Origin of the sequence: Blautia sp. TF10-30, assembly GCF_003481245.1 — a bacterium.
Classification (GTDB): Bacteria; Bacillota; Clostridia; order Lachnospirales; family Lachnospiraceae; genus Fusicatenibacter; species Fusicatenibacter saccharivorans.
Genome location: NZ_QUKM01000005.1, coordinates 1 through 57,671, shown reverse-complemented (window position 1 = coordinate 57,671; position 57,671 = coordinate 1). Strand labels below are relative to the sequence as shown.

The window sequence follows — 57,671 nt, the reverse complement described above, 5'->3', positions numbered from 1 at the left end:
CTGATGCTTGACGGGCTTGTGGTGGAGCCGGAGGAGGGCGTACAGCGGACGGCGCTTCTGCAGCTCAGCCATGGAATGAGCGAATACAAGGAGCGGTATCTGCCGTTTATGGAGTTTATGGCGGAACACGGTGTAGTGTGTGTGATTCATGATCACCGCGGGCACGGAAAGAGTGTGAAGTCGGAGCAGGACCTCGGATTTATGTACGGCGCAGGCGGCGCAGGACTTGTGGAGGATCTGTTTCTTGTCACGAAGTGGGCAAAGAAGAAGTACCCGGATCTTCCGTTTGTTCTGATGGGACACAGTATGGGATCCCTGGTTGTGCGCGCATACGCGAAGGAACACGACCAGGAGCTGGATGCGCTGATTGTGTGCGGTTCGCCGAGCAAAAATTATCTGCGGCCGCTGGGGGCGGCTGTAGGACACGCGGAAGCGGCGGTGCTCGGGGATGGGCATCGGAGCAATCTTCTGGAGGCGATGTCGTTTGGATCGTTTGCGGCGCGGTTTGCGGATGAGAAGAGCCGGTTCGCCTGGTGCTGTTCGGACCCGGAGGTGGTGCGGGAGTATGAAGAAAATCCGCTCTGTGGCTTTACGTTTTCGGATGATGCTTTTTTTGCGCTGAATGATCTGCTGAAGGAGACGTATGGATTTCATGGATGGCATTGCACAAACCGGAAGCTGCCGGTGCTGTTTTTGTCCGGCGGGGATGATCCGTGTTATGTGAATGTGCGGCGCTTTAAAAAATCCATTGACCATATGCGGCTGATCGGGTACCGCAATGTCAGAGGAAAGCTGTATCCGGGAATGCGGCATGAAATACTGAACGAGAAAGAGAAGTACCGCGTATATGGCGATGTCTGGAAGTGGTTGAAGAAAGAAAAAGTGGTGGGGAATGTGGAGGGGGGAAGCACACCCCCGCAGACCCCGGACGGCGCTCTGGCAGGGAGCGGCGGTGTTTGATCATTTTTTGAAAAAAACGCTCATCAGCAAAAAAACTGATGAGCGTTTTTTTCAATGTAAGTAAATTTTTGACGATCACATGATCCATCCAAATACGGTGGAAAGGACGATCATAATCATGGAAAAGACAAACGAGTTCACCGACATCAGCGTCGCCCGCTGCTTGGACGGGATCATGTCATTGAGCAGAATATCGGTCCGGACTTCAAGAAAATCATCGGAAAAGGATCCGATGAATCCGCCGAAGACCATAAGGGCCGGCAGTCCGGTAAAGCTCATAAGAAAGGCGAAAAGTACACCGATCGTGCCAAACAGCAGAATCGCGCGGTAGCGGTATTTGTGAAAGTATGCCGTCATCCGCGATCCCAGTGCCGCGCCGAGTCCCATCACGAAGAGGGCAGGTCCAAGCAGCGCGCTGTTCATGCCGGTGAGTGGCAGCTTCGCCTGTAAAAAGAAGAGAACCAGCGTGGAAACGGCACCGATGAGTGCGTTCACCAGCATAATATTTCTTGCTTTTTTCTCACGGACAAGAAACTGCCAGCTTTCCTGCACAACCGAAACGATTTCCTGTCCAACAGGATAATGAACTGGTGTTGCGTCCGTTTTTACTTCCGCAAGGTGGAATGAAACGCCAAGCGCAATCAGCCCGAAGAAGAGATCAATCGCATACGCGCGCCGGTATCCCAGCCACAGGGCAAGGCCTGCGCAGAGCGTTGCGGTGGAATTGGTGATACGGTACAGCATCATTTCGGTAGAAGAAAAACGGGCATAAAACCATTCGTCCCCGTTCTGCTTCAGACTGTCATACGCAAGTGCCTCCCGTGTGCCGGATGCAAGGTTATAGCTGAGCGCACTGCATCCAAGCGCAAGCGCCGTTGTAGCAAAGCCGGTGGAAAAAATCATCAGCGTACCGGAAATCAGGGAGGCCATCTGACTTGCAATCAGCGTTTTCCGTCGCCCGAAAACATCGGCGACAACGCCGGAGGGGAGTTCAAAGCAGAGGCTCACGATATGGAAAATACTTTCGAGCATCCCGATCTGCAGCAGCGAAAATCCACGGAGTGCGAGCAGTGCAACCCACGAAGCCGCCGCAATCTGAAAATAGCCGACCGTGGTCATAAGATATAAAGTTCGTATTTGTTTTCTGGTATTTTTCTCAGACATAAAAAAATCTCCTTGTCAAAATATAGTAAAATTCTGATGGGGAGATACGTGCATTTTCTGTGTGATTTTAAGAATACAAGATGTGAAGTTTACTTAAAAAAGAGCGCACTATCCCCATAAACAGCTGAAACATCGCCATTTGTGAGGTGAAGAAACTGGTTTTTCCAGATCATAGTGCTACTCCTTTTGTAATCATAATTTTTTATCAGAATACCACCGGAAACGGAAAAAGTCAAAGAAAAATTTTGACGAAAATAAAAAAAACTATTGACTTTCAAGTATACTTTAATGCTACAATTTTCTCAACAATACTGAGGAAACGAAGGTTTTCCGCGGAAAAGAAAGGGGATTTTATCATGAGTGTAGATGTAACAAAAATGCCGAAATTAGGATTTGGCATGATGCGCCTTCCGGAGAAGGACGGAGAACTGGATCTGGAGCAGATCTGTAAAATGGTCGATGCGTACCTTGCCTCCGGAATGAACTATTTTGACACCGCCTATATGTACTGCGGCGGAAAATCGGAGAGCATCGTGAAAAAAGCGCTGGTAGAGCGTCATCCGAGAGAAAGCTTTACTCTGACAACCAAACTTCCGCAGTGGATGATGGACGAGGGCATTGAGGGGCGTGACCGCATTTTCAATGATCAGCTCGCGCGCACCGGAGCAGGCTACTTTGATTATTACCTGCTGCACAGTGTCGAGGACGGCGCAAACTATGACGGCTATGTGAAATACGACTGTTTTAACTGGGCCAAGAAGAAAAAAGAAGAGGGACTGATCAAACACTTTGGTTTCTCCTTCCACGGAACGCCGGAGCTGCTTGACAAGATTCTCTCCGAGCATCCGGAGGTTGAAATTGTCCAGATCCAGATGAACTATGCTGACTGGGACAATCCGCTGATCCAGTCCGGACATCTGTATGAGGTGCTTCGGAAATACGATATGCCGTTCCTTGTTATGGAGCCGGTAAAGGGCGGTTCCCTTGCATCAGCAGGCAAAGAGATTGAAGCAGAGATGAAACGCGTTCATCCGGATGCATCGATTGCGTCCTGGGCACTCCGCTTTGCGGCTTCTCTCCCGGGTGTTGCAACCGTGCTCTCCGGTATGTCAAACGAGGAACAGATGGAGGATAATATCAAAACCTTCCGAAATTTTGTACCGTTAAACGAGGAAGAAAAAGCAGTGATCGCCAAAGCACAGGAAGCGCTGAAAAAGAGTCCGGCGGTTCCATGTACCGCCTGTCGTTACTGCTGCGACGGATGTCCGATGGGAATCGCGATTCCGGATGTATTCAAGGCATTGAATACCATCCGCCTGTATGGAGAAGAAGACCGCGCGAAAAATTATTATAAAAAGCTGCTGGAAACATCGGGAAAAGCAGAAGACTGCGTGCAGTGCGGTCAGTGTGAGAGTGTATGCCCGCAGCATCTGCCGATCATTGACCTGTTAAAAGAAGCGTCCGAAAAGCTTGACGTGCCGGTGACGGAATAAGAGGATTGCGAATATCCGCTTTTACATATACTTTAGAAAAAGGCTCCCCGGAATACTCTGAAAAAAGAGTATTCCGGGGAGCCTTTTTTTCTATGGGAAATCTTGTTGGAATTTCCTGCGGAGAAAAAGATCCTTTGGGCAGGATTGCACTGCGCGGAAAAAATGTGCCACTTGCGAGAGATGTGACGGAGCGGTTTACGACCGGAAAAATGGAATGTAAAAAAGAAAAAACTCATGTTTTACATAAACTTAACATCTCTGAGATTTTGCATTTTACACGCCGTTGTTATGATGAAACCTGTAAAAACGAAATGTAAAAAACGTCGGGATTGCGATTTTACAAAATAGAAATCACAAAAATCCCGTGTGAAAAGAGGAGAAAAGAATATTATGAAGAGAAAAGTAATTGCAATCACCTTAACCGCAATGATGGCTGCAGGAATGCTTGCAGGATGTGGAAGCAGCGATAGCAGCAGTTCTTCCACAGCAGACACTACAAAAGAGGCTTCTGCAACAGAGGCAGATGGCAGCACAGACGGTGACAGCACCGCAGTAGGCGGAGATTTCTCCGGACAGATCAGCGTGATCTCCCGTGAGGATGGTTCCGGTACCAGAGGTGCATTCATCGAGCTGTTCGGTGTAGAAGAGAAAAACGATGCAGGTGAGAAAGTAGACAACACCACCGTTGATGCACAGATCACCAACAATACTTCCGTTATGATGAGCACAGTGGCAGGTAACCAGTACGCAATCGGTTATATCTCCCTTGGATCCTTAAATGATGAAGTCAAAGCACTGAAAATCGACGGAGCAGAGGCAAGCGCAGAGAACGTAGAAAACGGTTCCTATAAAGTAAGCCGTCCGTTCAACATTGTAACAAAAGACGGTCTTTCCGCAGATGCGCAGGATTTCATGGACTACATCTTAAGCACCGACGGACAGCAGGTTGTTTCAGATGACGGATATATTGCAATCAAAGATACCAAAGCCTACGAAGGAAACTGCAGCGGTGAAAAGGTTGTGGTAGCAGGATCTTCCTCTGTAACACCACTGATGGAAAAATTAAAAGAGGCTTATACACAAGTAAATTCAAACGCTAACATCGAAGTACAGCAGAGCGATTCCACAACAGGTATCACTTCCGCAAGCGACGGTCTCTGCGACATCGGTATGGCATCCCGTGACTTAAAGGATGAGGAGAAATCCTTAGGACTTACCGCAACCGTAATCGCAACCGACGGTATTGCTGTCATCGTAAACAAAGAGAACCCGACCGACGGGCTGACCAGCGATCAGGTAAAGAGCATCTATGTTGGCGACACAACCGACTGGGCAGATGTAAAATAAAGAATGTATAAAGCAATGGAAAAAGAAGTAAGGGCGAACAATGGAAAATCGCTCTTACTTCCGTATCCGAAAATGTTCAGAAAAAGAAGCTGTCTTTCGGAACGTGCTTGAAAAAGCAGTTCGTAAGGAAAAAAACGAAAGTCTTTTTCAAACACGCTCCGCGAAACAATGAAATGAAAGGATTTATCTTATGAAACTAAGAGAAACGATCATGAAACTTGTATTCCTGATTGCGGCGTGCTGCTCCGTACTGGCTGTTGCACTGATCTGCATTTTCCTGTTCATGAATGGCGTTCCTGCTATTTTTAAAATCGGACCGCTGAAATTTTTGACCGGTACCGTGTGGAAACCGGGAAACAACATTTTCGGTATCCTGCCGATGATTGTCGGCAGTATCTGCGTGACCGGCCTTGCAATCCTGATGGGTGTGCCGGTTGCCATTCTTACTTCGGTGTTTCTTTCCCGTTACTGTCCGAAAAAGTTTTACGGCATCTGCAAATCAGGTATTAACCTGATGGCCGGTATTCCGTCTATCGTATATGGATTTTTCGGACTGGTTGTGATCGTCCCGTTGATGGCACAGCTGACAGGCAAAAACGGAAACACAATGCTGACGGCATCTATTCTTCTGGCCGTTATGATTCTTCCGACCGTGGTCGGTGTAACAGAATCCGCCATTACAAGCGTTCCGGAATCCTACTATGAAGCAAGCCTTGGCCTTGGTGCAACGCATTCCCAGAGCGTTTTTTTTGCAGTTGTCCCGGCGGCAAAATCCGGAATCCTGGCCGGCATCGTTCTTGGCATCGGACGCGCCATCGGAGAGACGATGGCAGTGATTATGATTGCCGGAAACCAGCCTCGTATGCCAAAAGGAATCACAGAAGGCCTTCGTACCATGACAGCCAATATTGTACTGGAGATGGGATATGCATCCGGACTTCACCGGGAAGCGCTGATTGCAACGGGTGTTGTGCTGTTTGTCTTTATCCTGCTGATCAATTTATCGGTGTCTATGCTGAACCGGAGGGTACATTATGGTGATTAAAGGAAATGGAGCTGTAAATACAATGGAAGCTGTAAAAATAAATACAAAAGAAAAAGAAAGAACAAAGGTTACGTATCACAAAAGTGTTTTTTCTTCGGTACTGACCGGAATTACCTGGGGAGCGGCCATTCTTGCACTTGACGTTCTGGTTTTTCTGGTTGGATTTATTCTGATCCACGGTGTGAAAAACCTGACACTGGAGCAGTTTGCATGGACCTATAATACAGAGAATGTTACGATGCTTCCGGCAATCATCAACACCGTTACGATGACAGTACTTTCCCTGCTGCTTGCTGCGCCCCTCGGCATTTTTTCGGCGATTTATCTGGTTGAATATGCCAACAAACGCGGAAAACTGGTTGGCCTGATCCGGATTACGGCAGAGACCCTTTCCGGTATTCCGTCGATCGTTTACGGTTTGTTCGGTATGCTGTTTTTTACGAAAACCCTGAAAATGGGATACTCGATGATGTCCGGTGCCTGTACCCTTGCCATCATGATTCTTCCGCTGATTATGCGAACAGCAGAAGAAGCCTTAAAATCGGTTCCGGATTCCTATCGGGAAGCAAGCTTTGGACTGGGAGCCGGAAAGCTTCGTACGATTTTTAAAATTGTTCTTCCATCTGCCGTCCCCGGCATTCTTTCCGGTGTCATTCTTGCGACAGGCCGTGTCGTAGGAGAGACGGCAGCGCTTCTTTTCACAGCAGGAACGATTGCAAAGGTGGCAGGCCTTATGGATTCCGGCCGTACCCTTGCCGTTCATATGTATGCACTTTCCAGTGAAGGCCTTTATATGAATCAGATGTATGCAACCGGCGTCATCCTGATGCTGATTGTCCTTCTGATCAACGGCTGTTCTGGAATGATTGCGAAGAAAATTGCAAAGAAATAAAAGAGAGACGAGGAAAAAACATGAGCAAAATAGATGTATCCAATATGGATCTTTATTACGGAGACTTTCATGCATTAAAAAATATCAACTTGAGCATTGATGCCAATGAAGTGACGGCTTTTATCGGACCTTCCGGCTGTGGTAAATCGACCCTGTTAAAATCCATCAACAGAATGAATGATCTCGTTCCGGGCTGCCGGATCACCGGTGAAATGCTGTTGGACGGAGAAAACATCTACGGCGGAAAAATGGATGTCAACGGACTCCGAAAACGGGTCGGCATGGTATTCCAGAAACCAAATCCGTTCCCGATGAGCATTTACGACAATATTGCCTATGGCCCCAGAACCCATGGTGTCCGTTCCAAAGCGAAGCTGGATGATATTGTGGAGCAGTCTCTTCGACAGGCGGCAATCTGGGATGAGGTGAAGGACCGTTTGAAGAAAAGCGCACTTGGCATGTCCGGCGGACAACAGCAGCGTCTTTGCATTGCGCGTGCTCTTGCCGTACAGCCGGAGGTTCTTCTGATGGACGAACCAACCTCAGCACTGGATCCGATTTCTACTTCCAAAATCGAAGATCTTGCGGTAGAACTGAAAAAAGATTATACTATTGTCATGGTAACCCACAATATGCAGCAGGCAGCCAGAATTTCCGACAAAACCGCATTTTTCCTGTTAGGCGAGGTAGTAGAATACGGAGAGACCGAACAGATCTTCTCCATGCCGAAGGATAAACGGACAGAGGATTACATTACAGGGAGGTTTGGCTGATATGAGGGAAAGATTTGAGCAGCAGATGGAAATTCTGCACACGGAGCTGATTGAGCTTGGCGCACTCTGCGAGCAGGCAATCGGACGGACATATGAGGTTCTGCTGGAGGGAAACCAGAGAGCGGCAGAAGAGATTATCAAAAAAGACCAGGTTGTCGATGCGAAAGAACGGGAGATCGAGGATCTCTGCTTCCGCATCATTTTACAGCAGCAGCCGGTAGCACGTGATCTGCGTCAGGTATCTGCGGCATTAAAAATGATTACCGATATGGAGCGGATCGGAGACCAGGCAGCAGATATTGCGGATATCGTAAAAGTAACGAGTCTTGATGTGCCGGATGCAAGCATCCGTCTGAAGGATATGGCGAAAGCAACAGCTTCTATGGTAACAAAATGCATCGATGCATACGTTAAGCAGGATCTGAAGCTTGCACGGGAGGTTATCGATTCCGATGATATCGTGGATGATCTTTTTGACGAGGTAAAGGATGAAATTCTGCAGGGTATGCGAAAGGGAATTACCACAGATGTCCAGTCTCTGGACTATCTGATGATTGCAAAATATTATGAAAGAATCGGTGACCATGCAACAAACATTGCGGAATGGGTTGTGTATTCCATTAACGGTCACCATAAAGGGGAATAACAGATGATTTACTGCGTGGAAGATGAAAGAAATATACGGGAACTGATCGTATACACACTGGAATCGAGCGGTTTTACCGCAAGAGGCCTGGAAAGCGGAAAAGAGCTGAATGCAGCTATTGCAGAACAGCTTCCGGATCTGATTCTCCTGGACATCATGCTTCCGGGAGAGGATGGTCTTGAAATTCTTTCACGCCTCAAGGCATCGGAAGTAACAAAAGAAATTCCGGTCATTATGGTAACGGCAAAGGGCGCTGAGTATGATAAGGTCATGGGCCTGGACTGCGGAGCCGATGACTATATTACCAAGCCGTTCGGCATGATGGAATTTATCGCAAGGGTACGTGCCGTGCTGCGCCGTGCCGGAAAAGAAGAGAAGGAAAACGATGTGCTGGAGACCGGGGATCTGCAGATCCAGGTAAAGCAGCATCAGGTTCTGGCCAAAGGGGAGAAGGTTACCCTGACCTTAAAAGAGTTTGAACTGCTGAAATTTTTAATGGAAAATAAAGGAATTGTCCTTACGAGAGACCGTCTGCTCGGCCATGTCTGGGGTTATGATTTTGACGGAGAAACCCGTACGGTAGACGTTCATGTGCGTACACTCCGCCAGAAGCTGGGCGAATGCGGCGAGCTGATCGAGACGGTCCGCGGCGTGGGATACCGGATAGGAGGCTGAGAAAGTAAGATGCGTAAAAAAGTCTTTCAACATGCGGGAGCGTTGATTATCGCTGCGATTATCCTGACTTTTTTCACCATGAGCTGGGCAATGTACAACAATACGGCGGAGCAGCTTCGTGTTTCGGTGAGAAATGAATGTGAGTATTACAGGTATTTTCTGGACAAGATGGGTGATGACAGTCTGGATAAACCGGCCGGAAAGATTACAGCAAGTCGGGTCACCCTGATTGACACGGACGGAACCGTTCTGTTTGATTCGGTCGAGGATGCGAAGATGATGGGAAATCATTCCGGGCGGCCGGAGGTGATTGAGGCAGAAAAGACAGGGGAAAGCAATATTTCCCGTTATTCCGAAACGCTGCGGAGCAAAACATATTATACGGCACTGCGCCTGGACAATGGAAAAATCATCCGTGTTTCCCTGACAACGGACAGTGTGTTCGGTGTGATGCTGCGGAATATATGGCTTGTGGCTGTGCTGATTGCGGCAGTTCTTGTCGTAGAGCTGATGATGGTCAGCCATATGACAAAGGCACTCGTAAAGCCGATCAATGAGATTGATCTGAATCATCCGCTGGACAACAAAGCGTATGAGGAATTGAGTCCGCTGCTTGGCAGAATTCATCAGCAGCAGAAGCAGATCCAGCAGCAGATGGAGGAGCTCCGCCATAATCAGGAGGAGTATCTTGCCATCACGGAATATATGAAGGATGGTCTGATCGTGACAAACCAGTCGGTTGTACTCTCCATCAACCGCTCGGCACAGAATTTGTTTGATGTGACGGCAGAGGAGTGCATCAATCACAATATTGTGACAGTCAGCCGCAATGAGCAGCTGAAGGAGGCGCTGGATCATGCTCTGGAGGGCAGTTCCGAGGAGCGGATGCTGGAATTAAACGGAAGAGTCTATCAGCTTCTTGCTAATCCGGTGCGTGTGGACAATGTTGTATCCGGTGCGGTCATCCTGGTGCTGGATGTGACAGAAAAACAGAAAGCGGAGGTGATGCGCCGTGAGTTTTCTGCCAATGTGTCACATGAGCTGAAAACACCACTGATGTCAATTTCCGGATATGCGGAGATCATAGAAAATAACATGGTAAAACCGGAGGATATTCCAAAATTTGCGGGAAGAATCCACAGTGAGGCGAGCAGGTTAAGCTCTCTTGTCGAGGATATTATCAAGCTGTCCAGACTGGACGAGAACGACCAGTCGATCCCGATGGAGGAAGTGGATCTGATGCAGATCTGCCGTGATGTCGAGGGACATCTTTCCATACGGGCAAAGGAGCAGCAGGTGAAGATGACACTGAGAGGAGAGAGCTGCCGGATCAAAGGTGCACGGCAGGTTCTCTATGAGATGATCTACAATCTCTGCGACAATGCGATCAAGTACAACCGCAGGGACGGTGAGGTCGAAGTGACGGTTTCCCGCGGAAGAAACGGACGGGCAGTGGTATCTGTGGCAGATACCGGAATCGGAATTGCAAAGGAAGATCAGGAGCGGATCTTTGAACGGTTCTATCGTGTGGATAAGAGTCATTCCCGCGAAACGGGAGGTACGGGACTTGGACTTTCCATTGTGAAGCATGGAGCGATTCTTCATGATGCGAAGATTAAAATTGAGAGTACGCTTGGAACCGGAACAAAGATTATTCTGGAGTTTTAAGTGAAAAACAGATACCGCAAAAGACAGCATGCGGGGACAGAACCTATATGGGAGGCTTGAAAAATTCATGATTTTTAAGTGCCCAAAGCGGTTCCGCCCCCCGCATGCTGTCTTTTTATGTATGGCTTTGCATCGTTACAAAAATGCAAATTCGTTGTTTTGAATAAACAGAGGATTCAATATTTGGTAAATATGATAAGGGGGTTGGGGGTTGTTTTTTGATGCAGAGTATGGTATTGTAAATATAACGAGTTCCGGAAACGTTACCGACACCGTTTCCGGAAATACAGGCGAGATACCGACAGCCCTGTTTTTACGAAACAAAATGAGCTGGCTATAGGGGTTGCATAAGTTACAATTTGCTGCGTATCCGTGAACAGGAATTATGTATTTGTGGGGTCGGATGGATAGAAAAAACGACAAGGAGAAAGGGTTAAAAAATGAGAGCAAGTGGTATTTTACTTCCGGTAGCTTCGCTGCCGTCCCGATATGGTATCGGATGTTTTTCGAAAGAAGCGTATGAATTTGTGGATCGCCTGGAGGAGGCCGGCCAGAGCTACTGGCAGATTCTTCCACTTGGACCGACGGGATATGGAGATTCGCCGTACCAGTCGTTCTCTACTTTTGCCGGAAATCCATATTTTATTGATTTGGAGACCCTGGTAAAAGAGGAACTTCTGACAGAAGAAGAGTGTGATGCGTGCGATTTCGGCGACAACGCGGAGTATATTGATTACGAAAAGATTTATCTGTCCCGTTTCAAAGTACTCAGAAAAGCATTTGAAAGATTTGCGGCAGATGACGTATATGATGCATTTGTATCGGAAAATGGTTACTGGCTGGAGGATTATGCGCTGTATATGGCGATTAAGGATGCACTCGGCGGAATCAGCTGGAGTGAGTGGCCGGCAGAATTAAAAGACAGAGAAGAAGCAGCACTGAATCAGAAACGGGAAGAACTTGCCGAGGAGGTTGCATTTTACAAATTCCAGCAGTTTATGTTCCTGAAACAGTGGAAAGCACTGAAAGCATACGCAAATGAAAAGGGTATCCGTATTATCGGTGATATTCCGATTTATGTTGCATTTGACAGCGCCGACACCTGGGCAAATCCGGTTCTGTTCCAGTTTGATGAGGACAACCAGCCAAAAGCAGTTGCCGGATGCCCGCCGGATGCGTTCTCCGCAACCGGACAGCTCTGGGGCAACCCGTTATACAGATGGGACTATCATAAGAGCACAGGTTATGCATGGTGGCTGTTACGTCTGGCTCACGTGTTTAAACTGTACGATACTGTCCGCATCGACCATTTCCGCGGATTTGATGAATATTATTCCATCCCATTCGGTGATCAGACGGCAGAGCGCGGCCACTGGGAAAAAGGACCGGGCATGGACCTGTTCAACACCGTCAAAGAAAAGCTCGGCGATGTGGACGTTATCGCAGAAGACCTGGGATACCTTACCGAGAGCGTGATCGAAATGGTAAAAGAATCCGGCTATCCGGGTATGAAGGTGCTGCAGTTTGCTTTTGACTCCCGTGAGGAGAGCGATTATCTGCCGCACAATTACGAGAGAAACTGTGTTGTCTACACCGGAACACACGACAACGATACGATTCTTGGATGGTATTATGTCATGAGTGAGGAAGACCGCGAATTCTCCAAAGAGTATATGGGAAATGCAAAGAGTACCGACGAGGAACTCCCGTGGGATTTCATTCGCATGTCAATGGAGAGCGTGGCAAATCTGGCTGTCACTCCGATGCAGGAGTTTTTAGGCCTTGGCACGGAGGCGAGAATTAACTATCCGTCTACACTTGGAAATAACTGGAAATGGCGCCTGCTTCCGGGACAGTTTACACCGGAAATGGCAAAGAGAATTCATCGGCTGACACAGATTACAGCACGTATTGCAAAATAAAAACACGCGCTGGAAAGAAAGCAAAACAGGCCGGGGAAACAAGCCGGAAGAGATTCCGGCAGAACAGGTACAGAGTTTAAAGGAGAGGCCTGCAGAATATGGAACAGGTAACAATCAGGGACATTGCCCGCAAATGTAAGGTAGGCGTGAGTACCGTATCGAGAGCGATGAACAATCATCCGGACATCAATCCGGAAACAAAAGAGATGATTTTAAAGGTGATTGCCGAATCGAATTACGTACCGAACAACAGTGCCAGAAACCTGAAGCGGTCGAATGCGAAAGCGATTGCCATTCTGGTAAAAGGCATGGACAACATGTTCTTCAACAACATGATCAGTGTGATTGAAGAGGTTGTGCGAAAAAAGAAATACGCCTGCATTATTGAGCGAGTAGAGGAAAAGGCAAATGAGGTAGACTCCGCGATCGAGATCGTCAAAGAAAAACGACTGCGCGGCATCATTTTCCTGGGCGGAAACTTTACGCATCCGCATGAGAAAATGGCGCAGATCCCGGTTCCGTACGTGATCAGTACAATCGGGGCGGTTTCAGACGGAGGAAAACCGTGCGCGAGCGTATCGGTCGATGACTACAGGGAAAGCTATAAGATGGTAGATTATCTCTGTGGTCTCGGGCACCGGCGCATTGCCATCATTACCGCCTGCGAGGACGACATCAGTATCGGACGGCTCCGTCTGAATGCGTACCGCCAGGCTTTACTGGATCATGGGATACCTTATGACCCTGATCTGGTATTTCATATGACGAAGGACGATACGTATTCTTTCGCCACAGGGTACAAGATAACAAAAGAAATTCTGGAAAAAAAGACGGAGTTTTCCGCACTGTATGCCACCGCGGATACGCTGGCAATCGGTGCGTGCCGTGCCTTAAAAGAGGCAGGGCTTACCGTGCCGGATGACATTTCCGTCGCCGGATTTGACGGAATTGATGCAGGAGAGTATTATATACCCAGCATCACAACGATCCGTCAGCCGGTGGAGCAGCTTGCCGCAGAGACGGCGAAGATGCTGTTTTCCTTAATTTCAGGAAAAGAAGAACCCTGCAGCAAAGTATACGATGGGGAACTCGTCGTAAGGGAATCTACGAAGTCGCGGATCGCGCAGCAGTAAAATATTTGCTGTTTCGCTGCCCCCAAAAGTGATTCAGAAGTGAACCGTCCCATTCAGGGAAAAGCTTTGAATGGAACTGCGAAAGCTGCCAATTGCAGGAAATCCGGAATGGCAGCGCAACTAAATGACACTGTGGGAATTTATCCACAGCAATACGAGGAGAAAAAAATGGAAGAAAGAATTCAGGCAATCTTAAAAGAGCGTTTTGGAAGAGATCTGGACAACTGCACAAAGAGCGAAATCTTTGAAGCCCTGATGGTTATCACCAAACAGGAGATGGCAGGTCGCAAAAGAAACACCGGAAGTAAGAAGCTGTATTATATTTCAGCAGAGTTTCTGATCGGAAAACTGCTGTCCAATAACCTGATTAACCTTGGCATGTACGAGGAAGTTGAAAAAGCACTTGCAGCTCACGGAAGAGAGCTGACCGAGATCGAGGAGATGGAAATGGAGCCGTCCCTTGGAAACGGAGGTCTCGGCCGTCTGGCAGCATGCTTCCTTGATTCTATCGCAACGCTTGGCCTGCCGGGAGACGGTATCGGCCTTAATTATCACTTCGGTCTGTTCCGCCAGCTTCTGGTCGACCACAAACAGAAAGAAGTGAAAAATCCATGGATCACAAATGAGAGCTGGCTCGTCAGACAGCCGGTATCCTTTGCAGTTCCGTATAAAAACTTCACGATGCATTCTACCCTGTATGATATCGACGTACCGGGTTACAACAATGGCTGTAACCGTCTTCATCTGTTCGATGTAGATACGGTAGACGAGAGTATCGTTCCATCAGACAGCATCAACTTTGACAAGCATCAGATCCAGAAAAACCTGACACTGTTCCTCTACCCGGATGACAGCGACCGTGCCGGACAGCTGCTTCGTATCTACCAGCAGTATTTCATGGTCAGCAACGGCGCACAGTTCATCCTGATGGAGTGCGAGCAGAAGGGCTACGATCTGCATAAGCTGTATGATCACGTTGTGATCCAGATCAACGATACTCATCCGTCCATGGTCATTCCGGAGCTGATCCGTCTGCTGCAGGAGAGAGGCTTTACCATGCAGGAAGCCATCGATGTTGTAAGCAAGACCTGTGCTTACACCAACCACACCATCCTGGCAGAGGCACTGGAAAAATGGCCGATCGATTACCTCGAGGAGGTTGTTCCGCACCTGATGCCGATTATCCACGAGCTGGACGCACAGGCAAAGAAGAAATACAAAGATGAGAAAGTAGCGATCATCGACAAGGATCAGCGCGTCCATATGGCACACATGGATATCCACTACGGATTTTCTGTTAACGGCGTTGCAGCACTGCACACCGAGATCCTGAAAAACTCCGAGCTGAAACCGTTCTACGATATTTATCCGGAGAAATTCAACAACAAGACAAACGGAATCACTTTCCGCCGCTGGCTGCTGCACTGCAACCGTGAACTGGCACAGTATATTGAGAGCCTGATCGGACCGGGATTCAAAAAAGATGCCGACGAGCTGGAAAAACTGCTTAAATACAAAGACAACAAGAAGGTTCTTGCAAAACTTGAGGAGATCAAACACAACCGTAAACTGGATCTCAAACAGTTCCTGTATGAGACACAGAATATCGCGCTGGATGAAAATTCCATCATCGACGTACAGGTAAAACGTCTTCATGAGTACAAACGCCAGCAGATGAACGCCCTGTACGCTATTTACAAATACATGGATATCAAGAGCGGCAACAAGCCGAAAACCCCGATCACCATGGTATTCGGTGCAAAGGCTGCACCGGCTTATATCATCGCAAAAGATATCATCCATCTGATCCTGTGCCTGCAGGAGCTGATTGATAACGATCCTGAGGTAAGCCCGTACTTCAAAGTGATTATGCTTGAGAACTACAACGTATCAAAAGCTGCAAAGGTGATCCCGGCAGCAGATATCTCCGAGCAGATCTCCCTGGCATCCAAAGAGGCTTCCGGAACCGGAAACATGAAATTCATGCTGAACGGTGCCCTGACGCTTGGAACAGAAGACGGTGCAAACGTTGAGATTGGCGATCTTGTCGGAAAAGAGAATATCTACATCTTCGGAAAGAAACCGCAGGATGTCATCGACCTGTACGCAGATGCTGCTTACTGCTCAAAAGACATCTATGACGAAGATCCGGAGATTGCAAAGCTGGTTGATTTCATCGTCAGCGATGAGCTTCTTGCTATCGGCGACAAGGTTTGCCTGGAGAGACTCTACAAAGAGATCTTGAACAAAGACTGGTTCATGACGCTGCTCGACCTGAAAGAGTACATCAAGACAAAAGAAAGAGTATACAAAGACTACGAGAACAAAGATGCATGGAACAAGAAGTGCCTGATCAACATCGCAAAAGCAGGCTTCTTCTCCTCCGACCGTACCATTGCACAGTACAACGAGGATATCTGGCATCTGGCATAAGTGCAGAACATGCATACAAAACGCCGCCGCAGACGATTCGGTTCGTCCGCGGCGGCGTTTTTTAATGCAATTTTTATGAAAGATTCAGCCGTCTGCTTAAGATATAGCGGCAGATCAGGAACAGAACAACGCAGAGCACCACGGTGATGATAAGTGTGGAAACCGAGGATGTGGTAACCACAGCAGTCGGTGTGGAGTCCTTGAAAACACGGACGATGCTGATTCCGCCGAAGATCTGGATCACGGTAGTCATGCCGATGTAAGAGAGGACAGCCGTCAGAATTTTGTGGCTGGATACCAGGCTTCCGATGCTGATGGCGGCATAGAACAGAAGAATGCCAAAGAACAGCGAAGCGAAGAAGCCAACGATGGAAAACAGTGCCATACCGATGTGGTTCGTGATGCCGATCAGGGAAAAAGCAGCATCGGCAACACCGGTAATCTGTGCCCAGAGATAGGACAGAAAATCGGAAAAGGTCATGGTCTTGCTGTAAAAAAGCAGGGTGTTTGCGGTAAAATACCGGATTGCGGACGGCAGAAGCAAAAAAGCGAAGGAAGCGAGAACGGAAAGTGCGTTTAAGATGCTCCATGCGCCGAAAACCAGCATTTTGGAGAGAATATGATCCGTTGCCGATACCGGAAGGACGTTGGTCAGATACCCTTCGTCGGTAAAAAGATTTTTATAGTAGCGCTGGATCATCAGCACCTGTGTCATGACGGATGCGGCGATCACAATCAAAACGTACGCAAACAGATAGAGGACGATCAGCAGATCCGGCAGCTCAGAAATCTGGGAAAAGAGGAATCCGAAGCCTCCGAGAGCGCCCATGAAAATGGCGGCACCGTTCAGCAGCGCCATGTTTTTCCAGCATGCTTTCCACTCATGTTTCAGACATTTTTTTAACATTTGAATACCTCCCTGAAATAAGAATCAATCGATTCACCCTCCTGCATCCGGATATCCTCAACCGAGGCGTGTAGTTTTAACTGGCCCTCCTGGATAAAGATGACCTCATCGAGAATATTTTCGACGTCGGAAATCAGATGTGTTGAGATGAGGATGGATGCGTCTGGTTCGTAGTTGTTTAAAATCGTAGATAAAATGTAATCGCGTGCTGCCGGATCGACGCCTGCAATCGGCTCGTCGAGGCAGTAGAGCTTTGCGCGGCGGCTCATCGTGAGGATGAGCTGGACTTTCTCTTTCGTTCCCTTCGACATCGTTTTCAAACGGTCCTTCGGGTTGATTTTTAAGGATTCCAGCATGGCATTGGCGCGGGACATGTCAAAGTCCTCAAAGAAATCGCTGTAATACGTTAAAAGATCCGAGACGCGCATCCAGCTGCCGAGATACATTTTATCCGGCAGATAGGAGACGATCCGTTTTGTCTCAATACCGGGATGATTTCCGGCGATGAGGACTTCACCCTCACTCGGGGTCAGCAGTCCGTTCAGCAGCTTTAAGAGCGTCGTCTTTCCGCTTCCGTTGGGCCCCAGCAGTCCGATAATTTTCCCGGAATCCAGGGAAAGGTTGAGATGATCGAGCGCGGTGTGGTTTCCGAAGCGCTTCGTCAGGTCTTTACACGTTACAAGTTCACTCATGATTTTCTTCCTCCTCAATCGTTTCGGCAAGTAGCTGCCGGATTTCCTCCGGGGTTATGCCGAGCTGTTTCATGTGGGCAACAAAAGCAGATACTTCTGCGGCGGCAAGTTCTTTTTTCATCTGATGAATCAACTCCTTATCTTCGGTAATAAAGCGTCCGCTGGTCCGCTGGGAATAGATCAGTCCGCTGCGTTCCAGTTCGGAAAGCGCTTTCTGCATTGTGTTCGGGTTGACGGCGGCCTCCTGCGCGAGATCGCGGACGGAAGGAAGCTTATCGCCCGGCTGATAGCGCCCGGTGATGATGTCCATCTGTACCCGCTCGATGATCTGCAGATAGATCGGCCGCGAGGAATCAAGATTCCATGGCATATGGCATTCACTCCTTTTGTACTACTGTATTAATTTGATAGTACAATCATACAATCGGTTTATGGATTTGTCAAGAAAATTAAGAAAAAATTTTAGATTTAGAGGTTAAATTGTGGTAAACTAAGCGTAAGTGCGGCACATTAGTATTAGAAGAAAAACCGCAGAAATAGTTCCGTCTAAAAAGATGGATGAAGGGAGAAATATGGCAGAAATTAAACTGAAAAAAAGAGAAGAGATGGATCCGGCGTACTGCTGGGATCTTTCGAGTTTGTTTGGTAGTGATGAAGAATTTGAGAAAACAGAGCAGGAGCTTGCGAAGAAAATAGAAGCGTTCCGCGCAAAACAGGGAACAATGAAAGAGAGTGCAAAAGCGCTGTATGACGTTCTTTCCGGTCTGGATGACATCAGCCGCGTCTTTTCCAGCCTGTATGTCTATGCAAGCCAGAAATATCACCAGGATATGGGAAATCAGAAGTATCAGGGCTATGCCGGAAAGATGGACAGCATGATGGCTGTTCTTGCGGATGCCTCTTCTTTCGTAGAGCCGGAGATCCTGGAGCTTGACGAGGAGACGGTTACAGAATTTGAAAAAGCATATGAGCCGCTCCGTCTGTACGATCGCATATTAAAAGAAAACTTCCGCAAGAAAGAGCACATTCTCTCGCCGGAGATGGAGGCGGTTCTTGCAAAAGCCGGAGAGATGGCATCCAGCCCGGATCAGATTTTCTCGGCATTTTCGAACGCAGACCTCAGATTCCAGCCGGTCACGGATGAAGAGGAAAATCAGGTTCCACTGAGCCACGGCACCTTCGTCGGATTTTTACAGTCGAAGGACCGCCGGGTCAGAAAAGAAGCGTTTGAGAAGTATTATGCGGAGTATGAAAAACACAAAAACATGCTCGCCGCAACGTTCGGTGCCAATCTGAAACAGGCCGCATTCTTTGCAGATGTAAGAAAATATCCATCTGCACTGGCTGCATCGCTGGATGGCGGAAATATCCCGGTTTCGGTTTACGACAAGCTGCTCGAGGCGATTCATGCAAAAATGCCGGCGATGTACCGCTACGTGGCACTGCGTAAAAAGCTGCTCGGTGTGGATGAACTTCATATGTATGATGTTTACGTTTCTCTGACGAAAGAGTACGAGCAGAAATATACGTATGAGCAGGCGATCGAGATCGTGAAGAAAGCGCTTGCCGTGCTCGGGGATGATTATGTGGCACTGCTGGACAAGGGCTTTTCGGAGCGCTGGGTGGATGTTTATGAGAACGAAGGAAAAAAGAGCGGTGCTTACTCCTGGGGTTCTTACGATTCCCATCCGTATGTGCTGATGAGCTTTAACGGAAATATCGATTCGGTCTTCACACTGGCGCATGAGATGGGCCATTCGCTGCATTCCTGGTATTCGAACCATACGCAGCCGTTTACGTATGCGGAGTACCGCCTCTTTGTCGCTGAGGTGGCATCAACCTGCAACGAGGCACTGCTGATCCGCTATCTGCTGAAGCATGCGAAAGAAAAAGAGGAGAAGATTTTCCTGCTGAATTATTTCCTGGATCAGTTTAAGGGAACGGTGTTCCGCCAGACGATGTTTGCGGAGTTTGAGAAGCGGATTCATGAGAAGATGGCAGAGGAAGGCACGCTGACGGCGGACGGTATTTCGGAGCTGTATCTGTCGATCAACAAGGAGTATTTCGGACCGGATATGATTTCGGATCCGCAGATCGCGCTGGAATGGGCGAGAATTCCGCATTTTTATACACCGTTCTATGTATATCAGTATGCAACGGGATTTTCGGCGGCGATTGCGATCAGCAGCAAGATCCTGGCAGGGGAGCCGGGTATCGTGGAGAAGTACAAACAGTTCTTAAGCGGCGGCTGCTCGATGGATCCGATTGACCTTTTGAAGATCTGCGGCGTCGATATGACGAAGCCGGAGCCGGTGGAAGAGGCGCTGGATGTGTTTGCTTCTTATGTGGAGGAGCTGGAGAAGCTGACCGCGGAAGCGTAAGCACAGGTTTTAAAGTTGCATAAATTTGATGGGAAATATGTGTGAAAAATATACAAAATTTGGCGCGTTTTTCCCTTGAAAAAGTTTTTGGATATGTTACAATATTATTACAGAGTAAAAATGGATGAGCTGGAAATTGAAAAATATTTGCGATTAAGAGGGAGAATTTCCGTATTTCTGTCGAATGCGGAAGATTAAACGTAAATTTTTCGGAATGCGGCTTTGCTCCTGTAAAAATGGGGAGCGGGCCGCGGCCGGCTATGAAAGAAATATTACTGTTCATTCAGCAGTGAACTGTAACAAAAACAGACGGATAGCAGATGAAGTAAGGGTGAGAGTATGAATTTATATGAGGCTATTTTTGTTAGAAAATCAGTAAGGAATTATTGTTTTGATACGCTTCCGCCGCAGACTTTGGATAAGATTTGGGAGCATTATAAGGAGATGCCGGCACTGTTTTCGGGCATCGGTGTGGATATGGCGATTCTGGACAACAGAAAAGGGCAGGAGAGAATGCTCAGTATGTTCAGTGTGAAGGCGCCGTATTATATGGCTTTTTATTCGGAGGAGTCAGAACGATATCTGATGAACGTGGGTTATATTATGGAACAGATGGTGCTGTATCTGTGCAGTATCGGACTGGGAACCTGCTTTATCGGAAGTAATCGTGTGAAAAAGGCGGAACTTGAGAAGAACGGAAAGCGGCTGGTGGGGATCGTCGCTTTTGGTAAGAGTCATGGTTCGCATACGAGACGGCAAAGTGAAGCAAAGAGACTGCCGCTGGAGGATCTTTGTGTGTTCAAAGAGGTGCCGCGGCAGTGGATGACGCAGATGCTGGAAGCGGCGAGACTGTCGCCATCCAGTATGAACAGCCAGCCGTGGAGATTTGTGGTGTATGATAACAGGATTCATATTTTCTCGAAGAAGCACAGTGTGGAGAAGCTTCGGAAGTGGGATGAGGTGAATTTCGGGATTATGTTTGCAAATATGATGGTGGCAGCAGAGGAGCTGTGGCTGGATGTTGACCTGATCAGACTCGGGGATATTTCGCAGAAAAACTTCTCAAATAATCAGTATGTGCTGAGCGCGATTCTGAAGGCGTAGAGGTGAATACGGACGACCTCGCGTGGCTTCGTACCTGCGGTGCAGCGGGCGAGAAAAAGAGGGCGGAACTTGTGGCGTGGAAGGGGCCCGGAAAAATGAGAATCAACGCAATTCGTCAGGAAACCTGATGGTTTCCCGACTCAGTGCGTTTTGACCTCTGGTATTGTGCACCAGAGGTCATCCCATTTTTCCGGGCCCCTTCTGCGCTCACAGTTCTTGCCCTCTTTTTCTATGCCCGCTGCACCGCAGGTACGAAGCCACGCGAGGTCTGACGGTGGGGACGGGGGTAAAGCGTCTGGATCCGCCAGGAGGCGGATCGGCGTGAGCATGTGGGGTTGGGAGGACGGATGGAAAGGAGTCTGGATTCGTCAGGAGGGTGGTTCGGTGTGAATTTGTGGGGGGAAGACAGCTGTGCGGGTGTCTGATGGAGAGCGAAAATTGAGGGAATCGTAGATACTTTTGATTTTTTTTGAAAAAAATTGAAAATAGGTATTGACAAATGAGGGGAGTTCCTGTATAGTATCATTTGTAAGGTGCAGCGAGCACTTAGCAAGATAAAAATTAATAAATGCGCGAGTGGCTCAGGGGTGGAGTACAACCTTGCCAAGGTTGGGGTCGCGGGTTCGAATCCCGTCTCGCGCTCTGCTGGAAACCGGAATGTGTAAGCATTCCGGTTTTTGCGTTGTGGAAAAATAGATGAAAAAGAAATCTTATTTTTAAAACTTAAGAATATTGCATTTTAAATTTTCATATGCTATAATGCCGATAGGCAATGAAATGAATGGCTTGCAAAGTCAACAAAAGCCCCACGAGCTGCAACTCGTGGGGCTTTCTGTGCCTTTTGGGCAAGGCGGCTTAAACCTTAGGCTGGCTGCCAGTTATTTCTTACCGTCCAGCCATTTGCAGATATAGTAGGCTACTATACTTGCCATAACGGAAAGAAAAAATGAAATGAATAGTTCTTGCACTGTCAACCCTCCCTTCTCTGCCTGTCTGGGAGTGGCAACGTTCATTAGTATAACATACAATTCTTATTTCTAAAATAAAAAAATTCCCTGTTTTTATAAAAATTCAAGGCTTCGAAAAAAAGTTCTTGCCCGGTAGTTACTACCGTACGGTATGCTAAGGATAACAAAGCAAATCAGCGAAAGGGGAATGTAGTATGAACATTACGATGGAGAATTTTAAAACCGCAAAGTATGATGTGTTTTCTATTTTTGATGACCGCTGGGGTTTGTGTACTGCGGGTACGCCAAGGGAGTATAATACGATGACGATCGGATGGGGTACGATGGGGACGATCTGGGGACCGCCAAAGAAAGGAAAGCAGATCATTACCGTATTTATCCGGGAAAGCCGCCGGACGCATCAGATTCTGCAGAAGGAAGACGAGTTTACGGTCTGCTTTTTTCCAGAGAAATATCGGAAGGATCTTGGAATCCTGGGATCAAAATCGGGAAATGATGTGCCGGATAAGATCAGTCTGACCAGTCTGACACCGAAGATGCTGGGAAATGCGGTTGGATTTGAAGAGGCAGGGCTGACCTTTGTCTGCAAAAAAATCTATGCGGTCAGAATGGAGAAAGAAGATCTGCCGGAATTTACGCGCGATACTTTATATAAAGATGGCGATCTCCATTATCTGTATATGGGCGAGATTGAAGATGTCTTTGGCATGATTGAGGAATGAAACAGGAAAATTGGCGTGATGTATCAGTATTTCTTATCACAATCTTGTATATACTGCACCGGGCAGAAAGGCATCAGACTGCGTGAAATGCGGAAAATGTGAGAAAGTATGTCTGCAGCACCTGCAGATCAGAAACCTGCTGGAGGATGTGGTGAAAGAGTTTGAAGCGGAGCGTGCTTGAAAAAATTTCCGAAATTTACAAAAAGTACATCTGATCAGGGAGTAACCTGATCAGATGTACTTTTTTGTACGCAGTATATCAGAGTTTGATCCAAGGGGACCATTCTGCTGCAGAATAATTGGATTAATAGTTGGCTTTATAAGAATTTCTCTTTTCCGCCGTTACGCGGTGCATCCGCTCTGCCATTACAACCATCAGAATCAAAATGGCCATCAGGAATACCGGATACAGTCCGAAGGAAATATGCTGGCCGAGAACACCGAAAACCGGCGGCATCAGGCAGGTTCCGACGTAAGCAAAGGCCATCTGGATGCCGATGATTCCCTGGCTTAAGTCGGCACCGAAGTTTGCCGGTGTCTCGTGAATGATGGAAGGATAAATCGGCGCACAGCCAAGTCCGATCAGGATCAGGCCGATAAAAAGAAGGGAATCGCCAAACGGCAGCAGCATCAGAACCGCACCAACGGCGATGAAAAACTGTCCCAGACGAATCATATTCTGATCGTTCAGCTTCATGGTAACGAAACCGCAGATAAAACGTCCGATGGTAATACCAATGTAAAACAGGCTGGCCCAGCTTGCGGCACGCTGTGCATCAATACCGCGGAACAGTGTACAATAACTTGCAGCCCACATGCCAGCAGTAGATTCCACTGCACAGTAACAGAAAAAGCAGATCAGCACCTCTTTGACACCAGGAACACGGATCAGACTGGAAAAACTCCGCTCCGCCGGAACAGAGGTATCCTCTTCGGCAGCTCCGGCAGGTTTCTGCCAAAGAGGAAGGCTTAAGAACAAAACCAATGTCAGCACAATCTGGAAAATGGAAATGATGAGATATCCTTTGTTCCAGTTCAGGTGACTGATTGCCCAGCTCATCACAACAGGGCCGGTACTGCAGCCAACACCCCACATGCAGTGCAGCCAGCTCATATGGCGCGCCTTATAATGAAGCGCAACGTAGTAATTCAAAGCGGCATCGACGCTTCCGGCGCCGAGACCGTAGGGAATTCCCCAGAGGCACAGGGCCCAGAAAGAATGGCTGATGGAAAAACCAAACAGTGCCACAGCGGTTGTCAGAACACTGACAGCGGTGACCTTTCCGGTGCCAAACCGTGTGTTCAGCCGGTCACTGTTCAGACTGGAAACAATTGTTCCGGCAGAGATAATCATGGAAATGATACCGGCTGCGGAAACGGAAGTTCCAAGTTCCTGGTACATGACCGGCCACGCAGAGCCAAGCAGGGAATCCGGCAGTCCAAGACTGATGAATGCCAGATAAATGACAGGCAGCAAAAGTGAAACCATAGTAAAACCCTCCTGATACAAAAAATTATCATAGGAAATCAGAGAAAAATGCGCGTGTTTCTGATTTCTGTGGATAGCAAACAGGTACAGAAAATTTGCGTTAAGTTTAACGCAGAACCTCTGTACGCAACAATTTCAAAGTATCATACTTGAAAAAAAGAATCAATACTTTCTTTTCAGAAAACAAAAAAAGCGATATAGTAGAAGAAAGAAAATTCTTTCTGAAAAACAGGAAGGAAAAGAAATAAAGAGCAAAATAAAACAAAGGCCAGAAATAAAATGAGAGAAAAACGAGAGGGAGACATATGGAAACAAGAGTACTTCGCTATTTTCTTGCCGTAGCACGGGAAGAAAACATCAGCCGTGCGGCAGAGATGCTGCATATTACGCAGCCAACCTTAAGCCGTCAGCTGTCCCAGATGGAAGAAGAACTGGGAGTGATCCTGTTTGAAAGGGGAACAAGGAGAATCCGGCTGACGGATGCGGGAATCCTGCTGCGCCGCAGGGCAGAAGAAATTATCGGGCTGATTGATAAGACAGAAAAAGAACTGGCAGAGCAGGAAGCACTGATCGACGGACATGTGACAATCGGATGCGGAGAGACAAGGTCTGTGAATGTTCTGGCAGATCTGATCGAAACCTTCAGCCAAAAATATCCGAACGTGACGTTTGATCTGGTGACGGGAACAGCAGATGTATTGAAAGAGCAGATGGATCGTGGTCTGATGGATGTTGCACTGCTTCTGGAGCCGGTTGATGTGGGAAAATATGAGTTTGTGCGTCTGAAAGAAGGAGAGCGGCAGCAGGTGCTGATGCGCCCGGATGATCCGCTGGCACAAAAAGAAGTCGTACATCCGGAAGATTTAAAAGATCTTCCGTTGATCCTGCCAAGAAGACAGGATGTGCAAAATGAGATTACCAACTGGTTCGGAGCATATTATCAGAAGCTGAATGTTCGATTTACCTGTAATATGCCGACGAATGGAGCAAAAATGGTTCGGAAGGGACTCGGGTATCTCATTACGGTGCAGGGAGTCTCCGAACTATGGAAGGAAGACGAGATTGTCGGACGATTCTTAGATCCGCCGATCATCTGCCGCAGTGTTTTTACCTGGAAAAGAGAACAGCCATTCAGCCTTGCCGCAACGAAGTTTATCGACCATATCCGGGAAAATTTGTGAAAACAGCCAGAAAATGATTTATTAACGTGAGTTATTTTCGTGAGCTAATTTATTAGAAAAACTTTACAATCCGGGAAAAATCGTGTTACACTATAACAGAAAAGAAAGTATGTGCAAATCGAAACGGTGTAAAAGGACCATGGCCCGAATTACCGATACGTTTCGCATCACAAGGGAGAAAAAATACAAAAGAGAGGTAAACGACAAATGGGAGGCTTTTTTGGAGTTGCATCAAGAGAAGACTGTACGCTGGAACTGTTTTATGGAGTAGATTATCATTCTCATCTCGGTACAAGACGAGGAGGAATGGCGACCTATGGAGCAAATGGTTTCAGCCGTGCAATCCACAATATAGAAAATTCCCCGTTTCGTACAAAATTTGAGCGCGATGTAGCAGAGATGGAAGGCCATCTTGGTATCGGATGCATTTCCGACTATGAACCGCAGCCGCTCCTGATCCAGTCACATCTTGGAAGCTTTGCGATTACAACCGTTGGAAAGATTAACAACATGGACAAGCTCCTGGAGAATGTTTATGGAAACGGACGGACGCATTTCCAGGAAATGAGCACCGGACAGATCAATGCCACAGAGCTGGCAGCATCTCTGATCTGCAGCGAAAAAACGATTACGGAAGGTATTCGTCATCTGCAGGATGTGGTGGATGGCTCCATGACGCTGCTTTTGATGACGAAAGACGGAATTTACGCCGCCCGTGATAAAAAAGGCCGTACGCCACTTGTCATTGGTAAAAAAGAGGGCGCTTACTGTGCCTCCTTTGAAAATTTTGCTTACCTGAATCTTGGCTATACCGATTATCATGAACTGGGACCTGGAGAGATCGACTTTATCACACCGGAGAACGTGGAGATGCTTGTTCCGCCGCAGGAGGAGATGAAAATCTGCTCTTTCCTGTGGGTTTACTACGGCTATCCGACAGCATCGTACGAGGGGATTAACGTCGAGGAGATGCGATATCACTGTGGTGCCATGCTTGCAAAACGTGATGCGGGAAGTGATGTTCACCCGGATCTCATTGCCGGTGTGCCGGATTCCGGTATCGCCCATGCGATTGGCTACGCCAATGAGTCTAAAATTCCATTTGCAAGACCGTTTATCAAATACACTCCGACCTGGCCGCGTTCCTTTATGCCGACCAATCAGGAGCAGAGAAACCTGATCGCACGCATGAAACTGATTCCGGTACAGGCACTGATCGATCAGAAAAAACTGCTTTTGATTGATGATTCCATTGTGCGCGGTACACAGCTTCGGGAGACGACTGAGTTTCTGTATCAGAGCGGTGCAAAAGAAGTTCATGTCCGCCCGGCATGCCCGCCGCTGCTGTATGGATGCAAGTTCCTGAACTTTTCCCGTTCCAAATCCGAGCTTGATCTGATTACCAGACGGATCATCCTCGAAAAAGAAGGAGAAAATGCAGAAAAAACACTGGAGGAATATGCAGATCCGAAGAGCGACCGCTACGAATCCATGTGCCAGGAAATCTGCCGCCGTCAGAACTTTACCAGCCTCCGGTATCACCGCCTCGATGATCTGGTAGAATCCATTGGACTGCCGAAGTGCAAAATGTGTACCTATTGCTTTGACGGAAAAGAATAAAAAGGATATAATAGTTTTTAAGCAGGCCAACTGGCAGAATATTCTATGTAAGTGGAATCTGCCGGCTGGCCTTAAAAAATATTGGGGGCTTTTTTATGGCAATTACTATTCTGATCGTGGATGATGATAAGCTGCTGGTCGATAAGCTGGAAGAGACTGTGAACTGGAGTAAAATCGGAATCGATATGGTTTTTACGGCAAACAATATCCGCCAGGCGCAAAAACTGCTGGAAGAATATCCAATCGAAATGCTTTTGTGTGACATCGACATGCCACAGGGAAACGGGCTGGAACTGCTCGAATGGATCCGATATAAAAAACTGGATATCGAATGTGCCTTCCTGAGCAGTTATGCAAATTTTGCCTATGCACAGATGGCGCTGAAACTTTCATCCAGAGAGTATCTTCTGAAACCGATTTCCAATACAGATCTGGAAATCGCGCTTCTTCGTTTGGTCGAGATTGTAAAGGAAAAACAGCAGAAGACAAAAGCACAGGAAAATACAGAACAGAAAGAAAAGAAACTATGGGAAGATCTTCTGATCCAGTGTATGCAGGAAGAATACTGGATCGAGCAGGCAAAAAAGAAATATGACGATCCGGAAGAAAAATTCTGCCTGATCCAGCTGCGTGTTCTGGAGATTCCTTCGAAAGAATATTATAAAAAAGAAATCAGTCTGGAGAATTTTGTGATTGAGAATGTCACGACAGAATTTTTTGAAACAAGAGGGCGGCGTGTGGAAGCCATTGTCCATGCCAGTGATCTGGAGTGGGCGATTGTACTGCGGAACGTGATCCGAAATGCAGGGGATGAAGAAAAGCTGGAGGAATGGAGAAAGTGTCTTTCCGGTGCGGTTCCGGCAAGATTCTGTACCTATATGGGAAAACCCGTTACGCTGGAAGAGATTCCAAAAAGCCGGGATAAACTGGAAGAAATCGAAAAATACGCCGTGCCGGATGAGACAGGAATTTTGTACGAAGACCGCTGGTACTTTGTGGAACGTGAATATCAAAAGCCATCCTGGAAAACGTATCTTGCAGAAATGGAGCAGACGGACTCTGTGCAGCAGGTAAGGAAATCTCTGCAGGGCTATATTACACAGCGCCGGGCTGCGGGTGGAATGCGAAAAGATTTTACCGTTCGTTTTATCGGAGAACTGGTTCAGACGGTTTATGGCTATTTAAAAGACCGTGGAATCGCTTTTGAACAGATTTTTGAAAGAGAAGAATTCGAGCACAGAAGACGAGAAGCCTGTCTTTCTGTAGTTGGAAGCCGGGAATTTATCGAATATCTGTTTGCTGTACTGGAGGGACAGAAAAAGAGCGAAACACACAGCGACAATGTGGTGGATCAGCTGAAAAAATATATTGAACAGAATCTGGGAGAAGATCTCTCACGGCCGGTGCTGGCAGGAAAAGTCTTTCTTTCGGAAGATTATGTTTCCAAACTTTTTATGAAAACGACGGGAATGTCGTTGCCAAATTATATCGCCGAGCGCAGAATTGAACGGGCAAAAGAATATTTGCGCACATCATCCCTGCCGATTAGCAAAATTGCGATGGAAGTCGGGTACGGAAATTTTTCCTATTTCAGTAAAACGTTCCGGGAGCTGGTTGGATGTACGCCAAATGAATACCGGAGCCGTCAGAAATAACAAAAAAATGGTGTCAATAACAAAAAAACGTGATAGATAACAAAAAACAGATTTTACTTAAAAAAAGACGTTGCGAAAACGTCTTTTTTTTAATATACAGACTGCCGGAAAATGTTAGAAAAATGAGGCGAGTTTTTGTGTAATATGTTCATCGGTTGAGACGAGAAAAAGAAATCTAAAGGAAAGAAGGGATGATATGTGAGCGCCAACCATAGTAAAACCAAAAAGAAGAGTTCCATAGGATTTGTAGAGGGAGTGAGAAGAAGCAGGCCATTATATTTACTGATGCTTCCTTCCATTATCATTTTTGCACTGTTTACGTACTACCCGATGTACGGAATTGTGATTGCATTTAAAAACTTTACACCTGCGGATGGAATTATGGGAAGCAGCTGGGCTGGACTGAAATACTTCAAACAGTACTTTAACTCCTATCAGTTCGGTCTGACCATTAAAAACACAATTATCATCAGTCTTTACACCATCGCGGTAACATTCCCGCTCCCGGTTATCATGGGACTGCTGGTTAACCAGATGAAGGCACAGAAGTTTAAAAAATTCTTCCAGGTATCAACCTACCTGCCGCACTTCATCTCTACCGTTGTTATGGCCGGAATGCTGATCCTGTTCCTTTCCCCGAGTACAGGTATTATCGCAAAGCTGGTGGGAGTGCTTGGATTCAAGCTCCCGAACCTGATGGGAAGTGCAAAAGCATTCCCACACATTTATGTATGGTCTGAGGCATGGCAGCATGTAGGATGGGACAGTATCCTCTATATCGCAACACTTTCCTCTGTAGACCCGACCCTGTATGAAGCGGCAACGATGGACGGCGCCAACAAATGGCACAAAATGATCCACATCGATGTTCCGGCTCTGCTGCCGACGGCAACCATCATGTTTATCATGAGAATGGGAAGCGTCATGAGCGTTGGATTTGAGAAGGTTTACCTGCTGCAGAATACACTGAACAGTACCTCAAGTGAGATCATTTCCACCTATGTGTATAAGATGGGTCTTGTGAGCAGCCAGTACAGCCTTTCCGCTGCAATTGGCCTGTTCAACAACATTATCAACCTGATTCTTCTTCTGGCAGTCAACTTCATTTCCAGTAAAATGAGTGATACCTCACTGATCTGACAGAATTTTGAGCCTACATAGGAATGGAGAGCAAAGATATGAGTAAAGCAAAAGCAGTATCAACAAATAAAGTAAAGAAATCCAGAGAAGACTGGATTTTCGATATCATCCTGTATACGATCGGCGTGCTTCTGATCATCATCACCCTGTATCCGATGTACTTCATCATCATTGCATCGTTCAGTGATCCGGCAGCCGTATCCAACGGACAGATTATGTTCCTTCCGAAAGGAGTTAACTTCAAAGGATACAAACAGCTGGCGAGCTATGCAAAGCTGTGGACCGGCTACCGTAATACGATTGCTTACGTAATTATGGGAACGCTTGTGACACTCGTTGTCAATGTTCCGGCTTCCTACGCGCTTTCCAGAAAGCATTTGTATGGAAGAAGATTTTTCACAGCATTTTACCTGATCCCGATGTTCTTCACCGGCGGTCTGATCCCAACCTACCTGGCAGTACAGAGATTTCATCTGCTGGACACCTTCTGGGTTATGGTTGTTCCGTTCTCCGTTGTAACGTATTACATCATCGTAGGACGAACGTTCTTCAACAACAGTATCCCGGAGGATCTCTGGGAGGCGGCGCAGCTGGATGGATGTGGATACCTTGGATTCTTCTTCAAGATTGTGCTTCCGCTTTCCAAAGCCGTTATCGCTGTTATTGCCCTGTGGGCAGCAGTAGGACAGTGGAACTCCTACTTTAATGCATTGATTTATATCCGAAGCGAAAGTCTGCAGCCGCTGCAGATTGTCCTTCGAAGCATTCTGGTCGGCAATCAGACCATGAGTGCCATGAGTACCGGCGCTGCAGCCGTTGAGGCAAAGCAGATGGCCGACCTCATCAAATACGCGATCATCGTGGTTTCCTCCGCGCCGATCATGTGTATGTACCCGTTAGTGCAGAAATACTTCAATCAGGGTGTTATGCTCGGATCACTAAAAGGCTGATCCTGCGGACAGGAGAGAAGTATTGCAAATAAAAATCATAAAGGAGAGATGATGATGCGAAAGAAAACAAAAATGGCCTGGAGCGTTGCTCTTTCGGCCGCAATGGCAGCCGGACTGCTTGCAGGATGTGGAAGCAATGGAGGAACGGAAAGTACGAGTGGAAGCACTGCAGCAAGCTCTGCCAAGACAGAATCTTCTGCCAGTGACACGACAGATACCAGTGACCGCCCAACCTACAAAATTGCAACGGTAAGATGGACCGATACCTGGCCGACCGATTTCCTGCATGAAGGCGTCATGAAAGAAATCGAGGACAAGATGAATATCAACATCGACTGGCAGGTTTATTACAACAGTGACTGGTCCGAGCAGAAATCTCTGCTGCTGGCTTCCGGAGACCTCCCGGATGCATTCCTTGGATCCATCTGCTTAACACAGGCAGATATGGCACAGAACAAATCGGCATTCCTGGATCTGACAGATCTGATCGAAAAAGATATGCCAAACCTGAAAGCAGCCTTTGAGGCTGATCCGGAACTGAAAGCAGTCTGCACCAGCCGTGACGGAAGAATCTACAGCTTACCGAAGAAGCTTCCGCTTCGTCCGAAGGTTTGCGGCGATGTTATGTGCATCAACCAGGAATGGCTGGATAACTTAGGACTGGAAACTCCGAAGACCTATAAAGAACTGGAAGAGGTTCTTGTTAAATTTGCGACAGAAGATGCTGACGGCGATGGCGATCCAACCAATGAGATTGGTATCACAAATGCAGCAAGCAGCGGACTGTTAAGCGGTGATCTGCGCCACATCCTTTCCCCGTTCGGAACCATGGTAAGCCGTGACGGAAACTACATGGGACTGAATGGCGAAGGAAAACCGGTCTTCATGCCGATGGAAGAAAATTACAAAGAAGCAGTAAAATGGATGCGTCAGTTATGGGAAGAGGGCGTTGTTGACCCAGAGTACTTCACACAGGATGGCTCTATGCAGACAGCAAAACAGCAGGCTGATGGCGGTTCTCAGGTAGGTCTTATCTTTGGATGGACTGCAGACGCTCAGGTTGGTCCGAACGTAAATCAGTTTAAGACTCTTGAGGCAGTAGAAGGCTACGATGGAAACCACTACGTAGAAGCAGCAACCAATTACCTTGATATCTCCGACCGTGAGCTCATGATCTCCAAAGACTGTAAAGATCCTGACACCCTGCTGAAATGGGCGGATGAATTTTACACCGATCTTGCATCGTTACAGACCTTCTATGGTACGATCGGAAGCCAGATCACAGACAATGGCGACGGAACCTACAATGTAGATGTGCCAAGCGATGGATCTTCTCTGGATACTTCCGCATGGTCCAACTCCTTACGTGACTTCGGACCAAAATACATGAACGAGGATTTCTATGACAAAGTTTCTCTTCCGGAGGATCAGGGCGATGGTGTCAAACTGGCCGATGATGCGATCAATGAGAAATACGTTGATACTGAGAAAAACTGTGGATTCCCGATGGTTCAGTATACCGACGAAGACCTTTCCAGAATCACGGCAATCGGAACCGATATCTATAAATATGTAGAAGCACAGTATGCGCACTGGGTAGTAGACGGCGGCATTGATGATGAGTGGGATTCCTACATCGATCAGCTGAAAGCTATGGGCATTGACGAGTTCCTTCAGATTCAGACAGATGCTTACAATGCATACAAAGAAAATCTGGCAAAATAAACAGAAAAAAATATTACCTGTAAGAAGCAGGCGTTGATCCGGCGGGTCAATGTCTGAAGTGCCAAACAGCAGGAGAAACGGCAGGCCAGAAATGACCTGCCGTTTTTGACAAAAGGAGGATTTTTACATGTTTTGGGAAAAAGAGGGTAAGTTAATTTATTCTTACGATGGCGAGACCGTCTGCATCGAAGCGTGGGGAAAAGATGCACTGCGTGTACGCGCGACAAAAAATCGAAGCTTTACCGGCCGCGACTGGGCGCTGGAAGCAAAGGACGCGCATGCGGGAGAGGTTGAAATCTTTGAGGATCCATCAGCAAAAGGCGGAGCCTTTGCCAATATGTATGAGGGAACGGATACTTCCTACGGAAAAATCACAAATGGAAAGCTTCATGCAGTGATTGATTCTGGCAGCGTCATTACGTTCTATCATGAGGATGGAAGAGTTCTGTTAAAGGAGCATTTCCGCCGTCTGCGCGATGAGGAAAGCATGCCGCTCAACATCATGGGACGCGAGTACAGCAACGGCGTCGGGGATAATTTCCGTATTGTAGCGCGGTTTGTAGCAAGAAAAGGTGAGAAAATCTTCGGAATGGGACAGTATCAGCAGCATGAGCTGGATCTGAAGGGCTGTATGCTGGAGCTGGCACAGAGAAACTCACAGGTCAGTGTTCCGTTCTATCTTTCCAGTATCGGCTACGGCTTCTTATGGAACAATCCGGGCGTCGGACAGGTGATGTTTGCGAATAATGGAACGGAATGGGTAACGGAATCCGGGAAAGAAATCGATTATCTTGTGATTGCAGGTGATACGCCTGCCGAGATCGAGGAGAATTATATGACGCTGACCGGAAAACCGCCGATGATGCCGGAATATGGCATGGGCTTCTGGCAGTGTAAGCTCCGCTACTGGAATCAGGAACAGCTTCTGTCTGTAGCAAGAAAATACAAAGAACTCGGTGTGCCGCTTGATGTGATTGTCGTCGATTTCTTCCACTGGACGAAGCAGGGCGAGTTCAAATTTGATCCGAAATACTGGCCGGATGTGCCGGGCATGTGCCGCGAATTAAAGGAGATGGGAATTCAGGTTGTTGTGTCGGTATGGCCGACCGTTGACGTTTATTCCGAAAACTTCGAGGAGATGAAAGAGAAGGGTTATCTGGTTCGCACGGAGCACGGTGTACCGCTGACGATGCTCTGCGGCGGAAATGAAGTTTTCTTCGATGCGACTAACCCGGATGCAAGAACATATGTCTGGGAGAAGATCAAGAAAAATTATTATGATCAGGGTGCCAAGCTCTTCTGGCTGGATGTGGCAGAGCCGGAATACAGCGTTTATGATTTCAAGAACTACCGTTATCAGCTCGGAAGCGTACAGGAGGTCGGAAATATTTATCCGAAATATTATCTGAAAGCGTTCTATGACGGCATGACGGCAGAAGGCGATACCATGCCGATCAGCCTGATCCGTTCTGCCTGGGCAGGCAGCGCGAAATATGGTGCACTCGTATGGTCAGGCGATATTGTAAGTACCTTTGAGTGCTTCCGGCGCCAGGTACAGGCAGGTCTTAACATGGCGGTTGCCGGTATTCCGTGGTGGACCACTGATATCGGCGGCTTCCACGGCGCAAGAACCGATGACCCGGATTTCCATCGTCTGTACATCCGCTGGTTTGAGTACGGATGCTTCTGCCCTGTCATGCGTCTGCACGGAAACCGCAACCCACAGGAGGGCTACGGTGCAGAACAGATCGGATCCGGCAGTGACAATGAGATCTGGAGCTTTGGTGATGAGGCATATGAAATTTCCAAGAAATACATTTTCCTGCGTGAGCGCCTGAGAGATTATATCCGGGTACAGATGAAGAAAGCACATGAGGACGGAACCCCGGTGATGCGGCCTGTTTTCTATGATTTCCCGACAGATCCGGAGAGCTGGAATGTGGAGGACGCTTATCTGTTCGGACCGGATCTCTATGTTGCACCTGTGATGGAGGATCACGTAACGGAGCGCGAGGTTCATCTTCCGGCCGGAACGACATGGTTTAACGCATGGACCGGAGAAAAGTATGAGGGAGGACAGAAGGTAACGGTTGCTGCTCCGATGGATACTATTCCGGTATTCGTAAAGGAAGGAGCAGATGCAGAAAAGCTGCTGAATATTTTCTCTGAATAAGAGAATGTTCCCGTTCACCGGTACCAGGCGAACGGGAACAGAAAATCCTGTTCTTGCCATGTGAAACACGGACTCTGCATGGACAAAGCCGGAAAATATGGTATAATGGGCTGTGTTACAAAGAACATAGCTGCAAATGCATTCCGTGAGTGTAAAAGGACTGCCGGAGCTGCGCGGTAAGGTGCGGCGTCCGGCAGTCGCTCTGCAGAAAGAAAAAAGGAGGGGTGGATGCGCTTATGAATCTCTGGCAGAAAGGAAAACGAAGGATGCTGCATAGCGTTCGAATACGCAGTTTGAAGGATACGTCCCTGCGGCTTGGAACTCCGGTTTTTCTGGTCCTGATGGGGCTTGTTGTCTGCCTGCTCTGGGGCGTTTGGGAAAACCGCAAGCTGGCAGATAAATATATTGCCGATACGGCAAAGCTCTATGTCGATCAGATCAACCGTGATATGTCGCAGATCAACAGTGAACTGATCTATCTGCTGGATTCTGACAGCAATATCAAAGAAATCCCGGATCAGATAACATCGACAGATGCTCAGTATTATGAAATGGAGCAGACGCTGCGGGAGCGAAACCGTGTGCTGAAAATCCGTTACCATGAGGTACAGACCTTCTTCGTCTACGGTCAGAAAGCCAATGTTCTGATTACGGACAGCGGAACTATGTTTACCGAGAGTAAGGGAATGACAACGCTGAATCAGATGCTGATGTCCTATCTGCAGATTATGACATCAAAGGATTCGATCAGCACACAATGGACCGTGATTACGTTTGGCGACGACGACTATATTGTCGGCTGGTACGCGAAAAACAAAAAAGTCATAGGCTGCGTCATCAATCTGAATCTGATTTTCCGGACCATCCGCGCCAAAACAGAGGAGTATGATGTCATTCCGTTTATGGTAGATGCCAGAGGGCGCGTGATGACGCAGGCAGACACATCGGAAAAATATAAAAATGAGATTATCGATTTTTCCAAAGCGGGAGAGAAAAAAGAGAAAAATGCGACGGTCTATTCCTACCAGCTTGGCACGGTCGGAAAAATCAATCTCATGGTTCTGCCGGGAGGCGGTATTCTTGAGAATGTACTGATTATGCAGATTGCATTCGTCGTCCTGATCGCGGTTCTTCTGATTGTCTGCGCATTGGAAATTACAGCATATTACCACCGGATTCTGGAACCGCTGGAAAAATTCGGACAAAAACTGGAGGAGCTGGAAAAAGAGCAGAGTCTGAATGATGATGGAAGCAACAATCTGTTAGAGCTGGAGTCTGTGAGCGGCAAATTCAAGGAACTGCTGCGGAAAATACAGGGATTGAAAATTGCGATCTATGAAAAAGAGCTTGCAGAACAGAAAGCCGAGCTGGAATATACGCAGGAACAGATCAAGCCACACTTCTTTCTGAACTGCCTGAGCCTGATCCATGGCATTGCGGATAAGAATAACGAAGGCGAGATCGTTGAGATCACAACGGTGCTGTCCGACTATATGCGCTACATTTTCCAGGATTCCAAGAAGCAGCGCGATGTGGAGGAAGAGCTGGAACACATTGAGGCATATATCCGCATCCAGAAGCTGCGGTACGGAGAAGAAGCCTTTTCCTTTGAAGCAACGACGGATGGTGATATCGGAGAATGGAAGGTTCCGTCTCTTTTGCTGCAGACACTGGTGGAAAACTCCGTAGTACACGGTGTATCCCTGGACCGGAAGAGCGAGATTTCCCTGTATCTGACAAATGAAACGTACGAGGACGGTGAGTACCTCTACATCTGTATTTCCGACACCGGAAACGGATTTTCGAAAGAGGCACTGGATGCAATCGAAAACGACACGCCTATCATCTACCACGGCCGTCACCATGTCGGCATCTCCAATATAAAACGCCGCCTGGCGCTGATGTACGGCGAACGGGCGAGCATTACGTGCTCCAATATGGATGAAAATTACGGAGCCGTCGTAGAGGTGCGGCTGCCGAAAACAGAATAAAGCGAAAAGAAAAAAGGCGGGAACCCGGAGAAACATAGAGGGTTCCCGCCTTTTTGCGTGAAAAAACTGCAGAAGCTTCCGGAACCTGATGGCTCCGGGAAGCTCCTGCAAAGGGGGAGATGATTCAAAAACTGTTTTCTGTATCAGATACGGGAAACTCCGTCATCGGTATAACGCTCATAGGAAGCGCCTTCGTATCCGACCATGCGGATGCTTTCCTCTTTGATATCCGGTACGGATTCTGCAAAATCGGCAACCGGGATTGCGCAGCCTTTGCGGATGAAGAGCGGAACCTCATTCAGGGCAACTTCTACATAGTGGATACCTTTTGGAAGAACCTCCTGGAACATGTTTCCATTGCCGAGGAATTTTACAAACATCATTTCTTCCGGCAGATATACGTAACGGCCGATGGCATTCTGGGTGTAAACCGGTGCGATCATGATCTCATTACCGATCATCAACTGATCTTCTGTATTTCTTGCCAGCTTGTCATCCGGGTAAACGAAGGCAAGCGGTTTGAAGTACATATCATCGTTTAAAGCAGCCTTCATGTACTCGCTGTACAGATACGGAACGAGGCGGTAGCGGACGCCGATGACGTTGCGGAAGTCCTCGATATGCTCAAACTGGTAAGGTTCCTGCTCACGTGTTCCGAGTGCGGCATGGTTTCTCATCAGAGGAGTGAAAACACCAAGTGCCAGCCAGCGGAGCAGCAGGTCTCTTGTGGTATTTGCACCGAATCCGCCGAGGTCGGCTCCGGTATAGAGGAAACCGCACATGTTGAGGGACGGCATCATCTTCAGGTTCAGCAGGATGTGTGACCACCACGAGCAGTTGTCTCCGGTCCAGATTCCACCGTAACGGTGCATGCCGATGTAGGAAGAACGGGAGAACATCAGGATTCGCTTATCCGGGGAAATTCGTTCAAAAGCTTCACCGGCAGAACGTGTCATGTTGTAGCCAAACAGATTGTGTACCTTGTCATGGCGGACCTGTTCGCCGTTTACGTTGTGATAAAAGCGTTTATAGTCCTCATGGTTGTTTGCCAGTGCCTGAAGCTTTCCACCTACCATGTAGTGCGGAACTTCCGGGTCACCTTCCACGTATTTCTTTGCAGTCTCTTTGAAATCAGCAAGGCCTTCCTGAGAATAGAAGATGGATGGCTCGTTCATGTCATTCCAAAAGGCATCGATTCCTTTGGAAACGAGAACATCGTATTTGTCGCCAAACCATTTTCTGGCATCTGCATTTAAGACGTCCGGGAAATGAGTCCAGCCTGGCCATACAGTAGCTTCGAAGTAGGAGCCATCCTCACGGCGGCAGAAGTAGCCTTTTTCACAGCCCTCTTCGTAAATGTCATAACCCTCTTCGACTTTCACACCGGCATCGATGATCGGAACGAGATGGATCTTTTCTTTTTTCATATCCTGTACAAAGCCCTCGAAATCCGGGAAACGTTCTTCATTTACGGTGAAGTCCTTGTAATCCTGCATGTAGTCAATATCCATGTAAACCATATCGAGCGGCACATGGTTTTCGCGGTATTTTTTCACTACCGTGCGGAAATCATCCTCTGTTTTGTAGCCCCAGCGGCTCTGACCGTAACCGAAAGCAAACTTCGGAGCAATGTAGCTGCGTCCGATGATGCCGCGGAACTGTTTTACGATATCAAGATCGGAATCACCGGTGATCATGTAAACGTAGAGATCTGCGTTTTCGCAGGAAACGGTCATCGTATCGGAAGTTGTGTAGCCGATATCGAAACGCAGGGTGCCCGGATAATCGAAGAAGAATCCTACGTGTGTCTTGCCGGAGATGATGATGAAGTTGTGTGCTGCATACAGAGAGGTTTTGCTCTCTACGTGGTTTGGATCATCAGCGCAGTCACTGATGTAAAGAAAGCCGCGTTTGTTGATGCCGCGGTTGGCTTCGCCAAGTCCGAATACCATGTCATCGTCAGTAAGTTTTGTGGTGAAGGAGAAGCCGTTCTCGGTGGAGAAGGTACCGTAATCCGGGTTTCCTTCGGAAGAGGGGATCTCTTTTACAACGGCTTCGGTTTCAAATGGGGTTCCGTAGACAAATTTTTTTACCATGTCATCCTCCTTGTAAAATAAATGGAAAATATAGTGTTTTGGTTAGGTTTAGCGCAACACCTTTGTAATTTTATTATAACAGGGATCGGAAAAATGTCTAGCAAAATTCCTCCTTTTTTTAACAAAAAAACGTGTACAGAAAAAAATCCGGTTATGTTGGCAGGACTTCTGCGCGTTTCCGGAAATCTCTCGGCGTACAATGGTAAGTACGCAGAAAGATTTTGGAATAATAGCTCTGATGATTGAAACCGCATGCGGTACAGATTTCCGCGATGGACATTTTGGTTGTGTTTAGCAGATGACAGCTCACTTCCAGACGGTAATGATTCAGAAAATCAATCGGGCTCTGGCAAAGATAGCGGCGGAAAATCTGACAGCATTTATTGCGGCAGACTTTTCCGGCGGCGGCGATCTCTTCCAGATTGATGGATTCACTGTAGTGGCTGTAAATATAGGAAACCATATCGCGCTGGATCAGAAGATCTGGATCCTGTGAGACGGCGGTGTTGCCGTCCGGCATCATCGGATGCGTGCGCAAAAGACGGCACCACAAAAGGGAAAGCAGAGCAGCAGCCTCGATTTCGTAGGCGGTTGGCTGTTCCTTCTTCAGCCGGAGAATTTCCGGGAGGGTCTGCAGCGCTTCAGTATCTTCCGGATTTTCCGGCTTCAGATGAAGATATTCCAGAGCCGGATTCGAAAGAACCGGCGTAATATAAGACTGGTACAGAACGCTGTTCGCGGTGAGGATTTTCGGATGGCACAGGATACAGATAAAGTCACATTCCTGGCCGTTTTCAGAATATCCGTAGTGCATCTGGCGGGAATTGACGATAATCGCCTCCCCGGCGTTTAAAAGGACTCTTTTTCCATTGATATAGTAGTTCATCTGACCGGAGCGGATCTGTACCCATTCGATATCCTCATGCCAGTGGCAGAGCGCCCGGTGATCCGGATAGGAAGAAAGCAGTCCTTCCCGGATATAAAGCGGAATGCCGACTTCATCGTAGCGGACGATTTCGGATGCGTCCTGCATGACTTTTGTAATTGGGTCATTCATCATAAAAACCTCCGTGAAAAAGTACAATTATTATAAAAAATAAGGAATATTGTCGTAGAAAAAACGCAAAACCTAAGATAATATGATTATAACATATACGTGTATGGAATAAAACAGAAAAAAGGAAAAAGAAATGAAAAATCAGAGGGAAATCAAGAAAAAAGATCCAGAATTCTACCGGAAACTTCTTGCACTGCTGATCCCGATGGTTGTACAGAATCTGATGAATGCACTGGTAAGTGCGTCCGATGCGTTAATGGTCGGTACGCTGGACCAGAATTCCCTGTCTGCAGTTTCGCTTGCCACACAGATTTCTTTTGTCCTGAATCTCTTTTATGCGGCGATTACGATCGGAACAACGGTCATGGTCGTTTATTTCCTGCTGAATCTGGATGAAATGATTAAGCTTCCTGCCGTATACAGACACTATAAAAAATATCAGTGGGTGAATAATATTACCAGGGAGGATACAGAATAATGAAAAACGTAGAGAGAAGAGATAGACAGTTACCGTACATTTCCGATGCAGAGGTCATGGAGCAGCAGATGAATGCGAGAAGACTGACGCAGAAACTGAACACCATCGACCGTTCGGATTTTGACGGAATCGCAGCCATTGTAAAAGAACTGTTTGGAAAATCCGAGGGTGCATTTGTCAATCCGCCATTTTACTGTGACTATGGCTTTCATATTGAGGTTGGAAAAAATTTCTTTGCAAATTATAACTGCACCATTCTCGATGTGGCAAAGGTAAAAATCGGAGACAACTGCCAGATGGCGCCGAACGTTGCCATCTATACTGCAGGTCATCCGGTGCATCCGGCGGCAAGAAACAGTGCGTATGAATACGGCATTGAAGTTACCATCGGAGATAATGTCTGGATTGGCGGAAATACCGTTATTTTACCAGGCGTACATATCGGAGATAACGTTGTTATCGGCGGCGGAAGTGTTGTAACAAAGGACATTCCGGACTGGTCGATTGCAGCAGGAAATCCGTGTAAAGTCATTCGGAAGATTACCGAAGAAGATAAACAGTATTATTTCAGAGATAGAAAATTTGATGATGAAGCATGGGAGGTCATCAAAAATCTGTAAAAACAAAATGCTTTCTTGGGCAGTTATGCGATGAAAAAAACTCTGTACCGTATCCATCCGGGAATTTCCGGGGATGCGGTGCAGAGTTTTTTTGCGATAGGAGACAGGAGATCCTGCCGGATTTTGCTGTGGCAAAAAAATGTGAATCCTGCTTTTATGCAGCAAAAAATGCCCAGAGCCGGAATCGAACCAGCGACACGAGGATTTTCAGTCCTCTGCTCTACCAACTGAGCTATCTGGGCATTTTGATTTCCTGTTGGAAACCTCTGTTAATATAACATGGATTCGCGAAAATTGCAACTGTTTTATCGAAAATCGCGAAAAAATTGTGCTTTTGGAGGAATGGCGGTGTATTTTCGTTCGAGAATGTGGTAGTATAAAGGGTATGCAAAGAGATGTACTCTCGGAATCTTTCTGCAAAAATCATCTCTCAAAATCAAGCACAGAAAGGCTCCGAGAGTACAGAGAGGAACAAAGGAGAAATGGTAAAAATAGTATGAAAATGATTCTGACTGCGGTCAACGCAAAATATATTCATTCAAATCTCGCAGTTTACACGCTGCAGGCGAGCGCGGAGAAAGCCGGTGTGTTCCCGGAGATCCGTGAGTTTACGATCAACCAGTCAAAAGATTCCATGCTGCGGAGTCTGTTTCTGGCGCATGCGGATGTCGTCTGTGTGTCGTGTTATATCTGGAACATATCTATTGTGGAAGATTTGATTACAGAATATCACAAAATCAGCCCGGAAACGAAGATCTGGCTTGGCGGGCCGGAGGTGTCGTACCACGCGGAGGAGATGCTGGAGCAGTATCCGTTCCTTGACGGAATCATGAAGGGTGAGGGCGAAATTACCTTCCGTGAACTGGCAGTGTATTACCAGAATCAGGAGAACGGCACGGAGGGGAAAACGCTTGAAGAGATCCACGGCATTACATACCGTGATGCAGAAGGAGCCATCAAAAGCAACCCGTGGCGTCCGGTCATGGATCTGTCCGAGGTGGATTTTCCGTATGCGAATCTGAAAAAATTCGAGAACCGCATCATTTATTATGAGTCAAGCCGCGGTTGCCCGTTTTCATGCAGTTACTGTCTTTCTTCTATTGATAAGCGGCTTCGGTTCCGAAATCTGGATCTGGTCAAAAAGGAACTCGCCTTTTTCCTGGAACAGAAAGTACCGCAGGTCAAATTTGTGGACCGTACGTTCAACTGCAAGAAAGACCATGCAATGGCGATCTGGAAATTCATTGCGGAGCATGACAACGGCGTGACGAATTTCCACTTTGAGATTGCCGCTGATCTGATTACTGAGGAGGAACTGGAACTCTTAAATACCCTGCGCCCGGGGCTGGTACAGCTTGAGATCGGCGTTCAGTCTACGAATCCGCAGACGATCAAGGCGATCCACCGGAAGATGGATTTTGGAAGAGTCACAGAGATTGTAAACCGGATTGCGAAGGGAAGAAACATCCATCAGCATCTCGACCTGATCGCGGGCCTGCCGTATGAGGATTATGACAGTTTCCGCCGTTCGTTTGCGGATGTCTATGCACTGCGTCCGCAGCAGTTACAGCTGGGATTTTTGAAAGTGCTGCGCGGTTCTTTCATGTATGAGCATACCGAGGAATATGACTGTCATTATCAGGAGCGCGAACCATATGAGGTACTGTACACGAAATGGCTGCCGTATGACGATGTGCTGAAGCTCAAAGACGTGGAGGAGATGGTGGAAGTCTACTACAACAGCGGCCAGTTCGTCCACACACTGCCGATGATCGAGCGTCTGTATGAGAACCCGTTCGATTTCTTCCAGGAGCTCGGCGATTTCTACCGGGCAAAGGGCTACAGTGAGGCGGCACATAACCGGATTCAGCGGTATGAAATTCTGCTCGGGTTTTTGCAGGACGAAAAACAGCAGGACGAAGCATTCTTCCGTCAGATGATGGTGCTCGATCTGTATGCGCGGGAAAATATGAAGACGCGGCCGCGCTTTGCAAAAGATCCGTCCGAATGGAAAAACGAGTCGCGTGACTTTTATCAGAAAGAAGCCGAAACGAGAACGCTTCTGCCATCGTATACGACATACGATTGGAAGCAGCTGCAGCGCATGACGCATGTGGAAGTTTTTGATTACGATGTGCTCGGAAACGGGGAAAAGGCGCGTACGGTACTCCTGTTTGATTATCAGAAGCGCGATCCGCTGACGGGAAATGCGGAGATGATCGACTGCAGTGAGCTTTTTTACGCTTGACATTTCAAAAGAACATGAGATACTAGAAAAGGTAATAAAAGATGAAAATACAAGATTTTGTAGTGCTCGATCTTGAGACAACGGGTCTTTCTGTAAAGGAAGACCAGATTCTGGAGATCGGTGCAGTAAAAGTGCAGGGCGGAGAGGTCACGGCATCGTATGAGACTTTCGTCAATCCGGGCAGAAAAGTGCCGGAGCGGATCACGGAACTCACCGGAATCCGGGATGAGATGATTGCGAATGCGCCCGATGTGGAGACTGCTGTCCGCGGCTTTCTGGATTTCTGCGGCGGCCTGCCGCTTCTGGGGCACAATATTCTGTTCGATTACAGCTTCATCAAGCAGGCAGCGATAAATGCCCGTCTGGACTTTGAAAAAGAAGCGTGGGATACGTTGAAAATTGCACGGAAAGCCCTCCCGGATCTGGAGAGTAGAAGCCTTGAAGCACTCTGCGGCTACTATCAGATCCCGCGGGAACACGCACACCGTGCAATGGACGATGTGCTGGAAACGCTGGCACTGTTCCGAAAACTGGAAGAAGGATTTTCGGAAGATCACCCGGAATGGTTTGCCGCAGCGCCTCTGAAGGCCAAAATGAAACGTGAGGTTCCGGCGACGGAGGCACAGAAAAAATATCTGGCGGATCTGATCCGGTACCATGAGCTGGATCTCGAACCGGAGTGGGGAGCACTCACAAAAAGCCGTGCATCCCGCATGATCGATCAGATTATTCTGGCACATGGAAGAATGGAAAAACGACAGAGAACTGAGAAAAAATAGAAGAGAAAAAGAAAGGATGGAACGATGAGTAGTAAAGTCAATCGAAAAGCCCCGACAGAGGCACAGAAAAAGAAGAAAGATCCGCTGGCAAAGAAGAGAAATGCAGCAAAGATACTGGCATTGATTCTTGCAGTGGTTATGGTGCTTGGTATGGTTCTTCCAGCACTTTTATGGCTGGTGTAAAGAGATTCTGTAAAAGACAGAGTGAAATGGGAAACGGATCAAGAAGAGGCACAGTATGAAAAACAGCAGAAAAATGAGAGGCCTGCTGGTGATGCTTATCGCATTCGCATTCTGCTTTCTGGCAGAACCAGTCAAAGCGGATGACCGGACAGCGCTGGACGGAATCTATGTAGAAGACATTTCCGTCGGCGGTATGACCGAAGAGCAGATCACACAGGCAGTAAACGACAAAATTGAACAGTTAAAACCCTCGGTTATCAACCTGTCTGCCGGAGAGCAGAATGCACAGGTGACAGCAGGGGATCTCGGACTTTCCTGTGCCAACCCGGAGGTGGCAAGAGAAGCCGTCACAATCGGGCAGGAAGGCAATGTACTGAAGCGGTTCCTGACACAGAACCGGCTCAAAAATGGAGAGACGGTGACGTTTTCCCTGAAATATACAGTCGATGGCGAGGCAGCGCGCCAGGCGGTAGAAAACAACACGGCTGTGCTGAACCGCGAGGCAACAGATGCAACGCTGACCCGCGAAAACGGCGAATTTATCGTCAATCCGGGCCAGATCGGATGCAGCGTCAACGTGGATGAGTCCACGGCGAAGGTTGTCAATTACCTGACGACAAGCTGGCGGGGCGGCATCGGCGGCGTAGAACTGGTAACAGAAGAAACACCGGCAGGCGGTAATCCGGAGCAGCTTGCACTTGTCAAAGATCTGCTCGGCGAGGGTACGACGGAGTATGGCAACGGTACGAGCGGCAGAAAACAGAATGTCGCAGTCGGCGCAGAGAAGATTAACGGAACGCTGGTACAGCCGGGCGAGGAATTTTCTGTAGAGGCGGTCGTTGTGCCGTTTGATGCGGAAAATGGTTATGCACTGGCAGCATCGTATGAGATGGGCAAGGTCGTCGATTCGTACGGCGGCGGTATCTGCCAGGTTTCCACAACGCTCTATGTTGCTGTCTTAAAAGCAGAGCTTGAGGTGACGGAGCGGTACAGCCATTCCATGATTGTCCACTATGTGGATCCGTCGATGGATGCGGCGATTGCAGAGGGATTGAAAGACCTGAAATTCATCAACAATACGGATGCGCCGATTTATATTGAGGCGAGCGCGGACGGAAGCACCCTGCATTTTGCCATCTACGGCCATGAGACGAGAGATCCGAACCGCACGGTCCGCTATGAGAGTGAGACGACAAACACGGAGGATCCGACGCCGAGCCTGACGGAAGATGCGAATGCATCGTTTGGAACAATTGAACAGACATCGTACGGCTATCAGGGTTCGACGGCGCGGCTGTGGAAGATTGTGAATGACAATGGAAATGAGACGAAGGAGCAGGTGAATTCCAGCACTTACCGCATGACATCGGATGTCTATACCGTGGGAACAAAGACGGACAATGCAGCGGCGCGTGCGGAAATGCAGGCGGCGATTGCGGCAAATGATCTTGCAAAAGCAAAGGAAGTTGCAGCGAAATACAGCCAGAGCAGTTCGTCATCGAGTTCTTCGGAGAAGAAGGAAGACAGCAGCGATACAGAGAAAACGGAGGACGATGAGGACTAGGCGTTTTCTGGTTACTGTTCACTTAGCAGTGAAACACTTGCTGTTTCGTTGCGTAAGAACATGACGTCTGCTTTTTCGTTTGAAACAGGAAGTTCGAGGAGGACGAGGGATGCGAAAGGGTAAATTACAGCAGAGCGTGCTGGTGCGCTCGGTGTTTAAGATGCTGGGGCAGAAAAGAGAGGACGCAGCAGGGCCGGCGGTCGGACGTGGGGTATCGGCATTTGCAGGAGAAAAGGAGACGCAGGTGTTTTCGTGTGCGCCGGTGCTGGTGAAGGATCCGGAGGACGCGGTGCTCGCGGTCTGCCGGGTGTGCAACAGTGTGGCCGCGGCGGGGGCATCGGCAAAAGGAGTGCTGGTGTCGCTGATGCTGCCGGAGGCGATGGAAGAAAAGGATTTAAAGGAGCTGATGCGGGCGGTTGACGGTGCGTGTGTGCGGTATGGAACTGCGGTGATCGGCGGGCATACGGAGGTGACGGACGGGGTTTTGTATCCGGTGCTTACCGTGACGGCGGCAGGCGGGACAACGCGTGCGGGGCTGTTTGATCCGTCGTGTGTGACAGCGGATTTGGATCTTGTCGTGACGAAGGGGATTGCGCTTGGCGCGGTGTCTTATCTGGCAAAGACAAGAAGGGATGAGCTTCTGACGAGATTTTCTCCGGGATTTATCCATGGGGCGGCGGATTTTTCGGAGGATTACTCTGTCTGCCGTGAGGCGGAGATTGCGATCGAGCACGGTGCGGCTGCGATGCAGGATCTCTCGGAGGGCGGAATTTTCGGGGCGCTCTGGGAGATGGCGGACGGCGCGGGTATCGGGCTTGATGTGGCGCTGAAGAGGATTCCGATCCAGCAGGAGACGGTGGAGATCTGTGAATTTTTCGGGGTGAATCCGTATCAGATGCTTTCGACGGGGGCGCTGCTGATTGCGGCGGCGGACGGCGAGGGGCTGGTGCAGAAAATGGCACTCGAAGGGATTCCATCGGCGGTGATTGGGCGGACGACATCCGGGAAGGAGAGGATTCTCCGGAACGGGGAAGAGGTCCGGTATCTGGATAAGCCGCAGATGGATGAGATGTACCGGGTTGGCAGATAAGGCTTAAATATACGACAGGAGTGATTGGTAAAATGGCACATTTGAATATTGTTCTTCATGAGCCGGAGATTCCAGCAAATACAGGTAATATCGGACGGACGTGTGTGGCGACGGGGACGAGGCTGCATCTGATTAAGCCGCTGGGGTTTGATATTTCGGACAAGGCGGTCAGGCGCGCGGGGCTGGATTACTGGTCGAAGCTGGATGTGACAGTGTATGAGAGTTACGAGGATTTTCTGGAGAAAAATCCGGGGGCGAAGATTTACTATGCGACGACGAAGGGGCCGCAGACGTATGTGGATGTGCAGTATGAAGAGGACTGCTTTATCATGTTCGGAAAGGAAAGCGCGGGGATTCCGGAGGATATTCTGTACGATAATCAGGAGACGGCGGTGCGGATTCCGATGATTAATGATATTCGGTCGCTGAACCTTTCAAATTCCGTGGCGATCGTACTGTACGAGGCACTGCGGCAGAATAACTTTGACCATATGCAGCTCGCGGGGCATTTGCGGACGCATGAGTGGAGGTAGACGGACGGGACTCTGGTGATCGTAGACGGAGCTGCATTCTTTTTATAAGGAAGAAGTTAAGATCATTTCCAATTCGGCAAAGACCTGCTCTGCGTAAAGCTGTTTGATTTCGTGGCGGGTCATGCCGGAGACGTTGGTCTGGAAGGTGAAGGTGTGGGCTTGGGCTTTGTATAAAATACAGAAGTAGACGACGCCCTGTACGCTGTCAGCGTTGTTGGGGTCGAGATTTCCGGTTGTGCCGGTGATTCCGATGGCGATGGCGGTGTGCAGGTTTTCTTGTACTGTGCGGGCCATGGCTTCGGCGCATTCGGGGGAGTAGACGCCGTGGATTTCGATGACGGAAGGGTCGACGCCGACGAGGACTTTGGTTTCGTTCAGATACGTGACGTAGCCGCCGGGGAAAATGGCGGAGGCGCCTTCGGTGTCGGTGATCAGGGAGGCGATCAGGCCGGAAGTGCAGCTTTCCATGGTGGAAATGGTGGTGTGGGATGCAATGAGCTGTTTGATGATGGAATCAATGGTGTTTGGGTTCATAGTGAAAATTACCTCCAGAGTTAGTTTGATATGTCTGGCAAAAAAGCCCCTCGGCGGAGGGGCTTATTTTGGTGCTTCGCCTTTGGCGAGTGTAAAGATAAATTCGGTACCAACGCCCTCTGTACTGATGACATTGATATTCTGGTTATGCGCAGTGATGATCTCTTTGACGATTGAAAGCCCAAGTCCCGTTCCTTTGCGGTCCTTGCCGCGGGAGGCGTCGAGCTTGTAGAAGCGCTCCCAGATTTTCGTGATGCTTGCCTTTGGAATGCCGCAGCCGGTGTCCTTGACGGAGACGAAGACTTTACCGTGCTTCTCCGTTGTCTCAACTGTGATGGTGGAATCGTTGTTGCTGAATTTGATTGCATTATCAATGAGATTGTACAGCACCTGCTGGATTTTTCCCATATCGGCGCAGACGTATAAGGTGCGCGATGCGAGGATCAGTGAAATGGAAATCCGTTTTTTTGTGCAGGTTCCCTCAAACGAAGCGGCGGTATCCTTGATGACGGCGTTGATGTCAAACGAGGTCAGATCGAGCATATTCCCTTTATCGTCGATGTCGTTCAGCGTCAGCAGGCTCTGCGTCAGCTTGTGCAGCCGTTCTGTCTCAAACAGAACGATTTTCAGATATTTTTCCTGCATTTCCGGCGGAATCGTTCCGTCGAGGATTGCCTCCACATAGCCTTTGATCGAGGTCAGCGGTGAGCGGAAGTCGTGAGAGACGTTCGCCACAAATTTCCGCTGGTATTCGCCGGTCTTGTTCAGCTCGCCGGACATGTAGTTCAGCGTGGAAGCGAGATACCCCATCTCATCGTGAGATTTAACATCAATTTTGTGGGTCAGGTTGCCGGAGGCATACTCCTTTGCACCGTTGATGATCTTTTTCAGCGGCCGGTACACGACGAGGGAGAAAAAGATCAGAATCACAAACGAGAGTCCGAACACGAGCAGGAACAGAAAATCAATCCGTGCCAGCAGACTTTCCCTCTGCTGATAGACGTCCTGCAGCGGAAGGTGGATGGCGACATAGCCATTGATCCGGAAATCGGAGGTGACGGGAACCATGACGCTCAGCATTTTGTCTTCGAAATAGCCGAAAAACGTTCCCGTGCTGTAATACTCGCTGCCGAGCGCAACTGGATCAAAACCGTCGATGATCTCCGGGTTTTCCTCATCGAGTGCAGCTGCCGTGTTCAGCAGAATTTCCCCGTCTGCGCTGATGAGCCAGATCTGGGAATTGTGATAGGAAGCCAGTGCACTGAGCGAATTGTAAAGATCCGTCAGGGAACGCTCACTGTGGTAATAAAGGTCGCCCTGTTTGGAAGCGATCTGCGTGGCCTCCCGGTACAGACTGGTGCTCGCGCTGGAGACCAGACTGTCCTCCACCATGCGGGAGCCGACCGTTGAGATCAGCGTAAAGCCGGCAATGGCGAGAATGACATAAATGAGAATTAATTTCCGGTAAAGCGTGCGTCGCATTATTTTTTAACCTCAAACTTGTAACCGATGCCCCAGACCGTCGTGATGGCCCAGGAGGCATGGTCCTTGATTTTTTCGCGGAGACGTTTGATATGAACGTCTACCGTGCGGGTATCGCCGATGTACTCATAGCCCCAGATATGGTCGAGGAGCTGTTCTCGCGTAAAGACCTGGTTTGGTGAGGAAGCAAGGAAGTAGAGAAGCTCCAGTTCCTTCGGCGGCATATCGACGGTGCGGCCCTGGTAAATGACGGAATAGTTCGTCTGGTTGATGATAAGATCCGGGTACTCGACACATTTTCCTGCGGTCGCGGACACCGGGATCGTGCGTGATGGCTGAAATCTCCGCAGCACTGCTTTCACACGGGCAACGAGCTCCTTGGAATCAAATGGTTTGATGATGTAGTCATCCGCGCCGAGTTCCAGGCCGAGGACTTTGTCGAACACCTCGCCCTTTGCCGAGAGCATGATGATCGGAACATCGGAATCGTGCCGGATTTCGCGGCAGACCTGGTAGCCGTCCATGCCGGGCAGCATCAGGTCGAGCAGAATCAGGTTCGGCTGGAAGGAGTGAAACTCCCGGACAGCCTCTTCTCCATCGTTTACAATTTTTGTGTCATAGCATTCCTTGGTCAGATAGAGAGAAATCAGTTCTGCGATATTGTTATCGTCATCGACGATCAGAATTTTCTGTTTGGAAGCCATAAAAGATTCTCCTTCACTGGGGACAGGACGGAACCGCATACAGTATGCGTTCCGTCCCATATTTTCCTGAGTTTTTATTTCTTAAACGTAACAATCGTAACGCCGGCATCGCCCTCGCCGAATTCCGCTAAATGGAAGTCCGCTACGTGTTTCTGGCGGCGCAGATAATTGTGAATGCCTTTCCGCAGTGCGCCCGTTCCTTTTCCGTGGACAACGCGGACACTCGGCAGATGGGAGAGATAAGCGTCATCGAGATATTTGTCGAGTTCGGCAACCGCTTCATCCACCGTTTTTCCGAGCAGATTGATCTCGGTAGAAATCGTGGCAGCCTTGGAAAGCTTCGATTTTCCGCTGCTTGTGCAGGAGATGGACGGGCCGGTGATGACAGCCTCGTCGATCAGCACAAGGTCGGAGATATGCACTTTGGTCCGCATGATACCCATCTGGACGAAGAGATTTCCCTTCGAATCCGGGCGGGTGCTGACAGTACCTTTGAGATTCATGCTTAAGACTTTGACGGCATCGCCGAGATGAAGATCCTGCGGGCGGAGATTTCCGGTGCGCTTCGGCACTTCCTTCGCCTTTTTCTTATCGAGCTTGTTCATTTTTTCACGCAGAGCGGTACGTTTCTGCTCCATTTCGCGGACGGAAACATTCTCTTTTCCAAATTTCTGGAAATCACGCATCGTCTGGTCGGCGTATTCCTTCGCCTCGCGGAGAATTCTCTGTGCCTCCTCGGTTGCATTGGAGATCATCTTTTCTTTTCTTGCGTCGATCTGTTCCTGATTCTTGGCAAGGCTCTGCTTCAGGGATTCGACTTCCGCGCGGGTGCGGGCAAGCTCTTCTTTTTCGCGTTCCAGCGTGATCCGGTTCTGCTCGAGAGTGGTCAGAACGTCTTCAAACGATTCATCCTGCTCGCTGATTTCGTCTTTTGCCTTGTTGATGATGTAGTCCGGCAGGCCGAGTTTGCTGGAAATCGCAAACGCATTACTCTTTCCAGGAACGCCGACGAGCAGGCGGTATGTCGGGCTTAAAGTCTCGACATCGAATTCACAGCAGGCATTCTCCACGCCCGGTGTGGATAAGGCATAGATTTTCAGTTCACTGTAGTGTGTCGTTGCCATGGTGCGGATGCCGCGCTCGTGGAGCGTAGAGAGGATCGCGATGGCAAGCGCCGCGCCCTCTGTCGGGTCGGTACCGGCGCCGAGCTCATCGAACAGGACGAGGGAATTGCGGTCTGCCTTGTCGAGGAAGGAAACCACATTCGTCATGTGGGAGGAGAAGGTACTCAACGACTGCTCGATGCTCTGCTCATCACCGATATCGGCGTAAACCTCGTCGAAAACGGAAAGGGAGGAGCGGTCGAGTGCCGGAATGTGAAGTCCGGACTGGCCCATCAGTGTTAAGAGTCCGACCGTCTTTAAGGAAACCGTCTTACCACCGGTATTCGGTCCGGTGACGATCAGAAGGTCGAAATCTTCGCCGAGCGACAGATCAATCGGAACGACTTTTTTCGTATTGATCAGCGGGTGGCGTGCCTTGCGCAGGTGGATTTTACCTTCGGTGTTGAAGATCGGCTCATTGGCGTTCTGCTCCATTGCAAGAGCGGCGCGCGCGAAGATGAAGTCAAGCTCTACCATGTTTTCGAGGTCGTAACGGATCTCATCGCGGTGCAGGTCTGCCTGGGCACTCAACGTAGAGAGGATGACCTCGATTTCTTTTGCTTCTTCAATTTCCAGCTCACGGATATCGTTGTTCAGTTTGACAACGGCCATCGGCTCGACAAAGAAGGTGGAACCGGTCGAGGACTGGTCATGTACCATGCCAGGAACCTGGCCTTTGTACTCGGATTTGATCGGGATACAGTAGCGGCCGTCGCGCATCGTGATGACGGCATCCTGCAGATACGTGCGGTAGGAACCGTTGACGAGCGAGATTAACTGGCTGTGGATTTTTTCCTCACACGATTTGATGGAACGACGGATGCGGCGTAGATTCGGGCTTGCATCATCGCTGATTTCATCCTCGGAGAGAATACAGCGGCGGATTTCCGTGGAAAGCAGCGTCAGAGGCTCCAGTGTTTCGAAGAGATCTTCGAGGCTGTCCGGCGTCTGGTCCGCATTTTCGCGGCGGCCGTACGCTTTGACGCGTGCCGTGTTTTCCAGAAGTGCGGCGGTCTGCAGAAGCTCCGTGATGTTCATGGAGCTGCCGATTTCGAGACGCTTTAATGCGCCGCGGATATCTTTGGCATCACCAAAGGAAATGTGGCCTTTTTTAAAGAGCCGGGTGAGCGCGTCGTGTGTTTCGTGCTGCATCCGTGTAATCTGGGAAAGGGAAGAGGAAGGAACGAGTTCCAGACATTTCTTCCGGCCCAGCGGAGAACTGGCATACGAAGCCAGTTGTTCGATAATTTTGTCGTATTCGAGCGTTTTTAATGCTTTCTGATTCATGATACTTACCTTTTCGTATTAATAATTCATCATCGTTTACAGATAATGCGGTATTTTTTATCACATACCGCCCGGATCTGATCTGGCGTCTGTACGGGAAAGCACAGAGCGCAGGTGGAATGTGGGTCACAGGTTTTTCCACTCCCCCAATTATACCTTAAAAAAGAAAAGAAAGAAACCCCAAGAACGAGAAAATGCAGGATGTTGCGCAAATGAGAAAAAAATGTAACAGTCTTCATAAAATGTTCATATCTATCTGGTAAAGTTTTTTATATATGTGAAGATTGCGGAAGCGCATATGCGCAGAGCAGTTCGGTATGGAATACAGATGTATGGAGAAAGAAATGTATGGAAAATGACCCAAAACCTTACAAATTCATGAAAGAGAGCATCAAAAAGCAGCCGCCCGACTGGAAAAAGATTGTTCTTCTGATTGCCGGATGGCTGACACTTGCGGCGCTTGGCGGTCTGGTTGCGGCCGCGGTATTTGCGGTGACAGAGCCAAAGATTGCAGAAGCAGTTACCAGGGAAGAGCTGCCGGCGAAAGTGGATATCCCGGGAGATGAGGATCCAAACAGCGGACAGGAGCCGGATGAGACAATTACCGCATCTTCGGCGAGTGCGTCGGTAGACAGCAGCGGCTCCGGTTCGGAAATCAGCAGTTCTACAGTGGATAGCAGTACTTCAGAAAGCAGTGTATCCGAAAGTACGGTTTCCGAAAGCACAGAGGGAACGGAAAGCAGCACTTCCGAAGAGCCGGAGGAGGGCAGCGAGGTTTCCAGTGTCGATGGGGAAACGGATGCGGAGGAAAAGGACAGCAGCCTGAAAAATTATGAAGCGCTCTACCAGGATATGCTGGAAGTAACGGAAAAACCAAAACGAGCGCTGGTTACCGTCATCGGCATTACCAATCAGATGGACTATTTTAACCAGAACTATGAAAACCAGCAGCAGATTTCCGGTCTGATTGTTGCGGACAACGGGCAGGATCTCTTTATTCTGACGGAATACCGCATCGTGGAAAATGTGGAGCGGATTCAGGTCACCTTCTGGGACGAGACGATGGTGGATGCCACATACCAGCGCCACGATCCGAGCACCGGCCTTACGATTGTGAAGGTGGATGAATCGAAGCTGGATGAGGAAACACGGGACGGTCTTGCGGTTGCGCCGCTCGGCAGTTCGTATCTCGTCAGCCAGGGTGACCCGGTCGTGGCTGTCGGAAGCCCGGTCGGCTACAGCGATTCGATTGCGTACGGTGTGGTGACTTCGGTTACGAACAAGATTTCCGCGCTGGACAATGAGTACAATCTGCTGACCACCGACATCCTCGGCAGCACGGACGGCAGCGGCATTCTGGTAAATCTTGACGGCGAAATCGTCGGCATTATTGCGCAGAGTTACAGTGCCAAGGGAAACAACGTGGTGACGGGCATTGCGATTTCCCAGATCAAAAAGCTGATCGAAAATCTTTCCAACAACGTGAGCCGCGCGTATATCGGCATCCGCGGACAGGATGTCACAGAAGAACTTTCCGATAAAACCGGCATTCCAAAAGGCGTTCTTATCAGCCGCGTCGCAGACGATTCTCCGGCGATGATGGCGGGCATGAAAGAGTACGATGTGATTGTAAAGGTCGGGGAGCACAAGGTTGAGACGATCAAACAGTACCATGAACAGCTTGGCAAATACAGCACAGGAGACGTGGTTACCGTGACGGCGATGCGGAAAGGCGCCGAAGGGTATGCGGAGATGACGTTTGATGTGACGATGGGGGAAGTATAAAAAACAGAGGCTTTCGGGAGCAGAAAAAGCCGGTTTTAGCCGGTGGGGCTTCCGGAAGCTTTTCTTTTCGAATGGTTTTCCACTGGCGGATGAAAAAATACGTGCATTCTGCAGGAAAATCTGGTAGAATTGGTAAGGCATGCAGGAGCACAGGCTTTGCATCATAAAAACGGCATCATAGAAACAAAAACGGAACACTGTGTCCGCATTTATCTTAGAAAAAGAGGATTTATTTTTATGAAGTATATCAACGAACTCCGGGAAGGAAACCGCATTTCCGGAATTTATCTCTGCAAACATAAACAGTCGGCTGTTACCAAAAACGGAAAACAGTACGAAAACGTGATCTTACAGGATAAAACCGGTACGATCGATGCGAAAATCTGGGATCCGAATTCTATGGGAATCCGTGAATTTGAAGCACTGGATTATGTAGATATTATGGGAGATGTTTCCAGTTTCAATGGGGCACTTCAGGTTTCCATTAAAAATGCAAGAAAAGCGGAAGAGGGCGAATATAATCCGGCGGACTATCTGCCGACGAGCCGTTACGACATCAATACGATGTATCAGGAGCTGCTCTCCTGGATCGGAACGGTGAAAAATCAGTATCTCTCCGAACTGCTGACGTATTATTTTATCCAGGATCAGGAGACCGCAAAACGGTTCCGCATGAGCTCTGCAGCAAAAAGCGTGCATCACGGATTCGTCGGCGGCCTTTTAGAGCATACGTTAAGTGTCACCCGTTTCTGCGATTTTATGGTAAAATCGTATCCGATTCTGAACCGCGATCTGCTGATTACGGCAGCGATTCTGCACGATATCGGAAAGACGAAAGAACTCTCCCTATTCCCGCAGAACGATTACACCAATGACGGACAGCTGCTCGGCCACATTATGATCGGTGCGGAGATGGTACACGATGCGGCGCAGAAGATCGACGGTTTCCCACAGGAACTCGAGAATCAGTTAAAGCACTGCATTCTGGCACACCACGGCGAGCTGGAATACGGTTCCCCGAAAAAACCGGCAATGGTAGAGGCGGTAGCGCTGAACCTGGCGGACAATGCCGATGCCAAAATGGAAACCCTGACCGAGCTGTTTGACGCAGCGCCGGCCGGCAATGAGTGGCTTGGCTACAACCGGTTCTTTGAGTCCAACATCCGCAGAACAGGAGACTTTTCATGAGCTATCAGAAAAATGATGTACTGACGGTGAAAATTGAAGATATGGGACACGACGGAGAGGGTATAGGCAAATGCGAGGGCTATACCCTCTTTGTCAAGGACACCGTCATCGGCGATCTTGCCGAGGTAAAAGTGATCAAAGCAAAGAAAAATTACGGCTACGCGCGCCTGATGCGCCTGATCGAGCCGTCCGCACACCGCGTCGAGCCGGTCTGCCCGGTTGCACGTCCGTGCGGCGGATGCCAGTTGCAGATGCTCGACTATGCGGAGCAGCTTCGCTTTAAGGAGAAGAAAATCGCCGGAAATCTCCAGCGCATCGGCGGCATGGCGGAGATCCCGATGGAGCCGATCGTGGGGATGGAAAATCCGTTCCGCTATCGAAACAAAGCCCAGTTTCCGATCGGGCAGGATAGAAATGGAAAGCTGATTACGGGATTTTATGCGGGAAGAACGCATCAGATCATGGAAAACCGGAACTGTTATCTCGGCGTGGAGCAGAACGAGGAGATTCTGAATCGCATTCTTGCCTGGATGGAGGAGAACGGCGTTCCGGCATACAACGAGGAGACCGGCAAAGGCCTGGTGCGCCATGTGCTGATCCGGTTTGGATTTATGACGAAAGAGATTATGGTCTGTCTCGTTGTGAACGGAAAGAAACTGCCGGCCGAGGAGAAACTCATCAAATCGCTGACAGAACTCGAAGACATGACAAGCATTACCCTAAGCGCAAACCGTGAGCGGACCAATGTGATCATGGGAAAAGAAATCCGCTGCCTGTGGGGACAGGGGTATATCACCGACTATATTGGAACCGTAAAATATCGGATCTCCCCGCTGTCCTTCTACCAGGTCAACCCGGCGCAGACGGAAAAGCTGTACGGTCTTGCCCTGGAATACGCAGGCCTCACCGGAAATGAGACGGTCTGGGATCTCTACTGCGGCATCGGAACGATTTCCCTGTTCCTCGCGCAGAAAGCCAAAAAAGTCTACGGCGTCGAAATCGTCCCGGAGGCAATCGCGGATGCGAAGAACAATGCGAAAATTAACGAGATCGAAAACGCTGAATTTTTCGTTGGAAAATCGGAAGAGATTCTTCCGGCCTACTACGAACAGTACGCCAAAGACCACCCGGGCGAACACGCCCACGCGGACGTCATCGTCGTCGATCCGCCGAGAAAAGGCTGCGAAGAAAACCTCCTCCACACCATGGCCAGCATGCAGCCGGACCGCATCGTGTATGTATCCTGCGATTCCGCAACGCTGGCACGAGATGTGAAGGTGCTTGGGGAGCTGGGGTATGAAGTAAAGAAAGTCCGAGGGGTTGACCAATTCCCGATGACGTGCCATGTGGAGACGGTAGTTCTTTTATCCCACAAAAAAGCCGACAGTTATATCCACATTGATGTGGAGTTTGGAGAGGGCGAGGGCAAGATTCCGGTAGATAGTATTGCTAAAAGAGCCGAAGCGTATAAGCCCAAAGAAAAAGTGACCTACAAAATGATTAAGGAGTACATAGAAGCGAAATACGGCTTCAAGGTACATACCGCATATATCGCAGAGGTAAAGCGAAATTTGGGATTGCCGATGTATGATGCTCCTAATGCGGTAGAAGAATTGAAACAGCCGAGGAAACATCCGACACCAGAAAAGGTAGAAGCAATCAAAGATGCACTTCGTTATTTTGCAGTGATATAAAACTTTACTTACAATCGAATATTTCTTACATAGCCGTTTATTCATTTATTTGAGTAAGCGGCTTTTTTCATCCCTATTTTTCGGAATAGGGATATTTTTTGTAGAAGGAGGAGGTTTATTTGAACACGCAAATCATCGCCATCGCCAACCAGAAAGGCGGCGTTGGCAAAACAACAACCTGTGCGAACTTGGGAATAGGTCTGGCACAGGCCGGAAAGAAAGTGCTTCTGATCGACGGGGACCCACAAGGAAGTCTGACAATCAGCTTGGGAAATCCGCAACCGGACAAGCTGCCATTTACACTGTCGGATGCAATGGGCAAAATTCTGATGGATCA

47 protein-coding genes and 2 tRNA genes (1 of these 49 running past the window's edge) are annotated in these 57,671 nt (G+C 48.5%); 37 read left to right on the top strand and 12 right to left on the bottom strand.

Annotation, left to right across the window (positions count from 1 at the left end):
- Nucleotides 1–960 carry the 3' portion of an alpha/beta fold hydrolase gene (locus DXD02_RS06470; RefSeq protein ID WP_118666586.1) on the top strand. The gene continues 39 nt to the left of window position 1, outside the view, so the window shows 960 of its 999 coding nt (coding positions 40–999); its start codon lies off the left edge, out of view; it ends in the stop codon at nucleotides 958–960.
- 75 nt (nucleotides 961–1,035) lie between these two features.
- Here the strand turns inward: DXD02_RS06470 and DXD02_RS06465 are convergent, their stop codons facing one another.
- Nucleotides 1,036–2,124: an MFS transporter gene (locus tag DXD02_RS06465; protein ID WP_118666585.1), complete on the bottom strand. Its 1,089-nt coding sequence runs from the start codon at nucleotides 2,122–2,124 to the stop codon at nucleotides 1,036–1,038.
- A 356-nt stretch (nucleotides 2,125–2,480) separates the two neighbouring features.
- Here DXD02_RS06465 and DXD02_RS06460 point away from each other — a divergent pair, with 356 nt between their 5' ends.
- From DXD02_RS06460 to DXD02_RS06405, 12 genes are all read left to right on the top strand, one after another.
- The gene (locus tag DXD02_RS06460) at nucleotides 2,481–3,617 is read left to right on the top strand and encodes an aldo/keto reductase (protein ID WP_243106442.1); all 1,137 of its coding nucleotides are present in this window, start codon (nucleotides 2,481–2,483) and stop codon (nucleotides 3,615–3,617) included.
- A 92-nt stretch (nucleotides 3,618–3,709) separates the two neighbouring features.
- A complete protein-coding gene (locus DXD02_RS15420; protein ID WP_118666584.1) occupies nucleotides 3,710–3,934 on the top strand; it encodes a hypothetical protein in 225 nt (74 codons plus the stop codon).
- A gap of 73 nt (nucleotides 3,935–4,007) precedes the next feature.
- Nucleotides 4,008–4,964 carry a substrate-binding domain-containing protein gene (locus DXD02_RS06450; RefSeq protein ID WP_118666583.1) on the top strand — a complete coding sequence of 319 codons (957 nt, stop codon included), beginning with the start codon at nucleotides 4,008–4,010 and terminating at the stop codon, nucleotides 4,962–4,964.
- A gap of 190 nt (nucleotides 4,965–5,154) precedes the next feature.
- The gene (gene pstC / locus DXD02_RS06445) at nucleotides 5,155–6,009 is read left to right on the top strand and encodes a phosphate ABC transporter permease subunit PstC (protein WP_022462254.1); all 855 of its coding nucleotides are present in this window, start codon (nucleotides 5,155–5,157) and stop codon (nucleotides 6,007–6,009) included.
- Nucleotides 5,999–6,901 carry a phosphate ABC transporter permease PstA gene (gene pstA, locus DXD02_RS06440; protein ID WP_243106444.1) on the top strand — a complete coding sequence of 301 codons (903 nt, stop codon included), beginning with the start codon at nucleotides 5,999–6,001 and terminating at the stop codon, nucleotides 6,899–6,901. Before pstC ends, pstA begins: the two co-directional genes overlap by 11 nt.
- A 20-nt stretch (nucleotides 6,902–6,921) precedes the next feature.
- On the top strand, nucleotides 6,922–7,674 hold the full coding sequence (gene pstB, locus DXD02_RS06435; protein ID WP_022462256.1) for a phosphate ABC transporter ATP-binding protein PstB: 753 nt from the start codon (nucleotides 6,922–6,924) through the stop codon (nucleotides 7,672–7,674).
- Nucleotide 7,675: 1 nt separating this feature from the next.
- Nucleotides 7,676–8,320 (top strand): phosphate signaling complex protein PhoU, encoded by a 645-nt coding sequence (gene phoU, locus DXD02_RS06430; protein ID WP_117804708.1) that lies wholly within the window; start codon nucleotides 7,676–7,678, stop codon nucleotides 8,318–8,320.
- Between the two features lie 3 nt (nucleotides 8,321–8,323).
- Nucleotides 8,324–8,995 (top strand): winged helix-turn-helix domain-containing protein, encoded by a 672-nt coding sequence (locus DXD02_RS06425; RefSeq protein ID WP_022462258.1) that lies wholly within the window; start codon nucleotides 8,324–8,326, stop codon nucleotides 8,993–8,995.
- A gap of 9 nt (nucleotides 8,996–9,004) precedes the next feature.
- A complete protein-coding gene (locus DXD02_RS06420; protein ID WP_117802079.1) occupies nucleotides 9,005–10,663 on the top strand; it encodes an ATP-binding protein in 1,659 nt (552 codons plus the stop codon).
- A 440-nt stretch (nucleotides 10,664–11,103) separates the two neighbouring features.
- Entirely contained in the window at nucleotides 11,104–12,585 is a 1,482-nt protein-coding gene (gene malQ, locus DXD02_RS06415; protein ID WP_117804707.1) for a 4-alpha-glucanotransferase, read from the top strand.
- A 98-nt stretch (nucleotides 12,586–12,683) separates the two neighbouring features.
- Complete coding sequence (locus DXD02_RS06410; RefSeq protein ID WP_117802081.1) at nucleotides 12,684–13,718, top strand: LacI family DNA-binding transcriptional regulator; 1,035 nt, start codon at nucleotides 12,684–12,686, stop codon at nucleotides 13,716–13,718.
- Between the two features lie 168 nt (nucleotides 13,719–13,886).
- Nucleotides 13,887–16,151, top strand: a complete 2,265-nt coding sequence (locus DXD02_RS06405) for a glycogen/starch/alpha-glucan phosphorylase (RefSeq protein ID WP_055227980.1) — start codon at nucleotides 13,887–13,889, stop codon at nucleotides 16,149–16,151.
- A gap of 73 nt (nucleotides 16,152–16,224) precedes the next feature.
- Here the strand turns inward: DXD02_RS06405 and DXD02_RS06400 are convergent, their stop codons facing one another.
- Genes DXD02_RS06400 through DXD02_RS06390 form a run of 3 tightly spaced genes read right to left on the bottom strand, consistent with a single transcriptional unit; the run spans nucleotide 16,225 to nucleotide 18,120 of the window.
- Nucleotides 16,225–17,058, bottom strand: a complete 834-nt coding sequence (locus tag DXD02_RS06400) for a hypothetical protein (protein WP_118666582.1) — start codon at nucleotides 17,056–17,058, stop codon at nucleotides 16,225–16,227.
- Nucleotides 17,052–17,750, bottom strand: a complete 699-nt coding sequence (locus tag DXD02_RS06395) for an ATP-binding cassette domain-containing protein (RefSeq protein WP_118666581.1) — start codon at nucleotides 17,748–17,750, stop codon at nucleotides 17,052–17,054. The genes DXD02_RS06400 and DXD02_RS06395 overlap by 7 nt, the downstream gene beginning before the upstream one ends.
- Entirely contained in the window at nucleotides 17,743–18,120 is a 378-nt protein-coding gene (locus DXD02_RS06390; RefSeq protein WP_022462266.1) for a GntR family transcriptional regulator, read from the bottom strand. The genes DXD02_RS06395 and DXD02_RS06390 overlap by 8 nt, the downstream gene beginning before the upstream one ends.
- A 202-nt stretch (nucleotides 18,121–18,322) precedes the next feature.
- Here DXD02_RS06390 and pepF point away from each other — a divergent pair, with 202 nt between their 5' ends.
- The 4 genes from pepF (at nucleotide 18,323) to DXD02_RS06365 (ending at nucleotide 22,925) form a co-directional block, all read left to right on the top strand.
- On the top strand, nucleotides 18,323–20,131 hold the full coding sequence (gene pepF / locus DXD02_RS06385) for an oligoendopeptidase F (protein ID WP_227093653.1): 1,809 nt from the start codon (nucleotides 18,323–18,325) through the stop codon (nucleotides 20,129–20,131).
- A gap of 339 nt (nucleotides 20,132–20,470) precedes the next feature.
- Complete coding sequence (locus DXD02_RS06380) at nucleotides 20,471–21,235, top strand: nitroreductase family protein (RefSeq protein ID WP_022462268.1); 765 nt, start codon at nucleotides 20,471–20,473, stop codon at nucleotides 21,233–21,235.
- 570 nt (nucleotides 21,236–21,805) lie between these two features.
- A tRNA-Gly gene (locus DXD02_RS06375) sits at nucleotides 21,806–21,877 on the top strand.
- Nucleotides 21,878–22,397: 520 nt separating this feature from the next.
- A complete protein-coding gene (locus tag DXD02_RS06365; protein ID WP_118666580.1) occupies nucleotides 22,398–22,925 on the top strand; it encodes a flavin reductase in 528 nt (175 codons plus the stop codon).
- Between the two features lie 304 nt (nucleotides 22,926–23,229).
- On the opposite strand, the gene DXD02_RS06355 is transcribed toward DXD02_RS06365, so the two are convergent.
- Nucleotides 23,230–24,414: an MFS transporter gene (locus tag DXD02_RS06355; RefSeq protein WP_118666579.1), complete on the bottom strand. Its 1,185-nt coding sequence runs from the start codon at nucleotides 24,412–24,414 to the stop codon at nucleotides 23,230–23,232.
- 305 nt (nucleotides 24,415–24,719) lie between these two features.
- Between DXD02_RS06355 and DXD02_RS06350 the strand changes: the two genes are divergently transcribed.
- From DXD02_RS06350 to DXD02_RS06315, 8 genes are all read left to right on the top strand, one after another.
- The gene (locus DXD02_RS06350) at nucleotides 24,720–25,595 is read left to right on the top strand and encodes a LysR family transcriptional regulator (protein ID WP_117813786.1); all 876 of its coding nucleotides are present in this window, start codon (nucleotides 24,720–24,722) and stop codon (nucleotides 25,593–25,595) included.
- A 207-nt stretch (nucleotides 25,596–25,802) separates the two neighbouring features.
- On the top strand, nucleotides 25,803–27,215 hold the full coding sequence (locus tag DXD02_RS06345) for an amidophosphoribosyltransferase (RefSeq protein ID WP_118666578.1): 1,413 nt from the start codon (nucleotides 25,803–25,805) through the stop codon (nucleotides 27,213–27,215).
- A 95-nt stretch (nucleotides 27,216–27,310) separates the two neighbouring features.
- A complete protein-coding gene (locus DXD02_RS06340; protein WP_117813791.1) occupies nucleotides 27,311–28,870 on the top strand; it encodes a response regulator transcription factor in 1,560 nt (519 codons plus the stop codon).
- Between the two features lie 255 nt (nucleotides 28,871–29,125).
- The gene (locus DXD02_RS06335; RefSeq protein ID WP_243030501.1) at nucleotides 29,126–30,010 is read left to right on the top strand and encodes an ABC transporter permease; all 885 of its coding nucleotides are present in this window, start codon (nucleotides 29,126–29,128) and stop codon (nucleotides 30,008–30,010) included.
- Between the two features lie 38 nt (nucleotides 30,011–30,048).
- Nucleotides 30,049–30,960 carry a carbohydrate ABC transporter permease gene (locus DXD02_RS06330; RefSeq protein ID WP_118666577.1) on the top strand — a complete coding sequence of 304 codons (912 nt, stop codon included), beginning with the start codon at nucleotides 30,049–30,051 and terminating at the stop codon, nucleotides 30,958–30,960.
- A 54-nt stretch (nucleotides 30,961–31,014) separates the two neighbouring features.
- Nucleotides 31,015–32,685: an extracellular solute-binding protein gene (locus tag DXD02_RS06325; protein WP_158579811.1), complete on the top strand. Its 1,671-nt coding sequence runs from the start codon at nucleotides 31,015–31,017 to the stop codon at nucleotides 32,683–32,685.
- A gap of 127 nt (nucleotides 32,686–32,812) precedes the next feature.
- Nucleotides 32,813–34,858, top strand: a complete 2,046-nt coding sequence (locus DXD02_RS06320) for a glycoside hydrolase family 31 protein (protein WP_118666575.1) — start codon at nucleotides 32,813–32,815, stop codon at nucleotides 34,856–34,858.
- 236 nt (nucleotides 34,859–35,094) lie between these two features.
- Entirely contained in the window at nucleotides 35,095–36,849 is a 1,755-nt protein-coding gene (locus tag DXD02_RS06315) for a sensor histidine kinase (RefSeq protein WP_117802088.1), read from the top strand.
- 143 nt (nucleotides 36,850–36,992) lie between these two features.
- Here DXD02_RS06315 and DXD02_RS06310 read toward each other — a convergent pair whose 3' ends face one another.
- Complete coding sequence (locus DXD02_RS06310; protein ID WP_117760711.1) at nucleotides 36,993–38,945, bottom strand: glycoside hydrolase family 31 protein; 1,953 nt, start codon at nucleotides 38,943–38,945, stop codon at nucleotides 36,993–36,995.
- 151 nt (nucleotides 38,946–39,096) lie between these two features.
- The gene (locus DXD02_RS06305) at nucleotides 39,097–40,005 is read right to left on the bottom strand and encodes an AraC family transcriptional regulator (protein ID WP_117509328.1); all 909 of its coding nucleotides are present in this window, start codon (nucleotides 40,003–40,005) and stop codon (nucleotides 39,097–39,099) included.
- A gap of 130 nt (nucleotides 40,006–40,135) precedes the next feature.
- Between DXD02_RS06305 and DXD02_RS06300 the strand changes: the two genes are divergently transcribed.
- Complete coding sequence (locus DXD02_RS06300; RefSeq protein WP_117509327.1) at nucleotides 40,136–40,480, top strand: MATE family efflux transporter; 345 nt, start codon at nucleotides 40,136–40,138, stop codon at nucleotides 40,478–40,480.
- Nucleotides 40,480–41,100 (top strand): sugar O-acetyltransferase, encoded by a 621-nt coding sequence (locus tag DXD02_RS06295; protein ID WP_022462409.1) that lies wholly within the window; start codon nucleotides 40,480–40,482, stop codon nucleotides 41,098–41,100. The genes DXD02_RS06300 and DXD02_RS06295 overlap by 1 nt, the downstream gene beginning before the upstream one ends.
- Before the next feature lie 169 nt (nucleotides 41,101–41,269).
- On the opposite strand, the gene DXD02_RS06290 is transcribed toward DXD02_RS06295, so the two are convergent.
- Nucleotides 41,270–41,342, bottom strand: a tRNA-Phe gene (locus DXD02_RS06290).
- Between the two features lie 254 nt (nucleotides 41,343–41,596).
- On the opposite strand from DXD02_RS06290, the gene DXD02_RS06285 reads away from it, so the two are divergent.
- The 6 genes from DXD02_RS06285 (at nucleotide 41,597) to trmL (ending at nucleotide 47,497) form a co-directional block, all read left to right on the top strand.
- Entirely contained in the window at nucleotides 41,597–43,348 is a 1,752-nt protein-coding gene (locus tag DXD02_RS06285; protein ID WP_117760717.1) for a B12-binding domain-containing radical SAM protein, read from the top strand.
- A gap of 41 nt (nucleotides 43,349–43,389) precedes the next feature.
- On the top strand, nucleotides 43,390–44,127 hold the full coding sequence (locus DXD02_RS06280) for a 3'-5' exonuclease (RefSeq protein WP_055220616.1): 738 nt from the start codon (nucleotides 43,390–43,392) through the stop codon (nucleotides 44,125–44,127).
- 24 nt (nucleotides 44,128–44,151) lie between these two features.
- On the top strand, nucleotides 44,152–44,310 hold the full coding sequence (locus DXD02_RS15415) for a hypothetical protein (RefSeq protein ID WP_158565857.1): 159 nt from the start codon (nucleotides 44,152–44,154) through the stop codon (nucleotides 44,308–44,310).
- A gap of 55 nt (nucleotides 44,311–44,365) precedes the next feature.
- Nucleotides 44,366–45,874, top strand: coding sequence for a VanW family protein (locus tag DXD02_RS06275; RefSeq protein ID WP_118666574.1), 1,509 nt, complete (start codon nucleotides 44,366–44,368; stop codon nucleotides 45,872–45,874).
- A gap of 109 nt (nucleotides 45,875–45,983) precedes the next feature.
- Nucleotides 45,984–46,964: an AIR synthase-related protein gene (locus tag DXD02_RS06270; protein ID WP_118666573.1), complete on the top strand. Its 981-nt coding sequence runs from the start codon at nucleotides 45,984–45,986 to the stop codon at nucleotides 46,962–46,964.
- A 32-nt stretch (nucleotides 46,965–46,996) separates the two neighbouring features.
- Nucleotides 46,997–47,497: a tRNA (uridine(34)/cytosine(34)/5-carboxymethylaminomethyluridine(34)-2'-O)-methyltransferase TrmL gene (trmL, locus tag DXD02_RS06265; RefSeq protein WP_117509323.1), complete on the top strand. Its 501-nt coding sequence runs from the start codon at nucleotides 46,997–46,999 to the stop codon at nucleotides 47,495–47,497.
- Between the two features lie 42 nt (nucleotides 47,498–47,539).
- On the opposite strand, the gene DXD02_RS06260 is transcribed toward trmL, so the two are convergent.
- The 4 genes from DXD02_RS06260 to DXD02_RS06245 form a co-directional block, all read right to left on the bottom strand.
- On the bottom strand, nucleotides 47,540–48,031 hold the full coding sequence (locus DXD02_RS06260) for a CinA family protein (protein ID WP_022461605.1): 492 nt from the start codon (nucleotides 48,029–48,031) through the stop codon (nucleotides 47,540–47,542).
- A 63-nt stretch (nucleotides 48,032–48,094) separates the two neighbouring features.
- The gene (locus tag DXD02_RS06255; RefSeq protein ID WP_022461606.1) at nucleotides 48,095–49,513 is read right to left on the bottom strand and encodes a sensor histidine kinase; all 1,419 of its coding nucleotides are present in this window, start codon (nucleotides 49,511–49,513) and stop codon (nucleotides 48,095–48,097) included.
- A complete protein-coding gene (locus tag DXD02_RS06250) occupies nucleotides 49,513–50,217 on the bottom strand; it encodes a response regulator transcription factor (RefSeq protein WP_022461607.1) in 705 nt (234 codons plus the stop codon). The genes DXD02_RS06255 and DXD02_RS06250 overlap by 1 nt, the downstream gene beginning before the upstream one ends.
- A 74-nt stretch (nucleotides 50,218–50,291) precedes the next feature.
- Nucleotides 50,292–52,667 (bottom strand): endonuclease MutS2, encoded by a 2,376-nt coding sequence (locus tag DXD02_RS06245; RefSeq protein WP_118666572.1) that lies wholly within the window; start codon nucleotides 52,665–52,667, stop codon nucleotides 50,292–50,294.
- A gap of 348 nt (nucleotides 52,668–53,015) precedes the next feature.
- On the opposite strand from DXD02_RS06245, the gene DXD02_RS06240 reads away from it, so the two are divergent.
- From DXD02_RS06240 to DXD02_RS06225, 4 genes are all read left to right on the top strand, one after another.
- Nucleotides 53,016–54,452 (top strand): S1C family serine protease, encoded by a 1,437-nt coding sequence (locus DXD02_RS06240; RefSeq protein ID WP_118666571.1) that lies wholly within the window; start codon nucleotides 53,016–53,018, stop codon nucleotides 54,450–54,452.
- 237 nt (nucleotides 54,453–54,689) lie between these two features.
- Nucleotides 54,690–55,640 (top strand): 3'-5' exoribonuclease YhaM family protein, encoded by a 951-nt coding sequence (locus DXD02_RS06235; protein WP_055228015.1) that lies wholly within the window; start codon nucleotides 54,690–54,692, stop codon nucleotides 55,638–55,640.
- Nucleotides 55,637–57,334 (top strand): 23S rRNA (uracil(1939)-C(5))-methyltransferase RlmD, encoded by a 1,698-nt coding sequence (gene rlmD / locus DXD02_RS06230; RefSeq protein WP_118666570.1) that lies wholly within the window; start codon nucleotides 55,637–55,639, stop codon nucleotides 57,332–57,334. The genes DXD02_RS06235 and rlmD overlap by 4 nt, the downstream gene beginning before the upstream one ends.
- Nucleotides 57,335–57,453: 119 nt before the next feature.
- The coding region (locus DXD02_RS06225; RefSeq protein ID WP_147399140.1) for a ParA family protein at nucleotides 57,454–57,671 on the top strand (218 nt) is incomplete at its 3' end.

Coding starts and splice junctions, on each gene's coding strand:
- DXD02_RS06450 (WP_118666583.1), top strand. CDS start 4,008: ATGAAGAGAAAAGTAATTGCAATCACCTTAACCGCAATGATGGCTGCA.
- DXD02_RS06365 (WP_118666580.1), top strand. CDS start 22,398: ATGAACATTACGATGGAGAATTTTAAAACCGCAAAGTATGATGTGTTT.
- DXD02_RS06285 (WP_117760717.1), top strand. CDS start 41,597: ATGAAAATGATTCTGACTGCGGTCAACGCAAAATATATTCATTCAAAT.
- DXD02_RS06405 (WP_055227980.1), top strand. CDS start 13,887: ATGGAAGAAAGAATTCAGGCAATCTTAAAAGAGCGTTTTGGAAGAGAT.
- DXD02_RS06250 (WP_022461607.1), bottom strand. CDS start 50,217: ATGGCTTCCAAACAGAAAATTCTGATCGTCGATGACGATAACAATATC.
- DXD02_RS06340 (WP_117813791.1), top strand. CDS start 27,311: ATGGCAATTACTATTCTGATCGTGGATGATGATAAGCTGCTGGTCGAT.
- DXD02_RS06315 (WP_117802088.1), top strand. CDS start 35,095: ATGAATCTCTGGCAGAAAGGAAAACGAAGGATGCTGCATAGCGTTCGA.
- DXD02_RS06245 (WP_118666572.1), bottom strand. CDS start 52,667: ATGAATCAGAAAGCATTAAAAACGCTCGAATACGACAAAATTATCGAA.
- DXD02_RS06320 (WP_118666575.1), top strand. CDS start 32,813: ATGTTTTGGGAAAAAGAGGGTAAGTTAATTTATTCTTACGATGGCGAG.
- DXD02_RS06465 (WP_118666585.1), bottom strand. CDS start 2,124: ATGTCTGAGAAAAATACCAGAAAACAAATACGAACTTTATATCTTATG.
- DXD02_RS06310 (WP_117760711.1), bottom strand. CDS start 38,945: ATGGTAAAAAAATTTGTCTACGGAACCCCATTTGAAACCGAAGCCGTT.
- DXD02_RS06400 (WP_118666582.1), bottom strand. CDS start 17,058: ATGTTAAAAAAATGTCTGAAACATGAGTGGAAAGCATGCTGGAAAAAC.
- DXD02_RS06330 (WP_118666577.1), top strand. CDS start 30,049: ATGAGTAAAGCAAAAGCAGTATCAACAAATAAAGTAAAGAAATCCAGA.
- DXD02_RS06260 (WP_022461605.1), bottom strand. CDS start 48,031: ATGAACCCAAACACCATTGATTCCATCATCAAACAGCTCATTGCATCC.
- DXD02_RS06240 (WP_118666571.1), top strand. CDS start 53,016: ATGGAAAATGACCCAAAACCTTACAAATTCATGAAAGAGAGCATCAAA.
- DXD02_RS06325 (WP_158579811.1), top strand. CDS start 31,015: ATGCGAAAGAAAACAAAAATGGCCTGGAGCGTTGCTCTTTCGGCCGCA.
- pstC (WP_022462254.1), top strand. CDS start 5,155: ATGAAACTAAGAGAAACGATCATGAAACTTGTATTCCTGATTGCGGCG.
- DXD02_RS06355 (WP_118666579.1), bottom strand. CDS start 24,414: ATGGTTTCACTTTTGCTGCCTGTCATTTATCTGGCATTCATCAGTCTT.
- DXD02_RS06295 (WP_022462409.1), top strand. CDS start 40,480: ATGAAAAACGTAGAGAGAAGAGATAGACAGTTACCGTACATTTCCGAT.
- DXD02_RS06380 (WP_022462268.1), top strand. CDS start 20,471: ATGAATTTATATGAGGCTATTTTTGTTAGAAAATCAGTAAGGAATTAT.
- trmL (WP_117509323.1), top strand. CDS start 46,997: ATGGCACATTTGAATATTGTTCTTCATGAGCCGGAGATTCCAGCAAAT.
- DXD02_RS06420 (WP_117802079.1), top strand. CDS start 9,005: ATGCGTAAAAAAGTCTTTCAACATGCGGGAGCGTTGATTATCGCTGCG.
- DXD02_RS06390 (WP_022462266.1), bottom strand. CDS start 18,120: ATGCCATGGAATCTTGATTCCTCGCGGCCGATCTATCTGCAGATCATC.
- malQ (WP_117804707.1), top strand. CDS start 11,104: ATGAGAGCAAGTGGTATTTTACTTCCGGTAGCTTCGCTGCCGTCCCGA.
- DXD02_RS06345 (WP_118666578.1), top strand. CDS start 25,803: ATGGGAGGCTTTTTTGGAGTTGCATCAAGAGAAGACTGTACGCTGGAA.
- DXD02_RS06395 (WP_118666581.1), bottom strand. CDS start 17,750: ATGAGTGAACTTGTAACGTGTAAAGACCTGACGAAGCGCTTCGGAAAC.
- pstB (WP_022462256.1), top strand. CDS start 6,922: ATGAGCAAAATAGATGTATCCAATATGGATCTTTATTACGGAGACTTT.
- DXD02_RS06350 (WP_117813786.1), top strand. CDS start 24,720: ATGGAAACAAGAGTACTTCGCTATTTTCTTGCCGTAGCACGGGAAGAA.
- DXD02_RS15415 (WP_158565857.1), top strand. CDS start 44,152: ATGAGTAGTAAAGTCAATCGAAAAGCCCCGACAGAGGCACAGAAAAAG.
- DXD02_RS06235 (WP_055228015.1), top strand. CDS start 54,690: ATGAAGTATATCAACGAACTCCGGGAAGGAAACCGCATTTCCGGAATT.
- pstA (WP_243106444.1), top strand. CDS start 5,999: ATGGTGATTAAAGGAAATGGAGCTGTAAATACAATGGAAGCTGTAAAA.
- DXD02_RS06460 (WP_243106442.1), top strand. CDS start 2,481: ATGAGTGTAGATGTAACAAAAATGCCGAAATTAGGATTTGGCATGATG.
- DXD02_RS06270 (WP_118666573.1), top strand. CDS start 45,984: ATGCGAAAGGGTAAATTACAGCAGAGCGTGCTGGTGCGCTCGGTGTTT.
- DXD02_RS06410 (WP_117802081.1), top strand. CDS start 12,684: ATGGAACAGGTAACAATCAGGGACATTGCCCGCAAATGTAAGGTAGGC.
- DXD02_RS06280 (WP_055220616.1), top strand. CDS start 43,390: ATGAAAATACAAGATTTTGTAGTGCTCGATCTTGAGACAACGGGTCTT.
- DXD02_RS06275 (WP_118666574.1), top strand. CDS start 44,366: ATGAAAAACAGCAGAAAAATGAGAGGCCTGCTGGTGATGCTTATCGCA.
- phoU (WP_117804708.1), top strand. CDS start 7,676: ATGAGGGAAAGATTTGAGCAGCAGATGGAAATTCTGCACACGGAGCTG.
- DXD02_RS15420 (WP_118666584.1), top strand. CDS start 3,710: ATGGGAAATCTTGTTGGAATTTCCTGCGGAGAAAAAGATCCTTTGGGC.
- DXD02_RS06305 (WP_117509328.1), bottom strand. CDS start 40,005: ATGATGAATGACCCAATTACAAAAGTCATGCAGGACGCATCCGAAATC.
- pepF (WP_227093653.1), top strand. CDS start 18,323: ATGGCAGAAATTAAACTGAAAAAAAGAGAAGAGATGGATCCGGCGTAC.
- DXD02_RS06255 (WP_022461606.1), bottom strand. CDS start 49,513: ATGCGACGCACGCTTTACCGGAAATTAATTCTCATTTATGTCATTCTC.
- DXD02_RS06425 (WP_022462258.1), top strand. CDS start 8,324: ATGATTTACTGCGTGGAAGATGAAAGAAATATACGGGAACTGATCGTA.
- DXD02_RS06300 (WP_117509327.1), top strand. CDS start 40,136: ATGAAAAATCAGAGGGAAATCAAGAAAAAAGATCCAGAATTCTACCGG.
- rlmD (WP_118666570.1), top strand. CDS start 55,637: ATGAGCTATCAGAAAAATGATGTACTGACGGTGAAAATTGAAGATATG.